The sequence below is a fragment of the Flavobacterium oncorhynchi genome (assembly GCF_002217355.1).
GTDB classification, from domain to species: domain Bacteria; phylum Bacteroidota; class Bacteroidia; order Flavobacteriales; family Flavobacteriaceae; genus Flavobacterium; species Flavobacterium oncorhynchi.
The window spans coordinates 105,977-147,864 of record NZ_MUHA01000004.1 but is presented as its reverse complement, the minus strand read 5'-3'; the positions used below and the strand labels follow the sequence as shown (position 1 = coordinate 147,864).

The following is a 41,888-nucleotide window of genomic DNA, read 5'->3' as shown; positions in this document are numbered from 1 at the left end:
GAAATTATTATTACACAACCGAATTCAGCAGTAGCAGTGGCCAAAACTCAAACGAATATAAAATGTTTTGGAACTTCAACTGGAGCAATTGATATAACTGCTTCTGGTGGTGTTGCACCATATACTTATGACTGGGCGGATTTGACTGGAACTAATGATGTTGAGGACAGAACTGGACTTCCTGTTGGAACTTATACCGTAACAGTGAAAGATGCCAATGGATGTACTACAGCTCCTCTTGAAATTATTATTACACAACCAGGTTCTTCTTTATCATGTTCTGTAGTACAAAACAAACCCGTAACTGCAAATGGTTTAAGCAATGGTGAAGCGACCGTATCTGTACTTGGCGGTACTGCTGGTTATACTTACTTATGGGATAATGGTGAATCTACACAAAAAGCTATAGGACTAAACGCAGGAATGCATAGTGTAAAAGTTACAGATGCAAATGGCTGCTTTACAGAATGTACTGTAGAAATTACACAACCAAATGTATTATCCTGCAGTATACAACAAGACGCAACCGTAAAATGTTACGGTGGTAATACTGGTAAAGCTACTGTAACAGCTGTTGGAGGAAATGGTGAATATATTTATGAATGGGATAATGGAGAAACAACTGCAACTGCTGTTGCTTTAACTGCCGGATTGCATTCAGTTACAGTTACAGATAAATTAGGTTACACTACAAAATGTGAAGTTACCATTGGTCAGCCACAAGATCCTTTAAGTGCAACTACAACGCAAGTTAATGTAGCTTGTGGTGGAGGTACAACAGGTTCTGCAACTGTAATTCCAGCTGGAGGAACAAGCCCTTACACTTATTCTTGGAATACAACTCCTGTTCAAACAGGGGCTACAGCTGCAGGGCTTCAAGCAGGAACATATATCGTTACTGTTAAAGACGCTAACTTATGTACAATCACAAAAACGGTAACTATTATAGATGGAGATTCTATTAAACCAATAATAAATCCATTACCAGAAACTTCTACTATTAATTGTCCTGCATTACCTGTATTTACACAGGCAACTGCAACTGATAATGGTGGTAATAATCCGGTTTTAACTTACGAAGATGTTACTACTCAAGGTAACTGTGCAGGCTCTTATTCAATTACAAGAACTTGGACAGCAAAAGATGAGTGTGGAAACATTTCACTTCCAGTAAGCCAAACAATTAATGTACAAGATAAAACAAAACCAACTTGGGTAACACAAACAGGTTCTTTAAACAGAACAGTAGAATGCAGCGATGCACAAGCTTTGGCAGCAGCACAAGCTTTACTGCCAACTGCAACTGATACTTGCGATCAAGATGTTTCTAATATTGACAAAGTAAAAGGTGAGTTTAAAGCTTCTACAGAATGTGGAAATGCAGGAACTTACACTAATACTTGGACAGTGACAGATGCTTGTGGAAACACTTCTGAAACTTTTACACAAGTAATTACAATTCAAGACACTACTGCACCAACTTGGTCCACTGAAACAGCTTCTTTAGACAGAACAATAGAATGCAGCGATGCGCAAGCTTTAACAGCGGCTCAAGCTTTATTCCCAACTGCTATTGATGCCTGCGATACAAGTGTTTCAAATATTAATAAAATAAGTGGTGAATTTAAAGCTTCTACAGGATGCGGAAATGCCGGTACTTATACTAATACTTGGACAGTTACAGATGCTTGCGGAAACATTTCTGAAAAATTCACTCAAATAATTACAATTCAAGACACTACAAAACCAACGTGGTCAACTGAAGCTGATTCTCTAAACAGAACAGTAGAATGCAGCAATACACAAGCTTTAGCAGCAGCTCAAGCCTTATTCCCTGTTGCAACTGATGCATGTGATACTAATGTAACTAATCTTGATAAAGTAAGCGGTGAGTTTAAAGCTTCTGAAGAATGTGGAAACGCAGGTACTTACACCAATACTTGGACTGTAAAAGATGATTGCGGAAATATCTCTGAAACATTTACTCAAATAATTACAATTCAGGATACAACAAAACCAACTTTTGTTGGCAATCTTCCATCAGATAGTACTGTTTCTTGTGACGCTGTTCCAGAACCATTTAATATGGAAGCTTCTGATAATTGTAATGGAGATTTACCAATTGTTTTCAAAGAAGTTAAAAGCGACGTTAAAAACGAATGCGGTACAGAATATACCTTAACTCGTACATGGACAACAAGTGACTGCGGAGGAAATTCAATTTCGTATACTCAAGTTATAACAGTAAGAGATACTACCCCTCCAACTGGTACTGCACCATCAGATGTTGCTAGTCTACAAAGTGCTGCAGACATTCCAGCAGGAAGTCCAGCAGACATAAAAGATGCGGCAGACAACTGCGCAGGAGCTGTAAACATCACAGTAAGCGACACTAACAATGGAGGAACTGGATGTAATGGAGAATCATATATTCTAACTAGAACTTACACTTTAACAGACTGTGCAGGCAATAAAACAGAATTAGTTCAAACCTTTACAGTTGAAAATAAAGTTTCTGTAAGCGGTATTGCAACAAATGTAAGCTGCCAAGGAAAAAGCGACGGTTCAATTGCAGTTACCAGCAGTCCTGGATCTACTGTAGTTATTACAAATCAAAATAACGAAGTAGTTGGAAACACAAATTTACCAGCTGGAACTTATACTCTTACTGCAACATCTGTAGTAAATAGTGAAAATGAAACTTGTACAGCAACTGCAACGGTTGTTATTACTGAACCAAATTATAAAGTTAAAATATCTGGACAAATTATAAATATAGACACCAACACTCCTATTGCAAATGTTCCAGTAACATTAATTCCTCAAGGTACAACTACAGGACCAATCTTACTACGTGTAACTGGAGCCGATGGTATGTACAGCTTCACAGGAATGCCTGCAGGAAGTTATTTAGTTCAGGTTCAAGATGCTAATTTAAATAGCGCATATCAACTTTACCCAGTCGACTCGAGCTTGTTCTTTACTACTCTTAAAGAATGTGAATTCCAAGTTCATAACTTTGAATACGGAAAATCAACACTTCCAGTTTTAGGAGACTATGTTTGGTATGATGTTAATGGAAATGGTGTACAAGACGAATGGTACGATGCAAATAATGATGGTGTTGTAACTAAAAACATCCCAGACGCAGAAGGCGCCATAGATTACAGTCTTTGGGAATGGATCGATTTTAATGGCGACGGAAGTTATGTTGGTCCAGCAAATGCGGGCGAGCTAAATGCCGGTGGTTTTGGAAACGCATCAAATGCAAATATTATAATTGATGGTCCAAATGGATATCATTCTGAAGTAATCATCGGAATTCAAGGATTCTGGAGAGATAGACCAGAGCAAGCAAATCCATATGGAGAATATAACATCAAACTAGTTAGAGAAGCAAATTTAGATGCTGTTGCAGCAGCTTTAGGAGAAACTGGACTTGTAAAAGTTCTTCCAAGCTCAAGTTCAACAGATAAAAAAGCAACATCAAAACCTGCCAAACTGCAAATGCATACGGTATGTCAAACTACCAGCCAAAGCGGTATAATTGTAAATGTTACTCCTGAGGATTTAGTTCATTTAGATGCTGACTTTGGTGTAAATTGTAAAGAATTTAAAGATATAGTTGCCAATGATGATAGTGCCGGTCCAATTGCAGGTGTTAATCATATTACAAAAAATGTCTTGAATGTTTTACCAAATGATACACTTGAAGGCGTGGTAGTAACTGCCTCTGATGTAATAATAACTACCGTAACACCAAATGAGTTTTTACAATTAAATTCAGATGGCTCTGTAGATGTTTTACCAAATGCACCAGTGGGTACACTTACATTGGTATACCAAATTTGTGAAGCCGATGCAACTTCAAACTGCGATACCGCAACGGTAACAGTAACTATAGTAGCGCCAGTAATGACTGTCACTGCATCACCAATTTGTGTAAATGATGTTCCGTACCTTGATTATACTATAACTCCAGTTAACTTTACTCCTGTAAGTGGCGTATCGATAACTTGGGCAGATGCAGCAAACAAAGTGGTAACTACGATGACTGACTTACCACTAAGCGGTCGTGTTTTATGGCCTGGAGCTACGGTTGATGCAAACGGTAAAGGTACTGACTGGCCTGGATGGATATTCCAAAACAACCAATGGATTCAAGCTGCTGATGGTTTTGAAGGATTACGCCCAACTGCGAACATTACATTATCTGTTAATCCTAGTGAAACAATAACTGTAAATTATCCTCCATCTGAACCGTTCTGTACTGCCAGACCAACATTTGCAATTGTTGCTAATGATGATAATGGAGGTCCAATATCTGGAGGTACAGGAGCAACAAATGTTGTCAATGTATACACAAATGACACGTTAAATGGTAATGCAATTAATCCAACAGATGTTACACTTACAACTGTAACACCAGATCCAACTGGAGCACTAACACTAAATCCTAACGGATCTATAGATGTAAAAGTTGGTACAACCGGAGGAACTTATACATTAACGTATCAAATTTGTGAAAATGCCGACAATGGAAACTGTGATACTGCGATTGTAACAATAACTGTTATTGATCCTGCACCGCCAACACCAGTTGACGCTGTCGATGATACTTACAGTAACATTGGATGCAACACTTTTGGATTAGTTGGAAATGTTTTAAGTAACGATATAAAAGGAGCTGCTAGAGCCACTCTTGAACTTGTAAACTTTACATTATTAACAGAAACCAATAGCAATGTAAAAACAGATCCTAATATCACATTTGATGCATTAGGAAATGTGAGAGTATCAAGTTTAACTCCAGCAGGAACTTATACTTATAGATATCGCATTTGTGACAAATTAAGTTCTGAAAATTGTGATACAGCAACAGTAACTATAATAGTTCTGCCAAATGGTGTAACTAATATTGCCAGCCAAGCTTGTAATGACGATTCAACATTACTAAACTTATCTAGTTTACTGCCAGAAGGTACACCAATAACAGGAACTTGGGTAGACACAAATAATACTAATGCCTTACAAGGAAGTACACTTAATGCATTAGGTTTAGCACTTGGCACTTACATATTCGAATATAGAATAAAAGACGAGAACTGTCCTAGAACAATTGCCCTTAATATGGAAATTAACGACGATTGTAAAGTACTGCCATGTGGAAATATAGTTGTACATAATGCTTTCTCTCCTAATGGAGATGGAAAAAATGATGTTTTCGTAATTGATAGTATTGATGATTTGACCTGTTATCCAGGAAACACTGTAGAAATCTATAATCGTTGGGGAATATTGGTATTTGAAACTACAAATTACAATAATGAAACCAATGCATTTGATGGAACATCTAGAGGTAGAACAACTGTCAAACAATCAGATGGATTACCAACTGGAACGTACTTCTACATTTTGAACTACAAATCATTGAATGGAAATAATGAAGTTCAAAATAATAAGAAAGACGGATACCTATATCTTTCAAAATAAAAACAAAAAAATGCGCTATATAAACAATTAACATATAGCGCATTAAATAATAATTTGTAAAAAAAATACTTATTTTTGAATAAAGATTCATACTAACTTTTCGGCCTTTTTACAGAATTAAAAAGTTAGTAGGTAATAACTAAATAATACACATCTACTATGAGAACAAAATTATTTTTCTTCGTCATTATGTCTATAGCCTTAACAGGTTATGCACAGCAGGATGCACAGTATACACAGTATATGTACAATGCGATAAATATAAATCCTGCTTACGCGGGATCTCGCGGAGCTCTAAGTGTTTTTGGTCTGTACCGCACCCAATGGGTTGGATTAGACGGAGCACCAGAAACCAGCAGTTTCTCTATCAACACACCAATAAACAATAGTAATTTGGGTATAGGGCTTTCGCTGGTAAATGATAAAATAGGTCCAACAAACGAGAACAACATCTCTGCCGATCTATCATATTCAATACAAACTTCACCAGATTTTAAACTCTCTTTTGGAATTAAAGGAACAGCTAATTTATTCAATTTAGATGTTAACAAACTAAACCCTGAAGATCAAGGTGACCCACAGTTTCAAGACCTTAGAAATAAATTTTCACCAAATATTGGAGCAGGTGTTTACTGGCATTCAGATAAAGCTTATATTGGCTTATCAGTTCCAAATTTCATCGAAACCAATCGCTATGATGATAATGATGTAGCCATTTATAAAGACAAAATCAATTATTATTTAATGGCCGGTTATGTATTTGATCTTGATAAATTACAATACATCAAATTCAAACCTGCAGTACTTACCAAAATGGTCGAAGGAGCACCTCTACAAGTTGATATTTCTGCTAACTTTATGTTTTTTGAAAAATTTGTAGTTGGAGCAGCTTATAGATGGAGTGCCTCTTTAAGTGCAATGGTTGGATTTCAAATCACAGACGGACTTTATTTAGGTTACGGTTACGACCGAGAAACAACAAACTTAAATAATTACAACTCAGGATCTCATGAGATATTCCTGCGATATGAATTCTTCAAGAAAAATGGTAAAATGACAACTCCTCGTTTCTTCTAAAACTTATTATTATGAAAAATTATACGCTCCTTTGCTTAATACTATTAAATTTTTTTTACGGCTATTCACAGCAGTCAAAGGTTAATTCAGGTGATAAAAAATACGATGGATATGCTTATGTTGACGCCATTAAAACCTATGAAAGGGTGGCCGAAAAAGGATATAAGTCTGAGGATTTATTTAAAAAACTCGGAAACTCATATTACTTCAATTCTGAATTTGAAGGTGCTGCCAAATGGTACGGAGAACTCTTTGCAATGAATCCGTCTCCAGAGGCCGAATATTTTTACAGATATGCACAATCTTTAAAATCAACTGGACAGCTTGCCAAAGCTGATAAAGTTCTCAACGAGTTTAACACCAAATACAAAAATGATTCTAGAGGTAAACTTTACAAAGAAGATGTAAACTATCTCGATCAAATTAAATTAAACTCGGGGCGCTATAAAATTGAAGATGCCGGAATCAACTCTAAATATTCTGACTACGGAAGTTTTGTGTATGACAACAAAATCTATTTTGCATCAGCAAGAGATACTGGTAATTTCAGCCAGAGAAAGCACAAATGGACAGGCGAATATTTTACTAACATCTACAATGCAGATATTGATGCCGAAAGCGGAAGTTCGACTAAGGTGAATAAAATAAAAACAGCGATAAATACAAAATTTCACGAATCGTCTCCAGCATTTACTAAAGACGGAAAGACCGTTTATTTTACCAGAAACAATTTTATTGACGGCAAAAAAGGAAAAGATGATAACAAAGTTACTCTAATCAAAATTTACAAAGCCACACTTGAAAACGGAAAATGGACCAATATAACTGCTCTTCCTTTTACAAGTGACAGTTTTAGCACTGCCCATCCTGCTTTAAGTCCTGATGAAAAAACACTCTACTTTGCGTCTGATATGCCGGGAACAATTGGACAATCTGACATTTACAAAGTAAGTATCAACAGCAACGGCGGTTATGGCACTCCTGAAAATTTAGGAAAATCAATTAATACCGAAGGAAAAGAAACATTTCCTTATGTAACCAGTGAAAATGAAATTTATTTTGCTTCTGACGGGCATCCGGGACTTGGCGGACTTGATGTATTTGTGGGACAATTGCAGGATAATGGAACCGTAAGTGATATTCAGAACCTAGGTGCTGATGTAAATTCGCCTAATGATGATTTCGCCTATATTATTGATCCAGCAACCAGAAGAGGATATTTCAGCTCAAATAAAGCCGGCGGACACGGTTCTGATGATATTTATAAATTTCTAGAAACTAGAAGACTAAAATGTCTGCAGGAATTAACTGGTGTAATTACAGATGCTGAAAGCGGCATAATACTGCCTGGAACAAAACTTACATTATATGACAGCCAGCAGGTTATTGTAAATACCACCATTTCAAATGCCGAAGGAAAATACAGTTTTGCCGTTGAATGTGGCAAATCATATAATGTGAGAGCTGTAAAAACAGATTATGCAACTAAAGAAGTAATGGTTAACATTGGAAAAGTAAGCGGAAAAACGGATCTGCCAATTGCTTTAGATAAAATCATTTGTAAAGTTGCTATTGGAGATGATTTAGGAAAATGCTTCGGAATAAAAATGATTTATTTTGACCTTGACAAATCAAACATTCGCGTTGAAGCTGCTTTAGACTTAGAAAAAATATTAGATGTATTGAATCAAAATCCAACTATGAAGTTAGATATTCGTTCACATACAGACAGTAGAGCAACTCATCAATACAATGAAGCTTTATCTGACCGAAGAGCAAAATCAACCATTGCTTGGCTTATTAAAAATGGCGTAGCTAAAAATCGTCTGACTGGAAAAGGTTATGGAGAAACACAGCTCGTAAACAAATGTTCTGATGGTGTACCATGTACTGAAGAAGAACACCAAATGAACAGACGAAGTGAGTTCATTATAGTTGGATTGTAATACTCCCAAAATATATTATATCAAAAAAGCTGTCTAGTTATAGACAGCTTTTTTTTTACAAAAAAAAACGTTGTAACTCAGGAATTACAACGAAAACTAACCAACCAATTTGAAAGTTTTTTAAATTTTTGCAAATATATTAGTATAATATTTTTTTCCTGTTGTGGGATCAGTAGATATTGAAATACCAAAATGAGTATAATTTCCTTCGATATTTTCTTTGTGTCCCGGACTGTCCAGCCAAGCTCTCACAGCTGCTTCAGAAGTTTTATAGTTATAAGCAACATTTTCTCCAACCCTTTTGGCGCCTAGAACACTTTCAATGTTTTTAGACCTCAAAACAAAATCATTGTGATTTACGAGGTTGTTATCAATCATATATTTATTATGAACTTCACATTCATAAGAGATATGATTAATTTTTTCCAATGCATTCAAACCAATACTTTTCCGGTAATCGTTTATTAATTGCATTGTTTCTAATTCAGACGCATTGTAGCTGTAGTCTGTAATTAATTTTTCTGTACCCCCAGTACTTTCCGTACCTTCTGCGACTTCTGCCGAGCATGAGTTCATTGTGATCGAAATCACAATGAACAGCATGGCGCACATAACTTTTTTCATAATCTTTAGTAGTTTAGTTTTAAAGTAAATGTTGGGGCAAAAACCTTAAATAATTATGTGACAATCTTTTTACATTTCTATATCAAACGTATTTAATTTATCGGTAAACTACAAAAAAAATCGACAAACTACATAAAATATTTTTAAATAAAAGTAAAAATCTTACAAATTAAGAAGAGAGGCGCTCAATCTTCCATGAGAAATCAGATTGGCTTGTATAACGAATGCGGTCGTGAAGTCTATTTGGTCTTCCCTGCCAAAATTCTACCTGAAGAGGGGTTACTAAATAACCTCCCCAATTTTCAGGTCTTGGAATAGGTTTTCCTTCAAATTCATGTTCCAGCTTTTTTAGATTTTCTTCTAAGAAAGTTCTAGACGGAATCACTTCACTCTGATTAGAAACAATCGCTCCTAACTTACTCCCATCAGGACGAGAATCAAAATAGCCGTCAGAAATATTTTCAGACGTTTTTTGGGCAATTCCTTTAATAATTACCTGACGTTCCATTTCCTGCCAAAAGAAAGACAAACAAACATTAGGATTGGCTTCTATAGCCTTTCCTTTCTCAGAATTATAATTGGTATAAAAGATAAAACCTTCTTCTGAGAATTTCTTTAATAAAACCACACGAGATTTAGGAAATCCGTCTAATCCAATTGTAGAAACTGTCATGGCATTGACTTCTCCGCTTCCGCCAAAATCTTCAACTTCATGAAACCATCTGTTAAAAAGATTAATTGGATCTTCAGGAATATTAGTTTCTAATAATTCACTTTTCTCGTAAGATTTTCTATAATTGCTTAAATCGTTCATGATTGTTGATTTTAGTTTATTTTGTTTCAAGTTTCAAGTTTGTCAGACTGAGCTAAGTCGAAGCCCTTCTTGTCTCAAAAGCCCATCGACTTCGCTCAGGGCGACATACGTATATTAAAGTAACCTTTGTCACTTTGCATTCTGCATCTTTACCCCTTTCTAAATCAAAATTCAAAACTCAATCCGTCATCTCCTAAAAGAACATTAGGAAAAACGGATTCCGCCTCTTGTTTAAAACGTTCAATTCCGTCGTATCGTGTAGAATAATGCCCTAAAACCAATTGTTTTACATTTGCTTTTAATGCAATTTGTGCCGCTTCTTTTGCAGTTGAATGAAGTGTTTTTAATGCCAAAGGAGCTTCAGATTCTAAAAAAGTAGATTCATGATATAAAACATCAACATTCTCAATAATCGGAATTATATCTTCGTTATAAACGGTATCAGAACAAAACGCATAACTCATTGACGGAATTGGGTCAAACGATAATTTTTCGTTTTCTATTATAGTTCCATCATCAAGCTTAACATCACCGCCGTTTTTTATTTTTTGATAATAAGCAACATGGATATTATAGTGCTGAACTGCTTCTATATTTAATTTTCTTTCTCCCGGTTTTTCCTGAAACAAGAATCCATTAGTATAAACACGATGTTTAAGCGGAATAGTTTTAACGATAACTTTTGTGTCTTCAAAAATTACTTCACTTTTCTTCGACTCCAATTCATGAAAAAATAAGCTATAAGTAGTCCAAGATTCTGTCAGCTTCAATTGAAGAAGAATTAATTCTTTAATTCCTTTTGGCCCATAAATATGTAAATCGGTCGTTCTTCCCAGAAGAGAAAAAGTTGAAATCGTTCCAATTAATCCATAAAGATGATCTCCGTGAAGATGGGAAATAAAGATGTGATTAATTTTCGAGAATTTAATCTTGTTTTTTCGAAGCTGTACCTGAGTTCCTTCTCCGCAATCAATCAAAAACAAACGATTCTTGATTTCTAAAACCTGCGAAGTTGGATTAGTAAGTGTTCTAGGAGTTGCGGCATAACAGCCAAGTATAGTTAACTTCAATTTAATGTTTATTCGTTTATTTGGTGAATCGTTTAATCGCGTTAAATTATAATCAAAAACTTATCGATTAAACAGTTAAACAAATCAACGATTAACCGATTCTTTAAAATCCTAAGTCTCTTTCAATTTCTTCCATTTCGATAATATCGTGCGCTTCTAAAAGTGAAGGCACAACAACTAATTTATCTGAAACGGCATTAAAATCAAGATCAGAAACTACAATTACAAATGATTTTTTTACTTTTTTTTGAGATTTAGCAAGAGGTAAAAAAAGTTTCAAATCATTTTCTGAAAGTTCAGAATCTGATAACAGATCGATTATAACATTATGCTTTTCAAAGGTTTTAAATTGCTGCGTTACTTTTTCTACAAAGCCATTAAAATCACCCTGTGTATTTTTTATTGTAACGGTATGTCCTTTTTGATCTACTTTCATTTTATAATTTATGCGCTAATATTTTTCGATGAGCTAAGTTACGAAGTTTTTCTAAGTTTCGGGTTTCAAGTTTCAAGTTTGTCTCAACTTTGTCAGGCTGAGCAAAGTCGAAGCCCTTGTTTGCAAAACACGTTTTGTACATAAAAACCCTTCGACTTCGCTCAGGGTGACATTCGGATAATCACGTTCCAAAACTTGAAACAAAAACTATTGAATCTTAGAAGCCAAAAGATAAATAACTGCCATTCTAATTGCTACACCATTTTCAACCTGATTTAAGATCACTGAATGATCAGAATCTGCCACTTCAGATGTAATCTCTACTCCCCTATTGATTGGTCCTGGGTGCATGATTACGATTTCTTTTCCAAGAGAATCCAAAAGCGGTTTATCAACTCCGTATTGTTGTGCGTACTCACGTGTTGATGGGAAAAAATTCACATCCATACGTTCGTTTTGTACGCGAAGCATATTCGCAACGTCGCACCATTCTAAAGCTTTACGTAAATTTGGTTCAACCGTAACACCAAGTGATTCAATATATCTTGGAATCAATGTTTTTGGTCCGCAAACTTTAACTTCTGCACCTTGCATTTGCAAAGCATATATGTTGGATAAGGCAACTCTTGAATGCAGAATATCACCTACAATTACTACTTTCTTTCCCGCAACATCTCCCAGCTTTTCTCTGATAGAATAACTGTCTAACAAAGCCTGAGTTGGATGCTCGTGTGCACCATCTCCAGCATTTACAATACTCGCTTTGACATTTTTAGATAAAAAATAAGCCGCTCCAGGATTAGAGTGGCGCATTACAACCATATCTACTTTCATAGAAAGGATATTGTTTACAGTATCAATTAAAGTTTCACCTTTTTTAACAGATGATTGAGCTGCAGAAAAACTGATGACATCAGCAGATAAACGTTTCTGTGCTAATTCAAACGAAAGTTTGGTTCTGGTACTGTTTTCGAAGAAAATATTGGCAATGGTAATATCTCGTAATGAAGGAACTTTTTTAATTGGTCGATTAATGACTTCTTTAAAATGATCTGCCGTTTCAAAAATCAGGTTAATATCATTCTCGTTGATATATTTTATTCCTAATAAATGATTTACGCTTAATTCTTTCATTTTTATTGTTTATTTGTTTATTCGTTGAATTGTTTAATCGTTTTTTTTCTAATCGGTTAATCGGCGTTGCTACCGATTAAACAATTAATCGGTTAACCGATTAAACTTAATTCGTCACTAAGTGAACAACATCTTCACCATCATTTTCTTTCCAGCTTACTATCACTTTTTCGCCATTAATAGCATCTACTTGACGACCTCTATAATCGGGTTGAATTGGTAAATGACGACTAAAACGTCTGTCAATTAAAACTAGTAATTCAATTTCTGAAGGTCTTCCAAAAGATTGAATTGCCGTTAAAGCAGAACGAATGCTTCGTCCGGTAAACAAAACGTCATCAATAAAAATGACTTTTTTGTTTTCGACTATAAAATTGATTTGGGTTTTATTGGCTTCGAGTGGTTTATCAGTACGACGAAAATCATCTCTAAAAAAAGTGATATCCAGATATCCCAAAGAAATTTCGGGAACCTTATATTCGTTTTCTAATATTTGTTTTAAACGTTCCGCTAAAAAAACACCTCTTGGCTGAATTCCCACTAAAATAGTCTCAGAGAAATCAAGATGTTTTTCGATTAACTGACAAGCCAAACGATGGAGTATGATAGTAACTTCTTTTGAATTAAGTAATACTTTTTGACTCATAAGTAATTGTAATGTTTGGTTGGCAAATATACGAAATCAGAATTTATTTGTTGGGTGTTGAGTAGGGAAATATCATTTTTTGTAATGAATGAGATTTCAACTATAAAATCAAATCCAAATAAGCCATTATATTTCTTATTTCTGAAAACATAATTTTCTTTTTGAAAAATATTTTATTTTAAAAACATATTTTAGCAAAGAAAAACAGAAAATTAAAAACGAATAAAACTACAAATAATCTTAAATTTAATATGAAAAAAATCTTCTTTGTTTTAGTACAAATTCTATTAGTAAACCAAATAAATGCTCAGAAATTATCATCAGACTGGCAAAAAATGAGATTAAAAGGAACAATAAATAAAATCGTTGAAATACACGAGAGCTGCCCATCTGTAATGGTAGAAGGAGGCACATTTTATTGTCCAAAAGACACTACTAGTTATGAATTTAATCAAAAAGGATATTTAACAAAATCTAGTTCTGAAAATGATAATAGAAAAAAATCAAATTTAAATGGATTAGAATATATTACTACTTATGAAAATGTTGAAGGTGTACAAAAGAAAAGCGCTGAAGATGTTTACAATGCAAAAAAACAATTAATCAAACAATCTATTTATTATGTTCATACTGCAAAAGAGCAGATATTAAATCAATGGGAGTATTTTTATGATAATAATGGAAATAAAATCAAAGAAAAAACTACAGAATGGTGGAATGGAAATATAACCGTTAACTTAAGTGATCTTAATAAATATGGAGATACTACAAAAAGACAAACTTTGAGAAATGATAAAATTGTTAGTGAAGAAGAGTTTGATTATAACTATACCAATGATAAATATGGCAACTGGATAAGTAAAACTTCATCGAGTGGTAATCATAGTGAAACCTGGACAAGAAAAATCTCTTATTATAAAAAATAAGGTTTATAAAAAAAACGTAACAAGTTCAAAGTCGCGAGATTTAAAACAGTACGGCTTCACACAGCATAATTCGAAATAAATTTAAAAAGAGTAAAAAACCATGAAAGCAAAAGTCATCTCAATTCCAGTTCTTAACCAAGAAACAGCATTACAGTTTTACACTGAAAAATTGGGCTTTATAAAAAAACACGATGTTCCATTAGGCGGAGATAATAGATGGCTGACGGTTGTTTCTAAAGAGGACCCAAATGGCATTGAAATTCTGTTGGAACCATCACCAAACCATTTTGAACCAGCTAAAACGTATCAAAAAGCGCTTTTTGAAGCAGGAATTCCGTGTACGCAATTTAATGTAGACAATCTTGAGGAAGAATACAATCGTCTTGTAAATCTTGGTGTAGCATTTAAAACAAATCCAACCGAAATGGGAAATGTAAAAATTGCCATTTTAAACGATACTTGCGGTAATTATATTCAGCTTATTGAGATGCTATCCTAAACTATGAAATAACATTTCATTTCCTTTAATATCTGTTGATAGAAAAAAAGTTATAATTGAGTTTCGAGAAGACTATAATTGCTTATTAGGTGGACAAGGAGGGAAATATTTATATGGGAAAGAAAATGGGCATTGGATTCTAAAAAAAGGCTTTGATCAATGGATAAGTCAGAATGAAAAACCACAAATAAAAATCAATGGATAAATACAAAGAAACTTTTGAGACTTGGAATAAAATAGCAAATCTCTATCAAGATAAGTTTATGAGTTTAAGTTTGTATAATGATACTTATGACTTCTTTTGCAATACCCTAACACAAGAACAAATAAACGTGTTTGAAATTGGTTGTGGGCCAGGAAACATTACAAAATATTTACTATCCAAAAAACCCAGCCTGAAAATTACAGGTATTGACATTGCTCCAAAAATGATCGAATTAGCTAAAGCTAATAATCCTTCAGCCAACTTTGAAGTAATGGATACAAGAGAACTTAGTTCCTTATATCAAAAATTTGATGCCATTATGTGCGGCTTTTGTTTGCCTTATTTATCCAAAGAAGATTGTTCTAAACTGATAATTGACTCTGCGAAAATACTTTTAAACAACGGGATTTTATATTTAAGTTTTGTTGCCGGAAATCCTTCTCAATCTGGTTTTATTTCGGGAAGCACTGGCGATCGCACTTATTTTTATTATCATACTTTAAAAGACATCAACAATCAACTTTATCAAAATAATTTTGACATCATTAAATTATTTGAAGTAAATTATCCAAAAGGAGAAGATATAGAAATTCATACTATAATAATTGCGAAGAAAATAGAACAATGAATTCAAAAACCGATTATATAACCTCACTCTACAAAGTAATCTGTTCTCTTTTTTTCAAATATAATTGTCTTATTCCGTACGCAAAACTACTATACCATGTTTAGGTATAACAAAGCTGACCTTCTTTCCTATTGCTCCTATCTTTTTAGCGGACCATAAGTCACGAATTTTGACTGATTTCTCAAGATTTACCAAATCTGATTTTAAAACAAATTGGTTTGCTTCATCTCCGCGATTCAAAATAGCAATTGCTTTTCCATCTTTACCTTTTTCTCCCAGCAATTTTTCCCAAACCTCAATATTTCCCTCTTTAAATATTCGTCTTGCTTGATAAAACCCTTTATCTTGATTTAAAGCAATTACTTCTTTATTAGTAAGAATACCAACAGTTTCTTTTGACATAGTTCTTAAATCATTTCCTGCCAATAGAGGAGAATTCAACATACACCACATCGAAAAATGACTTTTATCTTCCTCATAAGTCATTCCTCTGCCAACCTGTAACATATCCATATCGTTATAATGCCCAGGAGATGAGTATTTATACAAATCAACATTCAAATCTATAATCTTAAGTATAGACGAAAATTTATCATCAATATCATAGGAAATTCTCCAAGAATCCGCTTTATCGATTGCCCATTCACCAGGAAATTTCCATCGACAAACATTAAGAACAATTGCTTCATTCTTAGCTTTTACAGCCTTTAAAATTTTCAAGTATTCTGTTTTTTCATCAAGATTCATTTTCTCGCCGCCACACCAGTCAACTTTTAAAAAATCGCAGCCCCAGTCTTCAAAAAAAGTTTTAGTATCTGCATCAAGATATCCATACATACCAACTCCAATACCTTTTTGATCATTATCATAAATAGATCCGCAAGTATTTCTTCCTGCATCGCTATATATTCCTGCTTTAAGTTTTTTGCTGTGAATATAATCCACTAAAGCTTTCATTCCCGAAGGAAACTTTTGAGCATCAACAAAAAGATTACCTGCTGAATCTCTTCCGCCAAAATAACCATCGTCTATATTTACATATCTATAACCAGCATCGTACAACCCAGAAGTAATCATAGCATCAGCCTGCTCTCGAATCATTTTTTCATCGATATGCACTCTGAAATTATTCCAGCTGCTCCAACCCATTATTGGCGGTTTAGCTTCTTGCGCGAAAAGCAGCCCGTTTATAAAAAAGACGAAAATTAATTTGCATATTATTTTTTTTGAAGCAGTCTTCATTTTGTATGATTTCATGTTTGTTGCGATATAAAAGCCAATTGAATAGCTTTTAAAAATAGTATATTTCAGTTTAATAAATTAAAATAGTCCGAAATAAAGTAATTTTAAAATACACAAACTCAAATATAAATACATTTATTGAAAATCTACAGTTATAATATAGAATACTCCTTTAGAAGCAGCGAACAAATATATTTTTTGGTATTAAAGAACTTAAAACATCTAATCCTAAAACATTTTCAAAAAATTCTATAACACATTTTCGTGATTCCTGAGGTAATTTTAATTTATAAAATTATAAAAATCAGAATCATGCAAAATAAAATACTAAGAATGTTAATGGTATTTGTAATACTGTTTTCATTTACAAGCTGCGAAGTTATTGGAGACATTTTTAAAGCCGGAATGGGTTTTGGAATTTTCATCGTAATCTTTATTATTGCGATAATCATTTTCATTTTCGCAAAACTTTTTGGCAATAAATAGACATAAAATAATCTCCGTTATTTTTATAGCGGGGATTTTTTTAAACACATAGAAACATAGTTTTTGAACTTAAAAAAGGCGTTTCACTTAAAAAAAAAAAAAACATAGCTGTGTGAAAGAAACATATTTCTCTTTTGTAGTCTTTATTCACACTAAATTCGGCACTAAAACTATGTTTCTATGTGTTTAAAATTAAACCAAAAAAAAATCCCAAACTCCAAGTTTAATTTGGAATTTGGGATTTTAAATATTGGGATTTTATCGATTAAAGATTGTACATCTTTTTTCTTTGCTCTTGAATTTTTTCATCATCAAGATATTCATCAAATGTCATGTAACGATCAATTACTCCATTTGGTGTAATTTCAACGATTCTGTTACCCACGGTTTGTGCAAACTCGTGGTCATGAGTTGTAAAAATCACTGAACCTTTAAAGTTTTTCAATGAGTTATTGAAAGCGGTAATCGATTCCAAATCTAAGTGATTTGTTGGTTCGTCCAGCATTAAAATATTTGCACGCTCCATCATCATTCTAGAAAGCATACAACGTACTTTTTCTCCTCCAGATAAAACTCGGCTTGTTTTTAAAGCTTCTTCTCCAGAGAAAATCATTTTCCCTAAGAAACCTCTAATAAACACTTCATCACGCTCTTCTTCCGTTTTAGCGTATTGACGTAACCAATCTACCAAGGTCAAATCATTTTCGAAGAAATCGTGGTTTTCAGCTGGTAAATAAGCTTGGTTTGTTGTAATTCCCCAGTCAAAAGTTCCAGAATCTGCTTTTTGTTCATTGTTTAAAATTTCATAGAAAGCAGTTGTTGCACGCGAATCTTTAGAGAAAAGAACGATTTTATCGCCTTTTGCCATATTCAAATCAACATCTTTAAATAAAACTTCTCCGTCTACAGAAGCAGATAAGTTTTCTACATTCAAAATCTGATCTCCAGCTTCACGATCCTGATCGAAAATAATCGCAGGATAACGACGACTTGAAGGTTTGATTTCTGAAATATTCAATTTCGAAATCATTTTTTTACGAGAAGTTGCCTGTTTCGATTTCGCAACGTTTGCACTAAAACGACGAATAAATTCTTCAAGCTCTTGTTTCTTCTCTTCTGCTTTTTTGTTTTGCTGTGCACGTTGTTTTGCCGCTAATTGGCTAGACTCGTACCAGAAAGTATAGTTTCCTGAATAGTGATTGATTTTCCCGAAATCAATATCAGAAATATGTGTACAAACGGCATCTAAAAAGTGACGGTCGTGAGATACAACGATTACAGTATTTTCGTAGTTTGCTAAGAAATTCTCTAACCAAGCGATTGTTTCAAAATCCAAGTCGTTGGTAGGCTCATCCATAATCAATACATCAGGATTTCCAAAAAGTGCCTGCGCCAAAAGCACACGAACTTTCATTTTTCCTTCCATATCACTCATTAATGTATAATGATGCTCTTCATTAATTCCTAAGTTAGACAACATTGATGCAGCATCAGAATCTGCGTTCCATCCGTTCATTTCTTCAAACTGAACTTGTAACTCCCCTATTCTGTCAGCATTTTTATCGTTGTAGTCTAAATAAAGTTCATCCATTTCTTTTTTAACAGCATACAAAACTTTATTTCCCATTAAAACGGTTTCCAAAACAGTATGCTCATCGAACATGTTGTGATTTTGGTTTAAAACCGACATACGTTTTCCTGGTTCTAAATGAATATGTCCAGAAGTTGGGTCCATATCGCCCGAAATAATTTTAAGAAATGTAGATTTTCCAGCACCATTGGCTCCAATAACGCCGTAAATATTTCCGTGAGTGAATGTGGTATTTACTTCGTCAAACAAAATTCGTTTGCCAAATTGAACTGATAAATTATTGACTGTTAACATGAATGTCTTTTTAATTAATTTGGTGCAAAAGTACGGAAAAAGGTTCAGAGTTGCAAAGGTGCAAAGCGACTAAGTTTTTTTATTCTGGAGAGGGTTTCTCGCAGTCCCGACAGCGATCGGGAGCAAAGACGTAAAGTTTTATTTTTTCATAGATTATTACACACAATCTTGTTATTTCGACAGAAAGGAGAAATCGCACTAGTTAATCGACAAAGATTGGAGACATGCTTTGCGGAATTTCTTTTGTGATTTCTCCTTTCAGTCGAAATGACAAAAATGAGATTCCTTTGCAAAATTAATCCGATTATAACTTACTTTCTTTCGCCAGCGCAACTTCCAAACTTTCAAAATTTGAGAGTACTTTAGCAATCATTCCTTCTTTATTGAGAATAAAATGTGTTGGAAATGAATTAAGTTGTAAAGCTTCATTCATATAAACTTTCATATCAGGAATTACAGCATACGACAATGGTTTTCTACTTAAGAATGCTTTTAATTGTTCTGCAGAATCTTCAGCCAGACTTATAAAAACAATATCTTTTCGGTCTTTGTATTTTTCAACTAATTTATTGACTTGCGGAAACTCTCTGATGCAAGGTGTACAGTGAATGTACCAGCATTTTATTACTATGATTTTTCCATTCATAGATTCGTTTGTAACTAGATTTTCCTCTAGATCTTTAAACGAAAATTTAGGAAAAGCTGCCCCTTCCATCTGATAATTTTTAAGAGCATCAAAACCTATTTGATTTATAGTTGCTTTTATACTGGTATCTGATTTTGGCAGAATTTTAAACAGCTTATAATTATAAACTGATTCTTCTGATTTTAATCGAATTGGAATATAATTTCCATTTGCTAATTGGTCTAAAAACTTTTCTTTTGAAATTTCTTTAGATTGTAAATCAAGCGCTGTAAAATCTCTTGAAAGCATGATTTTTTTACTTTGATAAACGGACCAATCACTAAATGTTTTTTGAATTTGAATTGGATCAACTTCTGGTGTTCCATTCTTAATTTGGCTGTAACTAAAGGTAAAAACTAAAAATGCTGCTATAAAAAAAAATGATTTCGGCATGGGGTTTTAATACAATATTTAAATCTCAAAAGTACTAAAATTGCCCTTAAATATTAGAAACAGATTTATAAGCTTTCTAGAATATCCATTTAATTTTTAAGATTAGGTAAAAAAGAAATATCCATATAATATTTCTTTGGATTACTCGGGTCGATCATCACTTTTATTATATCGTCTTTTATAAACTCTGTTGGATCAAACCAAATACTATCGCTTTCAAAAACATACATTTCGTTTGTTTGAGGATTAAGCCACTGACTGGATATTTGAAACGGATTTCTTCCATTTACAGCCATACCGTAATTTAAGTGTACTTGAACAAATTTTGTTTCAATACGCTTGCCATTATCGCGAAGATACTGTGTTTTTCTTTGCCTTAAAATACCGAATAGAATGATTCCGAAACCAATTAAAAAGAAAACTGTTCCTAAAATCCCAAAAATTAAAGGTCCGATCCATAATGAGGCAAATCCGTTAATACTGGCGTCTTTTGGGTCTGCTGGATCGTATAAAACTTCAACACTTTCGCCTTCACTATAACTTGGAGGATTACTGCTGATTGATGATGTGAACTCTATTTTACTTCCAGATTTTGTCGTAAAACTAACCATTGGCGCATAAGTTGTAGAATTATCAGATCTTTTACTGACTAACTCTACAACGGTTCCTTGTACTGTTTCGGCTTTCTTCAAAAAGGCTTGTCTATTCTGATAAAAATAAAAAGCTCCTGCAAGCATAAGTGCTCCTATTGTTATAAATACATATTTAATTATGGCTATTGTTTTCATATTTTATTGTATAAAAAATAAGATTATGATTAAATTATATCTGCATTAAGAATGCAATATTAGATCAAATCTGCTATTTATTAAAAAGGCTGTAAATGTAATAATTTCATTATTAAAATAAACTATTCTGCAGTTAAAAAACATATCACAAATCAGACTAATTTGTTGTAGTTTCTCAAAAGAAAAAATTTGCAAAAACAATCCAATTAATTTAATTAAATTAGCAAAAAAATCTGACTAAAAAATGACGTTTCCATTTCAATTTAAGCTCTTTAACGAAACTTTTTATTGGCACGCTTTATTTGAAACATTAGCCTTTTTTATTGGGATAAGAATCTATTACTTTTTAAAAAAGAGAACATCAGATCCTATCTCAGATATTAATCGTATTATCATTATGATTGGTGCTATGATTGGCGCATTAATAGGTTCTAGAGTTATTGCATTACTTGAAAACCCTGCTGCAATTAGCAATCAGACTTTTCTAACTTTTTTTCAAAATAAAACTGTCGCTGGAGGATTTTTAGGCGGATTGCTTGGGGTAGAACTTATCAAAAAAATAATTGGCGTTAAAATCTCTTCAGGTGATCTATATGTTATTCCAATAATTGTGGCTTTATTTATTGGACGTATTGGATGTTTCTCAATGGGTATTGCCGAACCTACTTACGGCATCGAGACTAGTTTTATTACTGGAATGGATCTGGGTGATGGGCTGTACAGACATCCTGTTGCTTTGTATGAAATGTTTTTCATGCTTTTACTTTTTATCTTTTTCCACAAAATAAGAAACAGAAATCTCGTTAATGGTGACCGATTTAAACTATTCATGGTGCTGTACTTTTTATTTCGTTTTTTAATTGAATTTATAAAACCGTATAATCCTTTATTTCTTCATTTAAGCAGTATTCAATGGAGCTCCATTTTTATTTTTATTTACTACTCGAAATTTATTAATCGGTTTTTTAATCGTTTAAACAAAACTTTACTTTTACAATAACTATACTTTTATCCTAATGAAAACCCGCGATTATATATTCTACGATTATACCAAAAGTTTATGTCCAACATGCTTAGATCTTGTTGATACTAAAATTGTATTTCAGGACAATAAAGTTATGATGTTGAAACATTGCAAAACACACGGCGAATTGAAATCGATGATTGCGGATGATGTTGATTATTATAAACAGATTCGTAATTATAATAAACAATCTGAAATGCCTTTAAAGTTTAATACAAAAGTGCATTACGGCTGTCCATATGATTGCGGATTGTGTACAGACCATGAACAACACTCTTGCTTAACGATTGTTGAAGTTACAGATCGCTGCAATTTAGCCTGCCCGACTTGTTATGCAAATTCGGCTCCAAACTATGGAAGACATCGTACTTTAGAAGAAATTGAAAAAATGTTCGACACTGTTGTCGCTAATGAAGGGGAACCAGATGTTGTTCAAATTTCAGGAGGTGAACCAACTGTGCATCCTGAATTTTTTAAAATTCTTGACATTGCTAAAAGCAAACCTATCAAGCATTTGATGCTGAACACGAATGGAATAAGAATTGCAAAAGACATTAAATTTGTTGAGACATTAGCCGGCTATATGCCTGATTTCGAAATCTACTTGCAATTTGACAGCTTTAAACCTGAAGTATTAGAAAAACTTCGCGGAGAAGATTTAACTGAAGTTCGTAAAAAAGCAATCGAACATTTAAATCAATTTAATATTTCGACTACTTTGGTAATTACACTTCAAAAAGGAGAAAATGACGATGAAATTGGTCAGATAATTGAATATGCTTTACAGCAAAAATGTGTTCGAGGTGTTACTTTTCAACCTACGCAAGTTGCAGGTCGAAATGATAATTATGATGATCATTCAGGTCGTATAACTTTAACTGAAGTACGCCGGAAAATTTATGAGCAATATCCTCTATTTACACCTCAAGATTTAATTCCTGTTCCTTGTAATCCTGATGCTTTATGTATGGCTTATGCTTTAAAAATTGATGGAGAAGTTTTCCCGATGACTCACTTAATAAATCCAGAAGATTTACTAAACAACTCCAAAAACACTATTGTTTTTGAGCATGATGAAAAACTAAAAACGCACATGCTGAATCTATTCAGCACTGGAATTTCTGTTGATTGTGCTGAAACCGAAATGAATGAATTAATGTGCTGCTTGCCAAGAGTGCAGTCAGACACTTTAAACTATAATAATTTGTTCCGAATTTTAATAATGAATTTTATGGACGCGCATGATTTTGATGTTCGTGCTGTTAAAAAATCTTGTGTTCATATTGTAAGCGATAAAATGAAAATTATCCCTTTTGAAACCATGAATTTATTTTACAGAGATCATAAAATTGATACGATTCGAGAAAAACTGAATGTTTAATTTACAAGCTTTTTAAATATGGAAGGATTACTATTTCTTGGATTCATCCTCGCTGTGATGTTCTTAGTTGGATTGATTGGTTTAATTTCTGGAAAAGAAAACAAAAAATTCTTTTTAACAATTATGTTGATACCAATAATCATTGTAGTTATAGGATTTGGAACTTGCGTTGCTATGCTGAGTTAAACTCTGTGTTCTTTTGAGCAAAATTGACAATATCATTTTTGATAAAATCATCAATAACTCTAATTTTAGAACTAAAAAAATATTTTACTTTCAAAAAATAAATTAAACTATCTGTTATGAATAACCCTTTAGTCGCAATTGGAGGTATGGCTGCTTTTATAAGTGTAATTGCTTTTCTTGCTGGGATTCTACGCCTGATTTTTATCTCACGCGATAGAAAAACTTCATTGAAAATTATACTGTTCGCCATTATTGGTTTTGTAATTGGTTTTGGCACCTGCGCAGCAAACTTCAAACTAGGAAACATGCATTAATAAAAAAGCCTGGTAATAAAATTACCAGGCTTTATAATGTTCGCATTTGAGTGAAAACCAAATAACAAATCACCCAAATTTGATCATTATTCTGAAATAAAATTTAGATTAAAAAATAAATAACCAAACTCAATTTTAACCGTTCCAATATTCTATTTCTGTTTATCATAAAAGAGCTGTCTTCAGCAAATTTTGCCCTATTTATCTCTGTCAGAAAACCTGACAGAGATAAAAAAATTACTAAATAATTCAGGCAACACAACTTACTAAGTACTAACTCAAACCAAACTCATTATATTAATTTTTTAAGACTTTCATAAACTGATAATTCGACATCAGCATGATCTTTACTATTGCATTGTTCAATTAAATTTTTAAGCTCATCTGCTTTTAATTGCGACTTATTGTCTAACACAAGCAACAATCCTCTTGATGCATCGCTTAAGCTTTTTGCCAAAGGTAAAAACGGCTGCACTAAAGGCGCATTTGCACTCAAATCCGTTAATTCTTTATTAAGCGCAATCCATCTGGTAAAGAATGCCGTCACTTTAGCTTTATTCTCTGGTGTTTTATTTGCTAAATACTGACTTACAGCATCATTAAAAGCTAATGAATCTTTTGCATCTGGTCCGCAAGCATCTGCAAAAAGTGTAAACGGAGAGTACATTTGATATTCAGTTCCTCCCTTGTTTCTTTTATACCCTTTTAATGGTTCACAAACATTCGAAAATTCCTCTAATGCTTCTATATTTTGATTATTAGAAATGTTTCTTAAAATAACCGCTTTGTTACGAATGTGTGTTAATCCAAGTTCTTCTAATCGGAAAGAGACTACATCAAGACGTTTTCTCATACTAGTCATATCGGTAATATCTTCAGCAGACCAAAGTCTTTCTGCAATTGCTGCAGTTCTTGGCCAAAGTCTAGAATCGATAGTTGTAGGAGTTACAAGTTCTGTCCACATTGTTGCTTCTCCACCTAAAACTCTTGCTTTTTCTTCTGCCGATAAAACTGCACCTTTTGGCATCGGATCATTTAAATAATGACTTTCTATTGGGTACAACAAATCGACATAATATCCATTTGACATTACAGTCTTATATCCTTTTTTAACAGCATCAATCAATGACTGACCTGCAACAACGCCTTCGTTTGGTCCTCTCCATGCATGAATAATAGCATCTTTTGACATGTTTTTTGTCAAAATCTCTTCCCAACCCATTAATTGCTTTCCGTGTTTTTTAAGCATCGGAACTAACTGCATGGTGAAATAAGTTTGCAATTCATGGTTAGTTGTTAACTTATTTTTCTTTTTAAACTCTTGAATTTTTGGATTTTCATCCCAGTCTTTTCCTTCATTCTCATCTCCTCCAATATGAAAATAAGCTCCTGGAAATAATGGACATACTTCATCAAAAAGTTCACTTAATATTTGATATGTTTTAGGATTTGAAGGATCTAATGTTGGCGAAAAAATACCCGCATTTCTTTCAATTCCATAGGTAGCGATTGCTGTACCTTGAATATTTTTTTCGGAAGTTCCTCCTGTCAATGTAATCACTTTACTGCCAATTTCTGGATAAGCTGTAAGTATTGCAGATGCATGACCTGGAACATCTATTTCTGGAACTATCAAAATACCGCGCTCTTCAGCATATTTTACGATATTTTTAATTTCCTCTTGTGTGTAATACATTCCATCCGAAGCTAATTCTATTAGTTTTGGATGTTTTTTCATTTCAATTCTCCAACCTTGGTCGTCAACTAAATGCCAATGAAACACATTCATTTTCATTGCTGCCAATCCATCTAGATTTCTTTTAATTACATCAACCGGCTGAAAGTGTCTTGAAGCATCTATCATTAAACCTCTCCATGTAAATCTTGGAAAATCTGAAATTTTAGAAACTGGAAAATAAAATGAACTACTATTATTTTGCAGCATTTGTAACAACGTTTCAAGTCCGTGTAAAGCACCTAAATCGCTTGTTGCGTTTATCGTAATTTTATTTTGTTTGATATCTAAATGATAACTTTCATCTTCGTATAAACCAATTTTACCACTTTTAGTACAATTAATTTGCAGTTCGGCATTTGGAACTTCATTTAATTTTGTGATAAAACCCTGCTGAAAGAAAATTCCTGTTCTACCATCTAAGCGACGTAAAAAACGAGTTACTCCTCCAAAAATTCTTGGATTAGGATTTCCAGTAATGTTTACTTTAAAGTTTTTGTTTAAAGCAAAATTTCCGTCGTTTAATACAACACTCTGAGGCCAAGGCATAAGATTTAACTGCTCTTTCTGAATTTGAGCGCTAGAGGTTACACCTGCTAATAGTAGGACAAATAAATATTTCATTTTTACTGTTTTTGAAAAGATGTTATCCTAAGACAACATTAATAAATAGATAAAAGAAACAAAACTCAGATAGAATCTTATTGAACCTCACTAATCGCTGCGAAATCAATCTGAATTTTGTAATTTGATTCGTTCTAACCGAATCTGTTTTTTTAGTAATCGAAACGTTTAAAAGCTTCGATTGCTTCATATTCTGCCAATCCTAATTCATCATAAAGAATAGCGGTATTTTTATTTCTGTCTTCGGCTCTAACCCAAAACTCTCTTGAATCATTTCCTTGAAACATTACACGGTCTTTTTGAGACTGGTGATACAAAATAGCATGACGTTTTAAAAGCACTTCTGATGGAGAAAGGGGAACAGCCATATCAATTTCATTAATGTCCCATTCTTGCCACGCACCTCTATACAGCCATAACCAGCAATCATCCATGTATTTTTCAGATTTTAATTCACCCATTGCGGCAAAAATCGCATTCAAACAAACTTCATGAGTTCCGTGTGGATCTGCTAAATCTCCTGCTGCAAATACTTGATGTGGTTTTATTCTGGCGATAATTTCTTTTACAATAGCAATATCTTCTGGTCCTAACGGATTTTTCTTTACTTGTCCTGTTTCGTAAAACGGAAGATCTAAGAAATGAGTTTTTTCATCTTTTAGTCCAATATATCTTGTTGCAGCATACGATTCTCTTCTTCGTATTAATCCTTTTAGTTTTCGAACTTCAAGAGAATCAATTTCGTTTTCTGATTTATGGTTTAAAAATTCAATTACAGATTTAAAGTTGATCCCACTTCCTGCTTCACCAACAAAATCTTTGGCAACCTCAGCAAACTTTAAAGCTTCATCATCTGTAACAGCAATATTTCCAGAGGTTTGATATACAACATGTACGTCGTGACCTTGTTTTATCAATTTTGAAAAAGTTCCTCCCATAGAAATCACATCATCATCTGGATGCGGACTAAAAAGAATTACTCGTTTTTTTGCAGGATTAGCTCTTTCCGGACGATGCGAATCATCTGTATTAGGTTTTCCTCCCGGCCATCCTGTAATGGTATGTTGTAAAACATTGAACATATTAATGTTCAAATCATACGCAGAACCTTCTTGTGCCAATAGATCAGACATTCCGTTGTTATTGTAATCTCTGTCGGTTAATTTCAAGATTGATTGTTTTGTTTTTTGGCACAACCAAACAATCGCTTTGCTTTTTAATTCCTGATTCCAAATGCATTCTCCAACCAGCCAAGGAGTTTTAAAACGTGTCAATTCTGATGCAGCTGACTGATCTAAAACAAAGGTTGCGTTAGGATGATTTTGCAAAAATGTAGCTGGAACTTCTGAGCTGATATCGCCTTGAGTAGTTCTTTTGATGATATCGGCTTTGTTTTGTCCCCAAGCCATAAGTACGATCCTTTTTGATCGCATGATGGTCGAAACTCCCATTGTAATGGCTCTTTTTGGCACATTATCAATTCCATTAAAATCTGATGAGGCATCAACTCTTGTAATATGATCCAGAGTAATAATTCTGGTACCAGAATTAATATGTGAACCCGGTTCGTTGAAACCTACGTGACCTGTACGGCCAATTCCTAATAACTGAAAATCAAGACCTCCTGCATTTTTAATATTCATTTCATAATCGATACAGTATTGATTTAATTCATCAATTGCAACTGTACCGTCTGGAATATTTACATTCTCAGGATTGATATCGATATGATTAAAAAGATGCTGATGCATGAAATAATGATAGCTCTGATTGTTCTCTTTACTCATTGGATAATATTCATCCAAATTAAAAGTAACTACATTGCTAAAACTTAAGCCTTCTTCTTTGTGCATTCTCACTAATTCCTCATACACTTTTATAGGAGAAGAACCTGTGGCTAAACCCAATACGCAGGTTTTATTTTTTTCCTGCTTAGATCTAATTAACTGCGCAATTTCCTGCGCTACAATTACAGAAGCTTCTGCAGAATTTTTGAAGATTTCGTTATGGATTTTCTCAAATCTTGTTTCTTCAAATTTTCCCGCGCTTTTATAGCTGATATCAGGTTTTATTTCTAAAGCACTTTTCATTTATTTTCTTTTTTTTGTATTTACAATTTTGGTTTTTGAAATGGTATAGACAACTTTCACTGCCTATACCATTCACTAACCAAACTTAAATTCTTATACTCTGTTTTTAGAAGTTCGGACCAGTAGTATCCCACCAAGTTCTAGTTCCTCCATTATCTGGACCTCCAAGTTTTGCAACACCTGTTTTAACTCCTTCTGGATTTCCATCTCTTTCACTTTGAACAAAGTTTATTCTTCTTACTCCAAATTGAGTAGTAACTACACCAGCACTTTGATTATTAAGAATTGGTAATAATTTAGGATAACCTGTTCTACGGTGATCAGACCAAGCTTCTTGTCCGTCAGGGAAGTTAGCAATCCATTTTTGAGTAATAATTTTTTGAAGTTTCACTTCATTACTTGCAGTATTATCCCAAGCAACAGTAACTTTATTTACCGCTAAACCACTATTGAATGGAGCAACTGGATCTACATAATCTTTTGCTGTATTTACATTGTTTGCAGTATATTCAGCAGCGCCTCCTGTAGCAAGCTGATCAAAAGATGCAGCAATACCAGCTTTGTACAATGATTCAGCATCACCTCCCATATTCCAGCCTCTTAAAGCACCTTCAGCTCTTAAGAAGTACACTTCGGCAGCATTCATCCAAACTACTTGTTTGTCATCTTTTATTACTTTTCCGAAATTTGAAAATTTCATGTGTAATGTTTTATCTCCAAGTATTCCTCCTGTACGAATTCCTTTGTACTGATCAGGAAATTGTTCTGATGTTGCAAAGTAAGCTTTCATTCTAGGATCATTATAACCTCCCATGATAGACTCCATATCTGCAGACATACGGCTGTCATTATACTCGTAAGCCGCAACTCTTAAAGGATGTTGTGAAACATCTTTAGTTACCATAAAAGTATCAGTAGCAGCTGTCATTACACCAAATTTTTGACTCATCGCTTTTTCAGCTTCCGCTTTTGCTAATGTTGGATTTACTTTTACAATACGCATAGCTAATCTTAAACGTAATGAATTGGCATATCTCACCCATTTTTCATAGCTTCCTGCATATGTTGAACGGTCAGTATTTACAAAAGAACTTGGTTCTTTTGCATCTATTCTTCTCGTTAATTCATTTACTGCAAAATCTAAGTCTTTAAACATTGCTGTATAAACGTCTTGTTGAGAATCGTATGCGATTGTCGAATTAGTAGTTCCTAATTGAGAGTAAACAATTGGTCCCCAAGCATCGGCTACTTTATGTAAAGTTTCTACTTTAATAATTGTTGCAAGTGCATAAAACTGATCGTATTTTCCTTTAGATTCTTTTTCAACTTTTAAGAAATTTGCCATTACAAGTGAATATGCAGCTTCCCATCCTGCTCCATTCCATTTATCAGTAAGAGCGTAAGAAAGATTATTTGCTCCATCAAAACCTGGAGCTGTTGAATAACCTCCCCAAGTATTTGCTGATAAATCAATGGCAATTTGATATCTCCAACCTGGAGTATTTACCATTACATTCTCGAACATATTTTTAAAAGGACCTAAGATATGGTTAAAGTCCTGTGTTACTTCCTCTTGAGTAAAAGCATCAGGATTACTATTAATCTCATCGAAATTATCTGTACAACCAACTAAGGCTAAAAGACCGAAACAGATTAATGATTTTTTTATATTGTTTGTTTTCATGATATTTTAAATTAGAAAGTTACATTTAAATTAAGACCAATACTTCTTGTTGATGGCAAACCATAAATATCAACTCCTTGTAAACCTTGACCTGTACTTAAAGCAATGTTTGGATCAAAAGGTGCATCTTTATAAAAGAAGAATAAATTTCTTGCGATTAATGATAAAGTTGCTGTATTAACAAATGGCAATGTTTTTTTACTGAAAGTATAGCCAAGTGAAACCTCTCTTAAACTTACGTTTGTAGCGTCATATACATACTCAGCTGTAGCTCCGTTAAGTCCGCCAACTGCTTCGTAATATTTTTGAGCATCCATTGAAGTAACTTTAGTACCATTAGGCATAACTGCATTTACAGGAACACCACCAGCGTTTCTTGCATCTCCACTTCTTTTTGAAACTCCGTAAAAATCATTCATAGATTCTGTAATACTCATTACATCACCTCCAAAACGTCCATCGATTAAGAAGTTAGCTGTAAAAGCACCAAACTTAAATGTATTTGACCAACCTAACATGAAATCAGGATTTGCATTACCAACTTCACGGAAAGCTCCTTCAATTGCTAAGTTTCCTTTGTCATCTAAAACAATTTCTCCTTTATCGTTTTTAACGATACCTTTTCCTTCAATAACTCCAAATGGTCTTCCTTCTGTTAAAGCATATCTGTAGTTGATATTGTTTACAGGAGTTAAAGGAATTGTTCCTCCTAATTCTTCTGGAATTTCTTTAACCTTGTTTTTATTTTGAGAATAGTTTACTGTAGTATCCCATGAGAATTTATCTCCAGTGATGATTTTTCCAGTAAGAACAAGCTCAATACCATGATTTTCGATACTACCAGCGTTAATTCCATAATTTGTATAACCATAAGGGTTAGTACTTGGTGCAGGAACTTGGATGTATTGATTTTTAGTTTCTGAATTGTAGTAAGAAACCTCAAAACCAAATCTGTTATTAAACATTCTCCATTCTGTACCAAATTCGTATTCTGATTTTAACTCAGGTTTTAAAGATTCACCTGGTCTTGGTCCTACTGTTGGAGGAATAATAATACCTCCTTGAACTGTCGATTTTGGAGAAGTTACGAAAGCCGAAACGTCGTTTCCTACTTCTGCATAAGTTCCTCTTACTTTTCCAAAGTTAATCCACTCTGGCAAAGTTGTCATTTCACTAATAAGAGCAGTCACACCCACAGATGGGTAAAAGTATGATGGAGTATCCGTATTTACTAAAGTAGACGACCAGTCATTACGTCCTGTAATATCTAAATACAACATGTTTTTGTAACCAAAAGTAGCAGAAGCAAATATAGATTGAACTTCTCTAGCAGAACCTGTAGCTTGAAGATTTAAGTTATCTACACCTTTGTTACTTCCAAAATTTCCTAATGTAAATAAGTTAGCATTAATAAGCCCTGGAGTGATACCAGAATCTAAAGTAGTTGAATGATTTGCTAAAGTATTATTAATACTAGCACCTACTATAGCATTAAAGCTGAAATTCTCGTTGAAATTAGTATTGATTTTAGCAATTAAATCTCCATAACGTTGTGTACTTAATGTACCTACATTAATATATCTACCATTATATCCAGACAAAGAATTATTTGTAGTAGCATAAATTCTCTTATCAAAATCATTTTCGATTCTGTTATAGCTGTATCTTGCACCAATGCTCAACCAGTTGTTTGCTTTATAATCTAAAGCGATGTTTCCGTTAAAGAAATTATCTTTATCAACAGATTTGTTTCTATTAATTAACCAATAAGGGTTTTGAACGTAGATATCAGCATCCAATGGTGTGTAGAAATTTTGTCCGTAAAGGTTTCTAGAAGGAATAAATGATTCGAAATTATCTTTGTAAAAGTTGAAGTCATTTGCTCTTTGAAACAAATAAACACCTGTAAGAGGATTTGAATAAAGTCCGTTTACCGGTCTGTTATCAATAGTTTGGCTTGTATATTTTGCATCAGCAGAAACAGTTAATTTATTGTTGAAAAATTTAGCTGTTTGACGGATTCCAAAATTGTTTTTCTTTAATCCGTTACCTTCAATAATCCCTGAAGAAGAAGTGTTAGCATAAGATAAAGTTGTAGAAGCAATATCTGATCCTGTTGTAAATGAAGCAGAAGTAATTTGCGTAACTCCTGTATTAAAAAAGTCTTTTACAAAATCATTTGAAGCTACTTTTCCTCCCCAAGATTTTTGTGCATTTAAAGTTCCATATTCATTTTGGAATTTTGGCAAAGAATGCACAGATTCGAAAGTAGTAACAGAAGAAACTGCTAAGTTTCCTTTGTTTTCTTTGTTTTTCTTAGAAGAAAGTAAAATAACACCATTTGCTCCTTGAGATCCGTATAATACAGATGCTGCTGCACCTTTAAGTACGGTCATTCCTTCATAATCGTCAGGGTTAATCAAAGAAACTGTATCTCCCCCGTCACGGTTACCTCCTGCAGTACTACCAAATGAATCATTTGGCTGATTTGAACTACCATTATACAAAGGAATACCATCAATTACGTAAAGCGGCTGGCTGTTTAATATAGAAGAGTTACCACGAATAAGTACTTTTGTAGATCCTCCAGTACCTGCAGAACTTTTTGTTACTGCAACACCGGCAACTTTACCTGCAATTGTATTAATAACGTTGGCATCTTTTACACGAGTCAACTCTTCTCCTTTAAGTTCTTGAGCTGCATAAGTAAGAGATTTTCTAGTTTTCTTAAGACCTAATGAAGTAACAACTACTTCGTTTAACGCATTTGATGCAGCTGGTACCATTTTAACATTAATTGTAGTAGCATCACCTACAACTATCGATTGTGTTTCAAGACCTACATAAGTAAAAACTAATGTTTGTCCTTTTGTAACTTCAATAGTGTACAATCCATCAAAATCGGTAGTAGAACCTTTTTGACCTCCTTGCACAGCAACAGATGCACCCGGCAACGGCATCCCATCAGAATCTGTAATCACACCTTTAACATTTTTTACCTGAGCAAGCGAAACTTGCGCCGTAAAAACAATCATAAAGATTAAGAAAATTTTTTTCATGTTTATTTATTTTGTTAGTTATGATGTAAAATTATTCTTAAGGGATTGTTAAAAAAAATATATTATACAAACTGCCTGAAATTTTAAACAAACGACATAAATCGATCAATAATCCGTTGCACGAAAACGTTTTCCTATCTATAAAATGCAGTTTTTACCACATTTACGGAGATTTTATTCAACAATAGGTTAGTTTTATTAAAAATCATTTAACAAATCACAAATATTTGAAAATCTGTTATTTAAGATAAAAACTATCAAATTCTTTTAAATACTATTAAAAAAAAAGAAGTAATTAAATGTTAAAAAAAAAGCCTAATAAAATGTTATCATAATTTTAATTTCTAAGATTTAATTACAATAACACCTTATTAGGCAAAACTTTATGCAGGAATTTCTATTTAATTAGCATCCCACCAAACTTTATTCAACCAGTCATTTTTCCCTCCCATTCTAGCTAATGCATCTAAATAATTTGCTTCATTTTTCTGCATTTCATCATTTGGATAATACAAACGTGTTGGCGTAACACCATTTGTCTGAGAATCTGGATTTGTAATAGGAACTAATTTTGGAAATCCTGTTCTTCTCCAGTTTGAATAAGCTTCAATACTATTAAAAATATAAGTTATCCAAAGCTGTGTTGCAATTTGTTCTTTTTCTTTTCCAGCAACTAATGGTTTAGCATTTAGGTAAGTATCAATTTTAGATTGACCAGCCGGCAGCGCTCCATAAATTTCTAATTGCTTAATACCTGCCTCAACTCCTTTTTTATAGTAATCAGCTGCAGAACCAGAAACCCAGCCTCTAAAAGCAGCTTCAGCCAGCAGCAATTGTGTTTCTGAGTAACTAACATGCAAAAAAGGTGTCGTTTTTTTCTTGAAATAATCTTGAATTCCTGATGTTGCATCTGTTCCACCCGGAGCTTGATATTGATACAAACCTGGTTTTACTCCTTCGTATAAATTTTCACCTGGTCCTATTGGTGCACCTTGCTTAACACTGCTGGTTTTTTTAGGAGTCGCAAGCATTGTTAATCTAGGATCTCCATTGTCTCTAAGATAATCTATGACCAAAGTTGTAAAGTGATCTCCATTTTCATTCCCTACAAAAGCATAAGCAAGTCCATTTCCTCTAAAATCAATAGATGCTGGATCATCATTAAAACTTGCATCTAAATGGCGCATGATACAATTATCTTCATTGCTGGCAAAAACTCCGTTTTGCAAAGCCGCTTTAACTTGTTTTTCAGCTTCGACTGGTTTTATCTCAGAAATTCTCATTCCTAGACGTAAACGTAATGTGTTTGCCAGTTTCTTCCATTTTAGAACATCGCCTTTATAAAATAAATCGCCTTTTATGCTTCCGCCGCCAACTTTTAACTGATTATAAGCTTCATCTAGTTCTTTAAAAAATGATGCGTAAATATCTTCTTGTTTATCATATTTAGGCGTTACAATTCCTTTTGAGTACCCCAAACCAGCTTCAGAATAAGGAATGTCACCATAAATATCAGTCATACGCTGTGCTACCATTACTTTCATAATCTTACCAACAGCATTCATGTTTGAAGCAGCAGGATCATTTTTTGTATTTTCAAGAATATCTACTACATTCTTTAATTCATTAGAATATCCATTTCTCCATAAAGCTGTAGCATATCCGTCATCTTTATTAAATCTGCTTCCAAATGTAGTTACGTTCCATGCACCAGAATAATGCTGTACAAAACCACCAGAATAAATTAAGTTGGTTCTCCATTGATAAAACCCATCTCCTGACATACACAATTGTGTAAACGTAAGTTGTCCAGCTGGATTTGCAGTCAATGCCACAGGATCTTTCTCCAGCGCGTCAAAATTTTCAGTACAGCCTACTGCAGTAAATAATGCAAGTATGGCTATTATTATTTGTTTGAATTTCATAATATCTTTTTTTTTAGAATGCAATTTTAATATTAAAACCATACGACTGTCTAAATGGTAATGAACCATATTCAAAACCTTGTCCGTTTCCAGATGTATACATAGATTCTGGATCAACATTTGGAAGATCTTTATTAAAAGTCAATAAGTTTCTCGCAAATGCCGAAACATAAATTGAGTTAATTTTAGCACCCGCAAAAACACTTTTTGGTATTTGATAACCTAAACTAACTTCTCTTAATTTTACATACGAAGCATCATAAATAAATGGAGCTGGTGTATTATTAAATACTGTATTCCAATAATCCTGAGGATTTACAGGTTTTGTATTTTTTTCATACTTCGGATTGTCTGTAGTTCCAACATTTACCACACCCTCAGCAACATAACCTCCTGTAGGAATCCATGTCGCTTGACTAAAATTAGGATCGCTCGCAATTGCTTGAGCTCTTGCTTGATTATAAGCATCTCTACCATCAGTAGTAACATCCAAAAGTCCTTTTTGAGCCGCAACAGAATTAGTCATAGAATACACATCCATTCCAAATTTCATATCGATTAAAAATTGAAGTGTTATTCCTTTATAGCTAAATCTATTTGTTAAACCTGCAGCCCAATCTGGAAGACCTTTTCCTAATGCTACTTTTTCATCTGTAAATAATGGCAGACCATTTGCGCCAACAACTTTTTCACCTGCATCATTTCTTAAAAAATCTCTTCCCATAATTGTTCCGTATTTACCTCCAACTTCTCCCACAATAGAAGCCCCTGCCCAGCGTGCTTCAGAAATAGTGTAAGTTTGAATATCTGGATGTAAAGAAAGAATTGAGTTTTTATTTTTTGAGAAGTTCAAATCAATTCCCCATTCAAAATCTTTAGTTCTAATAGGTGTACCAGACAAAAAGATCTCAATACCTTCGTTGCGCAATTCTCCAGCATTAACCGAAATAAATTCATATCCAGATGTTGCAGATGAAGGAAGATCCAGAGTTTGATCAGAAGTATCTTCACGATAAACAGTAATATCGGCTCTTAATCTATTTTTAAAGAAAGAAGTTTCAAGTCCAAACTCTACTCCTGTTTTAGATTGGTAAGTTAAATTAGGATTTGGCGCCGCACTATTTTTGATATTTACCACACTCTGACCATTGTAAGATGCAAATGTGGTATAGTTTAATGCATTTTTATAAGCACCAGGAGCATTCGAAACTCTAGCCCAGGAAGCTCTAAATTTTCCATAATTAAAAACTTCATTTTTAAAATCAAAAGCATCAGAGAATACAAAACCTAGCGAAGCCGCAGGATAAAAAGCATCTTTATTAATTACACTGAACCAGTCATTTCTTCCTGTAAACTCCGCATATAAATATCCTTTGTAATCAAACTTTGCTGAACCATAAACTGAATTTGTTCTGGTTCTGGTTTCCACAGGAGCATTTTCTGTTTGATTCACAAAATTACTAATGTATTCAGTTCCAGGCTCTATTATTTTTGTTCCAAATCTTGAATTTTGATCTCTTCTAAAATCTCTTCTTCCAGCACCTAAAATTCCTGAGAAAGTAAAATCTTCAGCTAATTTTATATCACTAAAAGTTGCGATTAAGTCAGTATTCATCTCTGACACATTTATATTATTTAAACCCAGATATCCTTCATCTCTTCCCGGCCATGTACTTCCTGCAGCCATAAAATCTTTAGCACTAAAAGCATAAGTATCTAAACCAGATCTCAATGTTAATGCTGCCCATCTTTTTAACTGATAAGTTCCTGATACATTACCTATAAAACGATTTTTCTTAGATGAATTATGATTCTCGTCTATTGTAAAATATGGGTTTAATTGATAAATATTAGTATTCCATTCATATATCTTACCTGTTTCTGGATCTTTATAATTCTTTAACCAAGCTTGATCAATATTTGGAGCCAATCCGCTTAATGAATAACCAATATTATTAGGAGAATCACCTAAACCAGGTCTGTTTTCAGTGTTTTCGGCAATATAATTTACATTAGCATCCAATGTAAATTTATCCGATTTTAAAGTTGCATTTAAACTTGCATCATTTCGCTCTAAACCAGATCCCGGAATTACGTCATCGTTATTTAAATTATTATATCCAAAACGTACATATGCATTATCACTTCCTGCCGATAATGAAATTCCATTTGTAGTTGTAAATCCAGTTCTAAAAAAATCTTGAATATTATTATCGACTTTAGCATAAGGTCTTGTCGAGCCGTCAAATATTTTTACTTGCGCTCCTACAGATTGAGAAAACTTTGGTCCCCAAGCGCTGGTAGTGTAATTATAAAGTTCCGAAGGACCTCTGCTAGGATCTGGCAACGCACCATTTGTACCAGTTCCATAATCACTTTGAAAATCAGAATACTTAGCATTTACACGATCAAAGCTTACACCGCTTGTCAATTCAACTTGAAGCTTTCCTTTGCTTCCCTTTTTAGTTGTAATTAAAATTACTCCGTTCAAAGCTCTTGAACCATACAATGCCGCAGCAGCTGCACCTTTCAATACTGTTAAGCTTTCAATGTTGTTAGGATTAATTCCTGAAATTCCATCTCCATTATCACGTCCATCAAACCATCTGCTCGCTGCAGCATTATCATTTGACAAACCAGAATTATCAATAGGAACTCCATCTACAATATAAAGGGGCTGGTTACTTTCGCTTATACTTGAAATACCTCTAATAATAACTCTCGTACTACCTGCAATCCCCGTTGATGGTATTGACACGTCTACACCGGCAACTCTTCCAGATAAAGCTGAAGTTACATTTGTTGTGATCGCTTTATTTAATTGATCACCTTTTACATCTTGAACGGCATAACCCAGTTCTTTCTTTTGTCTTTTAATCCCAAGTGCCGTAACAACAACTTCATTTAAATTTTGTGCATCTTCTTTAAGCACAACATTAATTGTAGGTGAAGAAGTCACCGTTACTGTTTGGGTTTTAATACCAATATACGAAAACGCAAGAACATCTCACGCAGATGCTTGAATCGTATACTTACCGTCATAATCACTTTGGGTAGCCGTTTTTGTACCTTGAATAATAATACTTACTCCAGGCAGTGGCAATCCATTTTGATCGCTTACCAAACCTTTGATCGTTTTTACTTGTGCAAACGACATTTGCGAAGTAAAGATAATCGCAAGGATTAACATAATTTGTTTCATTTTTATCATGGTTTTGATTAGTTAAGCGATAAAAATATTGTTAAGGCACTGTTAAAAAAAATATATTATACAAACAGTACAGTTTTTTAAACAAACAACACGAAACATTCAACATTATGTTTTACGAAAACGTTATATCGTTGAAATACAGCATTTTTTAACATTTATTTTAAAATTTAATTCAAAAAAATTGTGTTTTTGACAGTAATTATGTAAAGTTGTACTGTATTTACAAGTGCTCCCTAAATAATAACAAAACGTTAAAAAAGTTGAACGAAATTCGAAAATTAAACTTTGACATAAAACTTCAAAATCATATTTGGTTCTGGGGCACTTATTTCACTCTCAATTTTTTGCGATGGGGCGCTTACTTTAATGACTATCCATATTCTTTTAAATCAAATTTAATTGAGTTCTCACTCCACATTCCATTAGTATATTTTAATCTATTTATTTTAGTCCCTAAATATGTCCTAAAACAAAAATACATTACATACACTTTTGCTTTACTAGCAAGTCTTTTTGGTATTTATCTTCTAAAAACTGCACTTACCTTTTATATTATCTCAGAAAATATTTGGCCGGAAGCGAATCGAGAATATCACCCGTTTGAGATTAATCATATTGTAGCAGTATGTATTGGAGAATTGTATGTTCTAGCAATGGCTTCATCTGTTTACTTAACGCTGACTTGGCTTCGTGAACGTGAAAGAAACAGATCATTGCGAGAAAATCAGTTTAAAATCAAATTGAAATATCTAGAAAATCAAATTCAACCGCATTTCTTTTTTAATACTTTAAACAATCTTTATGCATTGTCATTAGAATCTTCAGACAAAGTTCCAGATGTAATTATCAAACTTTCGAACTTAATGGAGTATGTTCTGTATGATGTAAAAGGAACTAAATTTGTTCCGCTGATTAAAGAAATAGATTATATTCAGAATTACGTTGAGATTGAAAAATTACGTTTTGAGAATGTAGAAGTTACTATTAACTTAGAATCGAACATCGAAGATATAATGGTTCCGCCGCTGATCTTTATCTCATTAGTAGAAAACGCCTTTAAACATGGCAGTATAAACAATACTAATTTAAAAATTAAAATCAACTGTAAGATTATTGATAACAAAATGTTAGATTTTGAAATCTTAAATAATTTTGTACTTTCACAAAATCTTAACTCAAAAGGCGGTATTGGTCTGGTTAATACAAAAAAGAGATTAAAACTGATTTACAAAAATCATTTTAGTTTAAAAGATACAACAAAACTGAATTACTATATAATACGTTTACAAATACCAATTGATAATGAAGATTAAATGTGTATTGATTGATGATGAACCTTTAGCTATAAAAGTACTGCAAAATTACTTTGCAAATTTTACAGACTTTGAAGTAATAGGAACATTCAATAATTCTCTAGAAGCGCTGGATTTTATAAACAGCACCTCTGTCGATGCCGTTTTTCTTGATATCAATATGCCTATGATGACTGGATTTGAACTTATAAGCCTGATGGAAAACAAAACCAAAGTAATCATAACCACCGCATTTAGAGAATTTGCTGCCGAAAGTTACGATCTTGATGTTTTAGATTATTTAGTAAAACCCATTCCGCTTCCACGATTCATAAAATGCATTAATAAAATTACAACAGAGTATAATTTAAAAAACAATATTAAAGTCGATACCTCAAAAAGCGATTCGCATATTTTTATCAAAGTAGATAAAAAAATGATGAAGATTAATATTGAAGAAATTCTGTTTATAGAAGGAATGAAAGAGTACATAAAAGTTGTTACTCCTGATAAAACTTATATCACCCACAGATCATTAACCTCATTATCTGAAGAACTGCCTGCTGAACGCTTTTTGCGCATTCACAAATCGTATGTTATTGCTTTAAACAAAGTAAAATCAATAGAAGGAAACCGCATCCAGATTCAGTCCTACACGATTCCTATTGGAAGAAATTACAGTAAAGACGTCAAAAATCGAATTTTGGAGTAAAACTTTAACATTTCTAACTCTATATAAATTAACACATTGTTGAATAAATATTGTAGTTCGTTTAAATTTAACATTATTTTTAATCAATAATTTTTTTTTGATACACGTAACAAATATATTTACGGTCTTCAAAAAACAATTTTATTAAAAATTAACCTTATTACAATTATGAGTTCAGAAAATGTGCAAACCAAATGGGGGCAGTTTATCTCGTTGATAATAGTCTTCTTCTTTTGGGGTTTTGTTGGTTCCGCCAATGATATCCTTATTCCCGTATTCAAAAAAGTATTCACCTTATCTCAAGTTCAATCACAACTAGTAGCGTGGGCTTTTTATGCGGCGTATTTTGTAGGATCTTTGATTTTCTTTTTAGTTTCCTTAAAATTAGATGTTCTACAAAAATTTGGATACAAAAAAACCCTTTCAGCTGGTTTAGTCCTTTCAGCTTTTGGTTCATTTTTATTCATTCCTGCAGCAACAATGGAAAGCTTTCCATTTTTTCTAACAGCTTTATTTACTGTAGGATTAGGTTTTTCTATCCAACAAATTGTTGCCAATCCATTAGCCATTAAAATGGGAAGCCCTCAAACCGGAGCTCACCGTTTAACACTTGCAGGAGGTATTAACTCTTTTGGAACAACAATTGGAGCGATTTTACTTGGAATCGCTTTATTTGGAATGGGTGACAACAAAAAAACAGCACTTTCTTTAGAAGATATTAAATTACCTTTTATCATCCTTGGTCTTGCATTTATTGCAGTTGCAATTTTCATGAATTTCTCTAAGATTGAAGACCCAGCAAAAGAAGAGGAAGAAGTAGTTAAAACAGCACACGAAAAGTTCAACATCCTTGATTATCCACAACTATACCTAGGAATGTTAGGAATCTTTATTTATGTTGGAACCGAAGTTACAATTATCAGCAACCTGCCTGCCTTACTTCATACTGCCGAATTTGGTAATGTATTAGAAGATGCAATCGCACCATTTATCGCTCTATATTGGGGAAGTTTAATGATTGGCCGTTGGAATGGCGGTGTTAACGTTTTCAATACTTCAAACTTAGTAAATACAGCATTAAAATTCATTGTTCCTGCTGTTGCATTTGGAGTAATCATTGGAGCTAATATTTTTGCAGCACACGATGTTTCTTCATTCTACATCTATCCAATCTGGATTTTAGTATTTATTGGAGTAAGTTTTATAGGAGGGAAAAATGCTGGAAAAACACTAATGCTTTTCGGAATCTCTGGTTTATTAATGATGCTTGCAGGATTAGTTTGTCCAAGCCCAGAAATTGCTAAATTTTTCTTTATCTCTGGTGGATTATTCTTGTCAATTATGTGGCCTTCAATCTTCGATTTAGCAATCGCTGGTTTAGGAAAAAACACTGGAAAAGCATCTTCATTTTTAATCATGATGATTCTTGGAGGAGGAATTATTCCTTTAGTACAAGGTAGTATATGCGATTTTGACCTTACACGACCAGAAGGGATCTTTGGTATTACATGGACACATTTCTCTTATATTGTACCTCTTTTAGGATTTGCTTATTTAGGATTCTATGGTTTCTACTGCCCTAAAATATTAAAAAAACAAGGAATCAGCCACGTTCAAAGCGAAGGCGGCGGTCACTAAATTCCAAAAAATAAACAATAAAAAAATCCCAAATTC

General features: G+C 33.4%; 31 protein-coding genes and 1 pseudogene (1 of these 32 cut by a window edge). 15 read left to right on the top strand and 17 right to left on the bottom strand.

The window, feature by feature from the left end:
- From B0A75_RS03195 to B0A75_RS03180, 4 genes are all read left to right on the top strand, one after another.
- On the top strand, window positions 1–34 hold the end of the coding sequence (locus B0A75_RS03195) for a SprB repeat-containing protein (protein ID WP_089052848.1). Its footprint begins 2,420 nt before the window's first position; only the last 34 of its 2,454 coding nucleotides appear in the window; its start codon lies off the left edge, out of view; its stop codon occupies window positions 32–34.
- Between the two features lie 2 nt (window positions 35–36).
- Window positions 37–5,493, top strand: coding sequence for an HYR-like domain-containing protein (locus tag B0A75_RS03190; RefSeq protein ID WP_089052847.1), 5,457 nt, complete (start codon window positions 37–39; stop codon window positions 5,491–5,493).
- 159 nt (window positions 5,494–5,652) lie between these two features.
- Complete coding sequence (locus B0A75_RS03185; RefSeq protein ID WP_089052846.1) at window positions 5,653–6,570, top strand: PorP/SprF family type IX secretion system membrane protein; 918 nt, start codon at window positions 5,653–5,655, stop codon at window positions 6,568–6,570.
- A gap of 11 nt (window positions 6,571–6,581) precedes the next feature.
- Window positions 6,582–8,516, top strand: coding sequence for an OmpA family protein (locus B0A75_RS03180; protein ID WP_089052845.1), 1,935 nt, complete (start codon window positions 6,582–6,584; stop codon window positions 8,514–8,516).
- 120 nt (window positions 8,517–8,636) lie between these two features.
- Here B0A75_RS03180 and B0A75_RS03175 read toward each other — a convergent pair whose 3' ends face one another.
- The 6 genes from B0A75_RS03175 to pyrR all read right to left on the bottom strand — a co-directional run bounded on the left by B0A75_RS03175 (window position 8,637) and on the right by pyrR (window position 13,240).
- Window positions 8,637–9,140 carry a CAP domain-containing protein gene (locus tag B0A75_RS03175; RefSeq protein WP_164973731.1) on the bottom strand — a complete coding sequence of 168 codons (504 nt, stop codon included), beginning with the start codon at window positions 9,138–9,140 and terminating at the stop codon, window positions 8,637–8,639.
- Between the two features lie 169 nt (window positions 9,141–9,309).
- Entirely contained in the window at window positions 9,310–9,954 is a 645-nt protein-coding gene (gene pdxH, locus B0A75_RS03170; RefSeq protein ID WP_089052844.1) for a pyridoxamine 5'-phosphate oxidase, read from the bottom strand.
- A gap of 164 nt (window positions 9,955–10,118) precedes the next feature.
- A complete protein-coding gene (locus B0A75_RS03165; protein WP_089052843.1) occupies window positions 10,119–11,024 on the bottom strand; it encodes a ribonuclease Z in 906 nt (301 codons plus the stop codon).
- A 103-nt stretch (window positions 11,025–11,127) separates the two neighbouring features.
- On the bottom strand, window positions 11,128–11,460 hold the full coding sequence (locus tag B0A75_RS03160) for a ribonuclease Z (RefSeq protein WP_089052842.1): 333 nt from the start codon (window positions 11,458–11,460) through the stop codon (window positions 11,128–11,130).
- Between the two features lie 207 nt (window positions 11,461–11,667).
- Complete coding sequence (locus tag B0A75_RS03155; RefSeq protein ID WP_029273654.1) at window positions 11,668–12,594, bottom strand: aspartate carbamoyltransferase catalytic subunit; 927 nt, start codon at window positions 12,592–12,594, stop codon at window positions 11,668–11,670.
- A gap of 106 nt (window positions 12,595–12,700) precedes the next feature.
- Window positions 12,701–13,240 carry a bifunctional pyr operon transcriptional regulator/uracil phosphoribosyltransferase PyrR gene (gene pyrR, locus B0A75_RS03150; RefSeq protein WP_089052841.1) on the bottom strand — a complete coding sequence of 180 codons (540 nt, stop codon included), beginning with the start codon at window positions 13,238–13,240 and terminating at the stop codon, window positions 12,701–12,703.
- Window positions 13,241–13,491: 251 nt separating this feature from the next.
- Here pyrR and B0A75_RS03145 point away from each other — a divergent pair, with 251 nt between their 5' ends.
- From B0A75_RS03145 to B0A75_RS03135, 3 genes are all read left to right on the top strand, one after another.
- On the top strand, window positions 13,492–14,166 hold the full coding sequence (locus B0A75_RS03145; RefSeq protein ID WP_089052840.1) for a hypothetical protein: 675 nt from the start codon (window positions 13,492–13,494) through the stop codon (window positions 14,164–14,166).
- A 100-nt stretch (window positions 14,167–14,266) separates the two neighbouring features.
- A complete protein-coding gene (locus tag B0A75_RS03140; RefSeq protein ID WP_089052839.1) occupies window positions 14,267–14,665 on the top strand; it encodes a VOC family protein in 399 nt (132 codons plus the stop codon).
- A gap of 197 nt (window positions 14,666–14,862) precedes the next feature.
- Window positions 14,863–15,498 (top strand): class I SAM-dependent methyltransferase, encoded by a 636-nt coding sequence (locus B0A75_RS03135; RefSeq protein ID WP_089052838.1) that lies wholly within the window; start codon window positions 14,863–14,865, stop codon window positions 15,496–15,498.
- A gap of 69 nt (window positions 15,499–15,567) precedes the next feature.
- Here the strand turns inward: B0A75_RS03135 and B0A75_RS03130 are convergent, their stop codons facing one another.
- Window positions 15,568–16,755 carry a glycoside hydrolase family 27 protein gene (locus tag B0A75_RS03130; protein ID WP_244284338.1) on the bottom strand — a complete coding sequence of 396 codons (1,188 nt, stop codon included), beginning with the start codon at window positions 16,753–16,755 and terminating at the stop codon, window positions 15,568–15,570.
- Window positions 16,756–17,052: 297 nt separating this feature from the next.
- On the opposite strand from B0A75_RS03130, the gene B0A75_RS20455 reads away from it, so the two are divergent.
- Complete coding sequence (locus B0A75_RS20455) at window positions 17,053–17,226, top strand: hypothetical protein (RefSeq protein ID WP_165765080.1); 174 nt, start codon at window positions 17,053–17,055, stop codon at window positions 17,224–17,226.
- A gap of 265 nt (window positions 17,227–17,491) precedes the next feature.
- On the opposite strand, the gene B0A75_RS03120 is transcribed toward B0A75_RS20455, so the two are convergent.
- The 3 genes from B0A75_RS03120 to B0A75_RS03110 form a co-directional block, all read right to left on the bottom strand.
- Window positions 17,492–19,111: an ABC-F family ATP-binding cassette domain-containing protein gene (locus B0A75_RS03120; RefSeq protein WP_089052836.1), complete on the bottom strand. Its 1,620-nt coding sequence runs from the start codon at window positions 19,109–19,111 to the stop codon at window positions 17,492–17,494.
- Window positions 19,112–19,415: 304 nt separating this feature from the next.
- Window positions 19,416–20,189 carry a TlpA family protein disulfide reductase gene (locus tag B0A75_RS03115; RefSeq protein WP_089052835.1) on the bottom strand — a complete coding sequence of 258 codons (774 nt, stop codon included), beginning with the start codon at window positions 20,187–20,189 and terminating at the stop codon, window positions 19,416–19,418.
- A gap of 89 nt (window positions 20,190–20,278) precedes the next feature.
- A complete protein-coding gene (locus B0A75_RS03110; RefSeq protein ID WP_089052834.1) occupies window positions 20,279–20,977 on the bottom strand; it encodes a DUF3592 domain-containing protein in 699 nt (232 codons plus the stop codon).
- Between the two features lie 244 nt (window positions 20,978–21,221).
- Here B0A75_RS03110 and B0A75_RS03105 point away from each other — a divergent pair, with 244 nt between their 5' ends.
- The 4 genes from B0A75_RS03105 to B0A75_RS20375 all read left to right on the top strand — a co-directional run bounded on the left by B0A75_RS03105 (window position 21,222) and on the right by B0A75_RS20375 (window position 23,882).
- On the top strand, window positions 21,222–21,977 hold the full coding sequence (locus B0A75_RS03105; protein ID WP_089052833.1) for a prolipoprotein diacylglyceryl transferase family protein: 756 nt from the start codon (window positions 21,222–21,224) through the stop codon (window positions 21,975–21,977).
- Window positions 21,978–21,993: 16 nt separating this feature from the next.
- Window positions 21,994–23,382: a radical SAM protein gene (locus tag B0A75_RS03100; RefSeq protein WP_089052832.1), complete on the top strand. Its 1,389-nt coding sequence runs from the start codon at window positions 21,994–21,996 to the stop codon at window positions 23,380–23,382.
- A gap of 18 nt (window positions 23,383–23,400) precedes the next feature.
- Window positions 23,401–23,568: a hypothetical protein gene (locus B0A75_RS20450; protein WP_164973729.1), complete on the top strand. Its 168-nt coding sequence runs from the start codon at window positions 23,401–23,403 to the stop codon at window positions 23,566–23,568.
- Window positions 23,569–23,684: 116 nt separating this feature from the next.
- The gene (locus B0A75_RS20375) at window positions 23,685–23,882 is read left to right on the top strand and encodes a hypothetical protein (RefSeq protein WP_123872308.1); all 198 of its coding nucleotides are present in this window, start codon (window positions 23,685–23,687) and stop codon (window positions 23,880–23,882) included.
- A 292-nt stretch (window positions 23,883–24,174) separates the two neighbouring features.
- Here B0A75_RS20375 and B0A75_RS03090 read toward each other — a convergent pair whose 3' ends face one another.
- The 7 genes and pseudogenes from B0A75_RS03090 to B0A75_RS03060 form a co-directional block, all read right to left on the bottom strand.
- On the bottom strand, window positions 24,175–26,241 hold the full coding sequence (locus tag B0A75_RS03090) for a beta-N-acetylhexosaminidase (protein WP_089052830.1): 2,067 nt from the start codon (window positions 26,239–26,241) through the stop codon (window positions 24,175–24,177).
- A gap of 152 nt (window positions 26,242–26,393) precedes the next feature.
- Window positions 26,394–28,331 carry a glucosamine-6-phosphate deaminase gene (gene nagB / locus B0A75_RS03085; protein ID WP_089052829.1) on the bottom strand — a complete coding sequence of 646 codons (1,938 nt, stop codon included), beginning with the start codon at window positions 28,329–28,331 and terminating at the stop codon, window positions 26,394–26,396.
- Window positions 28,332–28,437: 106 nt separating this feature from the next.
- Window positions 28,438–30,015, bottom strand: a complete 1,578-nt coding sequence (locus B0A75_RS03080; protein WP_089052828.1) for a RagB/SusD family nutrient uptake outer membrane protein — start codon at window positions 30,013–30,015, stop codon at window positions 28,438–28,440.
- 11 nt (window positions 30,016–30,026) lie between these two features.
- Window positions 30,027–33,074: a SusC/RagA family TonB-linked outer membrane protein gene (locus B0A75_RS03075; protein ID WP_089052827.1), complete on the bottom strand. Its 3,048-nt coding sequence runs from the start codon at window positions 33,072–33,074 to the stop codon at window positions 30,027–30,029.
- Between the two features lie 401 nt (window positions 33,075–33,475).
- The gene (locus B0A75_RS03070; protein WP_165765079.1) at window positions 33,476–34,999 is read right to left on the bottom strand and encodes a SusD/RagB family nutrient-binding outer membrane lipoprotein; all 1,524 of its coding nucleotides are present in this window, start codon (window positions 34,997–34,999) and stop codon (window positions 33,476–33,478) included.
- Window positions 35,000–35,012: 13 nt separating this feature from the next.
- A pseudogene (locus B0A75_RS03065) lies at window positions 35,013–37,991 on the bottom strand (SusC/RagA family TonB-linked outer membrane protein); the annotation flags it as partial.
- A 15-nt stretch (window positions 37,992–38,006) separates the two neighbouring features.
- Entirely contained in the window at window positions 38,007–38,201 is a 195-nt protein-coding gene (locus tag B0A75_RS03060; protein WP_165765078.1) for a carboxypeptidase-like regulatory domain-containing protein, read from the bottom strand.
- Window positions 38,202–38,470: 269 nt separating this feature from the next.
- On the opposite strand from B0A75_RS03060, the gene B0A75_RS03055 reads away from it, so the two are divergent.
- The 3 genes from B0A75_RS03055 to B0A75_RS03045 all read left to right on the top strand — a co-directional run bounded on the left by B0A75_RS03055 (window position 38,471) and on the right by B0A75_RS03045 (window position 41,852).
- A complete protein-coding gene (locus B0A75_RS03055) occupies window positions 38,471–39,523 on the top strand; it encodes a sensor histidine kinase (protein WP_089052823.1) in 1,053 nt (350 codons plus the stop codon).
- Window positions 39,513–40,214, top strand: coding sequence for a LytR/AlgR family response regulator transcription factor (locus tag B0A75_RS03050; RefSeq protein WP_089052822.1), 702 nt, complete (start codon window positions 39,513–39,515; stop codon window positions 40,212–40,214). Before B0A75_RS03055 ends, B0A75_RS03050 begins: the two co-directional genes overlap by 11 nt.
- Window positions 40,215–40,382: 168 nt before the next feature.
- On the top strand, window positions 40,383–41,852 hold the full coding sequence (locus B0A75_RS03045; RefSeq protein ID WP_089052821.1) for an MFS transporter: 1,470 nt from the start codon (window positions 40,383–40,385) through the stop codon (window positions 41,850–41,852).
- Window positions 41,853–41,888: the final 36 nt, after the last annotated feature.

Excerpts from the sequence above, each read along its gene's own strand:
- B0A75_RS03185 (WP_089052846.1), top strand. The coding sequence starts at position 5,653 with ATGAGAACAAAATTATTTTTCTTCGTCATTATGTCTATAGCCTTAACA.
- B0A75_RS03180 (WP_089052845.1), top strand. The coding sequence starts at position 6,582 with ATGAAAAATTATACGCTCCTTTGCTTAATACTATTAAATTTTTTTTAC.
- B0A75_RS03175 (WP_164973731.1), bottom strand. The coding sequence starts at position 9,140 with ATGAAAAAAGTTATGTGCGCCATGCTGTTCATTGTGATTTCGATCACA.
- pdxH (WP_089052844.1), bottom strand. The coding sequence starts at position 9,954 with ATGAACGATTTAAGCAATTATAGAAAATCTTACGAGAAAAGTGAATTA.
- B0A75_RS03160 (WP_089052842.1), bottom strand. The coding sequence starts at position 11,460 with ATGAAAGTAGATCAAAAAGGACATACCGTTACAATAAAAAATACACAG.
- B0A75_RS03155 (WP_029273654.1), bottom strand. The coding sequence starts at position 12,594 with ATGAAAGAATTAAGCGTAAATCATTTATTAGGAATAAAATATATCAAC.
- pyrR (WP_089052841.1), bottom strand. The coding sequence starts at position 13,240 with ATGAGTCAAAAAGTATTACTTAATTCAAAAGAAGTTACTATCATACTC.
- B0A75_RS03145 (WP_089052840.1), top strand. The coding sequence starts at position 13,492 with ATGAAAAAAATCTTCTTTGTTTTAGTACAAATTCTATTAGTAAACCAA.
- B0A75_RS03140 (WP_089052839.1), top strand. The coding sequence starts at position 14,267 with ATGAAAGCAAAAGTCATCTCAATTCCAGTTCTTAACCAAGAAACAGCA.
- B0A75_RS03135 (WP_089052838.1), top strand. The coding sequence starts at position 14,863 with ATGGATAAATACAAAGAAACTTTTGAGACTTGGAATAAAATAGCAAAT.
- B0A75_RS03130 (WP_244284338.1), bottom strand. The coding sequence starts at position 16,755 with ATGAAATCATACAAAATGAAGACTGCTTCAAAAAAAATAATATGCAAA.
- B0A75_RS20455 (WP_165765080.1), top strand. The coding sequence starts at position 17,053 with ATGCAAAATAAAATACTAAGAATGTTAATGGTATTTGTAATACTGTTT.
- B0A75_RS03120 (WP_089052836.1), bottom strand. The coding sequence starts at position 19,111 with ATGTTAACAGTCAATAATTTATCAGTTCAATTTGGCAAACGAATTTTG.
- B0A75_RS03115 (WP_089052835.1), bottom strand. The coding sequence starts at position 20,189 with ATGCCGAAATCATTTTTTTTTATAGCAGCATTTTTAGTTTTTACCTTT.
- B0A75_RS03110 (WP_089052834.1), bottom strand. The coding sequence starts at position 20,977 with ATGAAAACAATAGCCATAATTAAATATGTATTTATAACAATAGGAGCA.
- B0A75_RS03105 (WP_089052833.1), top strand. The coding sequence starts at position 21,222 with ATGACGTTTCCATTTCAATTTAAGCTCTTTAACGAAACTTTTTATTGG.
- B0A75_RS03100 (WP_089052832.1), top strand. The coding sequence starts at position 21,994 with ATGAAAACCCGCGATTATATATTCTACGATTATACCAAAAGTTTATGT.
- B0A75_RS20450 (WP_164973729.1), top strand. The coding sequence starts at position 23,401 with ATGGAAGGATTACTATTTCTTGGATTCATCCTCGCTGTGATGTTCTTA.
- B0A75_RS20375 (WP_123872308.1), top strand. The coding sequence starts at position 23,685 with ATGAATAACCCTTTAGTCGCAATTGGAGGTATGGCTGCTTTTATAAGT.
- B0A75_RS03090 (WP_089052830.1), bottom strand. The coding sequence starts at position 26,241 with ATGAAATATTTATTTGTCCTACTATTAGCAGGTGTAACCTCTAGCGCT.
- nagB (WP_089052829.1), bottom strand. The coding sequence starts at position 28,331 with ATGAAAAGTGCTTTAGAAATAAAACCTGATATCAGCTATAAAAGCGCG.
- B0A75_RS03080 (WP_089052828.1), bottom strand. The coding sequence starts at position 30,015 with ATGAAAACAAACAATATAAAAAAATCATTAATCTGTTTCGGTCTTTTA.
- B0A75_RS03075 (WP_089052827.1), bottom strand. The coding sequence starts at position 33,074 with ATGAAAAAAATTTTCTTAATCTTTATGATTGTTTTTACGGCGCAAGTT.
- B0A75_RS03070 (WP_165765079.1), bottom strand. The coding sequence starts at position 34,999 with ATGAAATTCAAACAAATAATAATAGCCATACTTGCATTATTTACTGCA.
- B0A75_RS03060 (WP_165765078.1), bottom strand. The coding sequence starts at position 38,201 with ATGAAACAAATTATGTTAATCCTTGCGATTATCTTTACTTCGCAAATG.
- B0A75_RS03050 (WP_089052822.1), top strand. The coding sequence starts at position 39,513 with ATGAAGATTAAATGTGTATTGATTGATGATGAACCTTTAGCTATAAAA.
- B0A75_RS03045 (WP_089052821.1), top strand. The coding sequence starts at position 40,383 with ATGAGTTCAGAAAATGTGCAAACCAAATGGGGGCAGTTTATCTCGTTG.